At 56.3% G+C, this 51204-nt stretch carries 42 protein-coding genes (1 of these 42 only partly in view); 22 read left to right on the plus strand and 20 right to left on the minus strand.

Annotated elements, in window-relative coordinates; genetic code table 11:
* Window positions 1-154, plus strand: partial view of a hypothetical protein gene (locus H6X51_RS10660; protein WP_146114526.1) — the 3' portion only. It extends 35 nt beyond the left edge of the window; only the last 154 of its 189 coding nucleotides appear in the window; its start codon lies beyond the left edge, outside the window; its stop codon occupies window positions 152-154.
* A gap of 68 nt (window positions 155-222) precedes the next feature.
* Here H6X51_RS10660 and H6X51_RS10665 read toward each other — a convergent pair whose 3' ends face one another.
* The 4 genes from H6X51_RS10665 to H6X51_RS10680 form a co-directional block, all read right to left on the minus strand.
* Entirely contained in the window at window positions 223-3510 is a 3288-nt protein-coding gene (locus tag H6X51_RS10665) for an acetyl-CoA carboxylase family protein (RefSeq protein WP_185267513.1), read from the minus strand.
* A 72-nt stretch (window positions 3511-3582) separates the two neighbouring features.
* Entirely contained in the window at window positions 3583-4353 is a 771-nt protein-coding gene (locus H6X51_RS10670; RefSeq protein WP_185267514.1) for an enoyl-CoA hydratase-related protein, read from the minus strand.
* A gap of 14 nt (window positions 4354-4367) precedes the next feature.
* Window positions 4368-5234 (minus strand): enoyl-CoA hydratase-related protein, encoded by an 867-nt coding sequence (locus tag H6X51_RS10675; RefSeq protein ID WP_185267515.1) that lies wholly within the window; start codon window positions 5232-5234, stop codon window positions 4368-4370.
* Window position 5235: 1 nt separating this feature from the next.
* Complete coding sequence (locus H6X51_RS10680) at window positions 5236-5697, minus strand: nuclear transport factor 2 family protein (RefSeq protein WP_105643225.1); 462 nt, start codon at window positions 5695-5697, stop codon at window positions 5236-5238.
* A 187-nt stretch (window positions 5698-5884) separates the two neighbouring features.
* On the opposite strand from H6X51_RS10680, the gene H6X51_RS10685 reads away from it, so the two are divergent.
* The 8 genes from H6X51_RS10685 (at window position 5885) to H6X51_RS10720 (ending at window position 17624) form a co-directional block, all read left to right on the plus strand.
* A complete protein-coding gene (locus H6X51_RS10685) occupies window positions 5885-7612 on the plus strand; it encodes a DUF1302 domain-containing protein (protein ID WP_185267516.1) in 1728 nt (575 codons plus the stop codon).
* A gap of 82 nt (window positions 7613-7694) precedes the next feature.
* Window positions 7695-9098, plus strand: coding sequence for a DUF1329 domain-containing protein (locus tag H6X51_RS10690; protein WP_185267517.1), 1404 nt, complete (start codon window positions 7695-7697; stop codon window positions 9096-9098).
* Between the two features lie 139 nt (window positions 9099-9237).
* On the plus strand, window positions 9238-10353 hold the full coding sequence (locus H6X51_RS10695; RefSeq protein ID WP_185267518.1) for a WD40/YVTN/BNR-like repeat-containing protein: 1116 nt from the start codon (window positions 9238-9240) through the stop codon (window positions 10351-10353).
* A 4-nt stretch (window positions 10354-10357) separates the two neighbouring features.
* Complete coding sequence (locus H6X51_RS10700; protein ID WP_185267519.1) at window positions 10358-12808, plus strand: efflux RND transporter permease subunit; 2451 nt, start codon at window positions 10358-10360, stop codon at window positions 12806-12808.
* A 144-nt stretch (window positions 12809-12952) separates the two neighbouring features.
* Entirely contained in the window at window positions 12953-14107 is a 1155-nt protein-coding gene (locus H6X51_RS10705; RefSeq protein WP_185267510.1) for an LLM class flavin-dependent oxidoreductase, read from the plus strand.
* Window positions 14108-14168: 61 nt separating this feature from the next.
* Window positions 14169-15260, plus strand: coding sequence for an LLM class flavin-dependent oxidoreductase (locus H6X51_RS10710; RefSeq protein ID WP_105643231.1), 1092 nt, complete (start codon window positions 14169-14171; stop codon window positions 15258-15260).
* A 137-nt stretch (window positions 15261-15397) separates the two neighbouring features.
* A complete protein-coding gene (locus tag H6X51_RS20325) occupies window positions 15398-16717 on the plus strand; it encodes a methyl-accepting chemotaxis protein (protein ID WP_185267520.1) in 1320 nt (439 codons plus the stop codon).
* A gap of 232 nt (window positions 16718-16949) precedes the next feature.
* Entirely contained in the window at window positions 16950-17624 is a 675-nt protein-coding gene (locus tag H6X51_RS10720; protein WP_185267521.1) for an SDR family oxidoreductase, read from the plus strand.
* Here the strand turns inward: H6X51_RS10720 and H6X51_RS10725 are convergent.
* Window positions 17570-18244, minus strand: coding sequence for a TetR/AcrR family transcriptional regulator (locus H6X51_RS10725; RefSeq protein ID WP_105643233.1), 675 nt, complete (start codon window positions 18242-18244; stop codon window positions 17570-17572). The two genes, H6X51_RS10720 and H6X51_RS10725, sit on opposite strands and share 55 nt — an antisense overlap.
* A gap of 199 nt (window positions 18245-18443) precedes the next feature.
* On the opposite strand from H6X51_RS10725, the gene H6X51_RS10730 reads away from it, so the two are divergent.
* A complete protein-coding gene (locus H6X51_RS10730; RefSeq protein WP_185267522.1) occupies window positions 18444-19574 on the plus strand; it encodes an LLM class flavin-dependent oxidoreductase in 1131 nt (376 codons plus the stop codon).
* Window positions 19575-19728: 154 nt separating this feature from the next.
* Here H6X51_RS10730 and H6X51_RS10735 read toward each other — a convergent pair whose 3' ends face one another.
* Window positions 19729-20190, minus strand: coding sequence for an NUDIX domain-containing protein (locus H6X51_RS10735; protein WP_185267523.1), 462 nt, complete (start codon window positions 20188-20190; stop codon window positions 19729-19731).
* A gap of 122 nt (window positions 20191-20312) precedes the next feature.
* Here H6X51_RS10735 and H6X51_RS10740 point away from each other — a divergent pair, with 122 nt between their 5' ends.
* Complete coding sequence (locus H6X51_RS10740; protein ID WP_185267524.1) at window positions 20313-21149, plus strand: alpha/beta fold hydrolase; 837 nt, start codon at window positions 20313-20315, stop codon at window positions 21147-21149.
* A gap of 32 nt (window positions 21150-21181) precedes the next feature.
* Here the strand turns inward: H6X51_RS10740 and H6X51_RS10745 are convergent, their stop codons facing one another.
* Entirely contained in the window at window positions 21182-21964 is a 783-nt protein-coding gene (locus tag H6X51_RS10745) for an SDR family NAD(P)-dependent oxidoreductase (protein WP_185267525.1), read from the minus strand.
* Window positions 21965-22113: 149 nt separating this feature from the next.
* Between H6X51_RS10745 and H6X51_RS10750 the strand changes: the two genes are divergently transcribed.
* From H6X51_RS10750 to H6X51_RS10765, 4 genes are all read left to right on the plus strand, one after another.
* Complete coding sequence (locus H6X51_RS10750) at window positions 22114-22998, plus strand: SDR family NAD(P)-dependent oxidoreductase (RefSeq protein WP_185267526.1); 885 nt, start codon at window positions 22114-22116, stop codon at window positions 22996-22998.
* Window positions 22999-23142: 144 nt separating this feature from the next.
* A complete protein-coding gene (locus H6X51_RS10755; protein ID WP_185267527.1) occupies window positions 23143-24330 on the plus strand; it encodes an acetyl-CoA C-acyltransferase family protein in 1188 nt (395 codons plus the stop codon).
* A gap of 27 nt (window positions 24331-24357) precedes the next feature.
* Window positions 24358-25212: a 3-hydroxybutyryl-CoA dehydrogenase gene (locus H6X51_RS10760; RefSeq protein ID WP_185267528.1), complete on the plus strand. Its 855-nt coding sequence runs from the start codon at window positions 24358-24360 to the stop codon at window positions 25210-25212.
* Window positions 25213-25373: 161 nt separating this feature from the next.
* Window positions 25374-26033 carry a TetR/AcrR family transcriptional regulator gene (locus tag H6X51_RS10765; protein ID WP_185267529.1) on the plus strand — a complete coding sequence of 220 codons (660 nt, stop codon included), beginning with the start codon at window positions 25374-25376 and terminating at the stop codon, window positions 26031-26033.
* Here H6X51_RS10765 and H6X51_RS10770 read toward each other — a convergent pair.
* The gene (locus H6X51_RS10770) at window positions 26011-26934 is read right to left on the minus strand and encodes a LysR family transcriptional regulator (protein ID WP_185267530.1); all 924 of its coding nucleotides are present in this window, start codon (window positions 26932-26934) and stop codon (window positions 26011-26013) included. The two genes, H6X51_RS10765 and H6X51_RS10770, sit on opposite strands and share 23 nt — an antisense overlap.
* Window positions 26935-27060: 126 nt before the next feature.
* On the opposite strand from H6X51_RS10770, the gene H6X51_RS10775 reads away from it, so the two are divergent.
* Genes H6X51_RS10775 through H6X51_RS10785 form a run of 3 tightly spaced genes read left to right on the plus strand, consistent with a single transcriptional unit; the run spans window position 27061 to window position 29647 of the window.
* Complete coding sequence (locus H6X51_RS10775; RefSeq protein ID WP_185267531.1) at window positions 27061-27759, plus strand: CoA transferase subunit A; 699 nt, start codon at window positions 27061-27063, stop codon at window positions 27757-27759.
* 35 nt (window positions 27760-27794) lie between these two features.
* Complete coding sequence (locus H6X51_RS10780) at window positions 27795-28451, plus strand: CoA transferase subunit B (RefSeq protein WP_185267532.1); 657 nt, start codon at window positions 27795-27797, stop codon at window positions 28449-28451.
* A gap of 14 nt (window positions 28452-28465) precedes the next feature.
* Window positions 28466-29647 (plus strand): acetyl-CoA C-acetyltransferase, encoded by a 1182-nt coding sequence (locus tag H6X51_RS10785; protein ID WP_185267552.1) that lies wholly within the window; start codon window positions 28466-28468, stop codon window positions 29645-29647.
* 151 nt (window positions 29648-29798) lie between these two features.
* Here the strand turns inward: H6X51_RS10785 and H6X51_RS10790 are convergent, their stop codons facing one another.
* Window positions 29799-30605 (minus strand): enoyl-CoA hydratase-related protein, encoded by an 807-nt coding sequence (locus H6X51_RS10790; RefSeq protein WP_185267533.1) that lies wholly within the window; start codon window positions 30603-30605, stop codon window positions 29799-29801.
* 583 nt (window positions 30606-31188) lie between these two features.
* On the opposite strand from H6X51_RS10790, the gene H6X51_RS10795 reads away from it, so the two are divergent.
* Window positions 31189-32655, plus strand: coding sequence for a spinster family MFS transporter (locus H6X51_RS10795; RefSeq protein ID WP_185267534.1), 1467 nt, complete (start codon window positions 31189-31191; stop codon window positions 32653-32655).
* Between the two features lie 400 nt (window positions 32656-33055).
* Here the strand turns inward: H6X51_RS10795 and H6X51_RS10800 are convergent, their stop codons facing one another.
* The 11 genes from H6X51_RS10800 to urtA form a co-directional block, all read right to left on the minus strand.
* Window positions 33056-34177, minus strand: a complete 1122-nt coding sequence (locus tag H6X51_RS10800; RefSeq protein ID WP_185267535.1) for a beta family protein — start codon at window positions 34175-34177, stop codon at window positions 33056-33058.
* A gap of 3 nt (window positions 34178-34180) precedes the next feature.
* Window positions 34181-35413 (minus strand): ImmA/IrrE family metallo-endopeptidase, encoded by a 1233-nt coding sequence (locus H6X51_RS10805; protein ID WP_328795661.1) that lies wholly within the window; start codon window positions 35411-35413, stop codon window positions 34181-34183.
* 528 nt (window positions 35414-35941) lie between these two features.
* Entirely contained in the window at window positions 35942-36310 is a 369-nt protein-coding gene (locus H6X51_RS10815) for an FmdB family zinc ribbon protein (RefSeq protein WP_185267536.1), read from the minus strand.
* A gap of 6 nt (window positions 36311-36316) precedes the next feature.
* Window positions 36317-37549 carry a formamidase gene (gene fmdA, locus H6X51_RS10820; RefSeq protein WP_185267537.1) on the minus strand — a complete coding sequence of 411 codons (1233 nt, stop codon included), beginning with the start codon at window positions 37547-37549 and terminating at the stop codon, window positions 36317-36319.
* Window positions 37550-37654: 105 nt separating this feature from the next.
* Entirely contained in the window at window positions 37655-38707 is a 1053-nt protein-coding gene (locus tag H6X51_RS10825) for an AAA family ATPase (protein ID WP_185267538.1), read from the minus strand.
* Window positions 38708-38839: 132 nt separating this feature from the next.
* Window positions 38840-39886, minus strand: coding sequence for an aliphatic amidase (locus H6X51_RS10830; protein WP_185267539.1), 1047 nt, complete (start codon window positions 39884-39886; stop codon window positions 38840-38842).
* A 39-nt stretch (window positions 39887-39925) separates the two neighbouring features.
* Entirely contained in the window at window positions 39926-40615 is a 690-nt protein-coding gene (urtE, locus tag H6X51_RS10835) for an urea ABC transporter ATP-binding subunit UrtE (RefSeq protein ID WP_185267540.1), read from the minus strand.
* 12 nt (window positions 40616-40627) lie between these two features.
* Entirely contained in the window at window positions 40628-41377 is a 750-nt protein-coding gene (urtD, locus tag H6X51_RS10840; RefSeq protein WP_185267541.1) for an urea ABC transporter ATP-binding protein UrtD, read from the minus strand.
* Complete coding sequence (urtC, locus tag H6X51_RS10845) at window positions 41374-42537, minus strand: urea ABC transporter permease subunit UrtC (protein WP_185267542.1); 1164 nt, start codon at window positions 42535-42537, stop codon at window positions 41374-41376. Before urtC ends, urtD begins: the two co-directional genes overlap by 4 nt.
* A 12-nt stretch (window positions 42538-42549) precedes the next feature.
* Complete coding sequence (gene urtB, locus H6X51_RS10850; RefSeq protein WP_185267543.1) at window positions 42550-43476, minus strand: urea ABC transporter permease subunit UrtB; 927 nt, start codon at window positions 43474-43476, stop codon at window positions 42550-42552.
* 84 nt (window positions 43477-43560) lie between these two features.
* Complete coding sequence (urtA, locus tag H6X51_RS10855) at window positions 43561-44751, minus strand: urea ABC transporter substrate-binding protein (RefSeq protein ID WP_235991309.1); 1191 nt, start codon at window positions 44749-44751, stop codon at window positions 43561-43563.
* A gap of 430 nt (window positions 44752-45181) precedes the next feature.
* On the opposite strand from urtA, the gene H6X51_RS10860 reads away from it, so the two are divergent.
* The 3 genes from H6X51_RS10860 (at window position 45182) to H6X51_RS10870 (ending at window position 51054) form a co-directional block, all read left to right on the plus strand.
* Window positions 45182-48553, plus strand: coding sequence for a hybrid sensor histidine kinase/response regulator (locus H6X51_RS10860; protein WP_185267545.1), 3372 nt, complete (start codon window positions 45182-45184; stop codon window positions 48551-48553).
* Window positions 48540-49457 (plus strand): response regulator transcription factor, encoded by a 918-nt coding sequence (locus H6X51_RS10865; RefSeq protein ID WP_185267546.1) that lies wholly within the window; start codon window positions 48540-48542, stop codon window positions 49455-49457. Before H6X51_RS10860 ends, H6X51_RS10865 begins: the two co-directional genes overlap by 14 nt.
* 253 nt (window positions 49458-49710) lie before the next feature.
* Window positions 49711-51054, plus strand: coding sequence for an MFS transporter (locus tag H6X51_RS10870; protein ID WP_185267547.1), 1344 nt, complete (start codon window positions 49711-49713; stop codon window positions 51052-51054).
* The last annotated feature ends 150 nt before the right edge of the window (window positions 51055-51204 follow it).

Raw genomic sequence — 51204 nt, forward strand, 5'->3', positions numbered from 1 at the left:
AGCTGAAGGTCTTTATTTTGGCAATATGCTGTTGAGAAAGTACTCCAGAAACGTGAGTTTACGGGAAGAGGCAGGTGAAGAACGTTCAATGAGCGTAGCAGAGAAAATAATTCATATGTTTTTCACGCCAACAGAGACTGGTCGGGTGGCGTGAATTAGCCTGATCATCCAGGCAGTGATCCCACGGCATCAGCAGTGGGATCACTGCAGGTTTTATTCAGTCTACCAAGTATCAATGAATGGCCGCTTTTTCCCTCGTTTCTGGTTCGGGGTTCTTGCTGCCTGTATGCATTGCATCAGCCATTGACGCGAGTCTGCCGGGTCAATGACAGCATCGAACTCCAGCGATGCTGCTACGTTGATGGCTTTCCCCTGCTGATAGAACTTGTCGACGAGACGATCGAATAAAAGCTTTTGTTCGTCAGGGTCAGCGATGGCATCCAGTTCAGCCCTGTAGGCGAGTGTCACTGCTCCTTCAAATCCCATTCCTCCAAACTCGCCAGTCGGCCATGCTACGGTTGATAGGGGAGCATGGAAGGACCCGCCGGTCATGGCCATGGCACCGAGACCGTAACCTTTGCGGACGATCAAACTGAAAAACGGCACATTCAAATTGGCAGCGACCGCAAACATGCGACTGGAATGACGAACGTGCGCAGCTTTCTCGCTGTCAGGGCCGACCATGAAGCCGGGCGTGTCGCAAATACTGAGCACCGGCAGATCAAAAGCATCGCAAAGCTGAAGAAAGCGTGCCGCTTTATCTGCGCCATCGGCGTCTATTGCACCACCGAGTACCTTTGGATTATTCGCTATGATACCCAGAGGATGACCTTCCATACGTACTAACGCGGTAATCATATTGCTGGCGAATTGCTCACGTAGCTGAATAGCGCTGCCGCAGTCAGCGAGAGTCTCTATTGCTGACCACATATCGTAGGAGCGCAAGCGGTTCTCGGGTATGGCATATCGCAGTTGACGCTGGTCGTCACACTTCCAGTGGGTAAGCGCCCCCTGGAAATAGCCAAGCATCTGTTTGGCAATCAGGGTGGCATGGGTTTCGTCTTCTGCAAGATAATCCACCACGCCGTTGTGGGTTTGCAAATTGACCGGGCCTATATCTTCAGCGGCGAATGTGCCGAGTCCTGCACCTTCTACCATTGCGGGACCCGCCATACCGATATTGGCGTCTTGGGTTGCAATTATGATATCACTGGAGCCAGCCAGGACAGCATTGCCGGCGAAGCATCGACCACTGACGATACTGATGCGGGGGGCCAGTCCACTCAGCTTGGCGAATTGCCAGAAGCTGGGCATATTCAGTCCGGTCGCACGTGTAGCATCATCATCATCCCCTGGCCGGCCTCCACCACCTTCGGCATAGAGAACAACAGGTATTTCCAGCTCAGCGGCAATTGTCAGCATACGGGAAAGCTTTTTGTGGCTCATGAGTCCTTGTGTACCGGCCAGGACCGTATAGTCGTATGCAAGTACTAAAGTCCTGGCTTGCTGAGGACCGAACTGGCTGCCATTGATTTGACCAATTCCGGCGATCAAGCCATCCGCAGGGGTCGAGTGGGACAACTCTTCTACTGACTGCCGACCACGTCTTGCCGCGAATGTCAGAGCGCCGTATTCCATAAAGCTGTCGGGGTCACATAGATCATGGAGATTTTCTCGGGCCGTGCGTTTCTGCATGGCATGACGACGTTCCACGGCTTGAGAGCGAGCAGAGTCCACAACCCGTGCATGCCGGGCCAGAGCCTCGGCCAGATCCGCTCTGATCGCTTCAAGGTCTGGTGCTTCGCTGCTTGCGTCCACTGCAAGAGTGTCCAGGGCGGCCGGCTCGATAAGGAAAAGCGTTTGATGTTCGCTGATTGCGGTGCCCGCCGTCGCGGCAAGGCGGCGTATGATACCAGCTTCAGATGCATTGATTGTATGCTGCATCTTCATTGACTCAATTACTGCCATCAGCTGTCCGGGCCGGACCGGCTGATCCTGTGCTACACAGAGCTCCACCAGCAGCCCGCCCATGGGTGCCTTGACGGGAAGCAGGCCTTCCTCCTCACTGAGGTTGGGCTCAATGCCAACTGCTGCGATAGCATCGGCATATTGAACTGGGTGACAATGCGCTGATGTGGCGACCAGTTGCTCCAAGTGTTCGTCAATGAAACGTGTGTAGACCTGGTGGCTGGCCACATCAGGATGACAAAGCAGATTCTTGAGAAACTCAATGTTGGTCTGCACACCCTGGACCCGGGTTTGACACAGGGCCCGATAGGCTCGACTGACCAGTCCATCGAAGCTGGTCGCCGGCGTATGCAGAATCAGTTTCATCAGCAGCGAGTCATAACGTGGATTGCTTGTGTAGCCTGCATAACCGAAGCTATCAATTCTGATGCCGGGGCCTCCAGGTGGCTCGAATATATCGAGCGTACCGCCTGCTGGCCGGATATTGCCATCCTTTTGCAGCATCTCCATGTTCACTCGTAGTTGCATGGCGTAGCCCAGGGGTTGTGGAATATTGGGTTGCTGCAGATTCATGCTACGTAGTGTTTCGCCGCTGGCCAAGCGCAACTGAGTCTGAACAAGATCAATACCAGTCACTGCTTCGGTAATGGTATGTTCCACCTGGAGGCGAGGGTTTGCCTCGATAAAGAAAAAGCGATCAGTGCACGAATCCAACAGGAATTCAAATGTGCTCAGGCTATTCAGTTGTACAGTATTGGCCAGAGCGAGCGCTGCTTCGATCATGGCGTTCCGCAGACAGGGGCGCAGAGTCGGGCTGGGTGCGACTTCCACCACTTTCTGGTGCTTGCGTTGTAGGCTGCACTCTCTCTCCCATAAGTGGACTACCTCTGAGCCGTCGCCAACAATCTGTATCTCGAGGTGCCGGGCTTGAGGAATCATTTCCTCTATATACAGATCGCCATTACCGAAGGCAGAAAGAGCCTCGGTCCTGCATTGCTGAAAAGCATCTTCCAGGTCGTCGATGTGCTGGACGATACGCATACCGCGCCCGCCCCCACCTGCAACTGCTTTGAGTAGAGCAGGGCTTGAATGGGGAAGATGTGAAAGAAACTCTCTGGCTTGTCGCAAGTCGGTACTGGCATCAAGTCCTGGAATAACCGGAACGCCACACTGCTTGGCCAGCACCCTGGCGCTGGCTTTGTTACCCAGACGTTGAAGTACGTCTGGGTTGGGCCCTACAAAGGTTATGCCTGCTGTTGCACATAGTCTGGCGAACTCTGCTTGCTCACTAAGAAAGCCGTAACCTGGGTGGATGGCATCGCAGCCGTGCTGCTGTGCGAGTTCTACTATTTGTGTGGCATCAAGATAGGCCGCGACGCCAGTGCCCTCAAGCATGACACTCTGATCAGCGATTCGAATATGCAGCGATTGTGCATCGTCCGCCGGAAAGACTGCCAGACTGGCTATGCCAAGGTCTGCGGCGGCGCGTGCGATACGGATGGCTATCTCGCCTCGATTGGCAATAAGAAGCTTGTTAATCATGTGTTGGCCCCTGTCTGGATATAAAAAAGGCCGGGCGCTTCTGCACCCGGCCTCAGATACTGCAAATCCTGATCAGCGACCTTTCCATTCCGCCTTGCGCTTTTCAACAAAGGCGTTACGGCCCTCCAATACATCTTCGCTGGATGCGTATTCCTCGATCGGTTCGAAACGAGTGGCGAGAGCCACCTCCAGAGGGTAGTCCAACCGGCTCATGGCTGCATCCTTGGCTGCCTGGTTTGCCAAGGGAGAGGCTGCTGCTATTTTTTCAGCCCAACTGAGTGCGGCTTCTGCAAGCTTGGGATACTCGACGACCTCGTTCACCAGTCCATAAGAGAAGGCGTCCTGGGCGCTCATCCGATCACCGGTCAGAATCATCCCCATAGCAATACGTTGTGGCAACTGGCGTACGGCGCGATGAACTACACCACACTCACCAATAATTCCAGCTTTGGTTTCGGGCAAGCCAAACTGCGCATTGTCTGCGGCAACAATAATGTCTGCACACAGGGCCAGCTCGAACCCACCACCCAGCGCATAGCCTTGAACTGCAGCTACCAGTGGCTTTTTCAGTTTTACCAAGGGGCCGCCAATACCGGTAAGTCCACCGCCAACGCCCATGCGTGATGTGCGCTCAGTACCGCCGCTGATATCACCACCGACGCAGAATGCGCGTTCTCCTTCAGCTGAGAGGACGGCTACCCAGATTTTCGGGTTGCGGTTGATTTCCTGCCATGCCTCATAAAGCGCTTGGTCCATCTCACCATTAATGGCATTCAGAGACTTGGGTCGGTTCAGACGTACATGGGCAATATGGCCCTCAACATAAAAGTCTATGTTCGACATGGCTTGTGTTCCTGTTATTCCGGTGTTTTTGTCATGGGTGTCAAGGGAGTAGTGGGAGCTGAACGATACAGTTTGATGGTTTCTTTTAGCCCCAAATCGGCTAGTTTCTGCTTCATATCCAGCACCGACGGTGCCAGATGGAGCAAGGCATCCATTTCTGCAACCGCAGCGCCAGCCGAACGGAAGCCCATGGCTTCGGCTGCACGGTTGATCGAGAGCTTTTTGATGCGCAATACATCGGGAGGAGTCAGAGCGATGCGCTCAGCCAATCCTTCAACGCAGTCAATGAGTTGATTTGGAGTCACGCTGTGATTTGCCCAGCCCCACTCGACGGCAGTCTTGCCATCGATGCTGTTGCCAGCAACGAAAGCCATTTCCTTGGCGCGTTTCGGGCCCACCAACGGTACCCAAAGAGGCGCAATATATCCGCCTCCCATAGGAATAGTGGGCTCGCCAATCCTGGCATCATCCGTTACCACGGTAATGTCTGCATGTACGCACATTTGCGTGGCACCAGCCAGACAGTACCCATGAACGGCAGCAATGATGGGTTTTGGGTGATCCCACATTGCAAGGTAGCGATCCACATTACGGCGCAGGCGAGCGTGGTCGGCAATTGGATCAGCAGCCAGGCTGCCGTAGGTGCCCGCCTTGCCCACTTGGCCGATGTCGTAGCCAGCAGAGAAGCCGCGACCTTCGCCACGTATGCCGATGACCGAGCCGCCTTCATGTATCAGGCATTGCAGGGCGTCAGAAAACTCATCAAGCAGTTCATTGGATAGGGCATTAGCACTTTCAGGCCGGTTGAGAACCAGCCAAGAAATCGGCCCACGATGCTCAATGCGAATATGTTCGTACGTATGCGGGGACGCGGCGCTCATCTCAAACCCGCCCTATCGGCAAGGTTTTCTTGACATGGAAATCCTGATCGCCGGTAACGCGTAACTCGCGACGTTTGAATTGCCATTGGCCATTTATCTGCACGATCACATCGTGATACTGGCCCCACACATGGCTATCGGGCATGTCACGGTTATAGCGATGCCAGGCGTACAGAATTGAACGTACGCTGGCCTCATTCGGCCCCGTGAAGTCGACGACAATATTCGATACATGGTGACTGGTGGCTTTGAAAAAGCTGCCTACTCCTTCCAGAGTCTTGGCATAGGCTTCTCGGCCCTGTGCCCCAAAACCGCCTGGCCCGTAGATTACTTCGCAGTCTTCAGTAAACAAAGCGGCAAGCTCGGATGTCTGGTTCATGTCCAGGTGAAACGCGTAGGTAAACAGCAGGCGCTCAATGGCTTGGGTATCAAGGATTTGTTGCAGTTGGTTTTGTTGTGTCATGGCTTTCTCCTTTGTCAACGTAATAGTTGACTAGGTGTGCATATTTGTCAACGCCGGTGTGAATTTTTATTGGCGAGGGGGCTGGCTTAGAAGGGGACGCCAATTTTTGCCCAAATCAACGCAGTGGTTGACAGATGGCGATGTCGAGTGCTTATATCAACGCTGAGGTTGAAAAAAAGGTGTTCAGATGAAACAGGTGCATGGATGTGAATACGCATTCAAACACCGTTTGGCTTGCTGTCTAACAGCAAACACTAATGGGCTGGAGAATCTAATGAAAATAAGAAAAAAACAACGGAATAGGCTTGGCACCCGCCGGTTTGGTCGCACGACACTGGCAGCATCAGTTGCGCTGGCAACAGTTTTCAGTTCCTGCGCTGCACAGGCGCTGACCCTGAGGTCAGATAATGATTGGCATATCAACTTCGACACATCTCTGCAGTGGCTTGTAGGGGTACGGGCAGAGTCACGTGATTCGCGTATCGCCAATGACCCTCTGCACCACTCAGCCAACTATAAATTCGATCGTGGAGACCTGGTCACTAACCGTGTTCAGGGTATGTTCGAGCTTACGGGCGTGTATCAGAATCGGATGGGCTTCCGAGCTTCGGTCAACGCCTGGAATGATTTTGCTTACGATGATGATGTAGAGGTCAGACCCGGCTACGTATCCAATTATCGCGGTGGAAAGTACAGTAGCCACACGAAGAAATACCATATCCGCGGGGCTGAGCTAGGCGATGCGTTTGTGTTCAGCAACTTCGATATAGGTGATCGTGCCGCGTCAGTGCGTCTTGGGCGTTTCAGCCAGCAATGGGGTAATGGAATATTTTTCGGTTACTCCTCGATTTCCTTTGGCCAGCATCCCATGGACTTCATCAAAGGCTTTTCTCAGCCGGGATCATCTATCAAAGAGCTGGTTTTGCCGCGCACCCAGGTATATGGAAGCCTGGAGCTGAACGATGAGTGGTCTATTGCTGCACAATACTTTCTTGAGTGGCGGCCTAACCGCTTTCCGGAGTCCGGTACCTATCTGGCGCCCGGTGATGTGCTTTTCGAGGGCCCCAACGATGGTGGGTTAGTTGTTCCTGGAGGGCTGTTGGGTAAAAGCGATGATCCTGATCACATCAACGATAACTTCGGTATTCGGCTAGACTGGTCTCCACAATGGGCGGGGGGCGACCGCTTTGGTTTCTACTATCGTCAGTTTGATGAACCAGAACCCGTTGCGACATTGAACTATCCGCAAGTTGAGCTCAAGTACGCCGATAAAACCAAGATGTACGCGATGTCGTACGAAACGGCTATCGGTGGAGCCAGTCTGGGTTTTGAGGTCAACTACCGGAAGGATACGGCTTTGGCCTCGGCTTTTCCGACCAGAGTCGCCAAAGGCGATTTGATCAACGTCATTGCTAATACAATGATCAACTTCTCAGGGAATACCTTGTGGGACGCTGCCATGTTCCTGGGTGAGGTTACCTATACGCACCTTGAAAAGGTTCACGACAAAGATCTTTACAATGGTGAAGGCTATGCCTGCGCAGCCACCAATAGAGTAGGCTGTGGTACCGACGATGCTGTCGCCATAGCCTTTCTGTTTGAGCCGTCTTGGCTGCAGGTCTTCCCCTCCGTGGATATCAGTCTACCGATTTCGTTCCAGTACGGAATCAATGGCACGCCTGCCTACGCTGCTGGCGGGTTTTATGCGGAGGATTCAATTATTGCTTCTATAGGCGTAAAAGCCGCGTATGCACAGAAGCACTATTTCGCTCTGCAATACCAGGATTACCACTGGAATCCAGATGGCCGAGTAGTAGGTGGTGGTCCCGCGGGTGATACCTATGCAGGCGGCAATGGCCCTTATGCGCTGAATGACAAGGGGTGGGTCTCGCTGTCTTATAACACCTCTTTCTGATGAGGGAAGGCAAAGGCTAAGTATTGCTAAGATAACGTATAAATAGAAAATATTTCCTATAATTACAAGAAGGAAAGCAGTCATGTTTAAAAAGACAATCGTCGCTGGGTTGATATCTGCTATCACTCTATGCTTTTCCGGGACGGTTTTGGCAGCCGTATCAGCCGAGGAAGCAAAGCGTCTGGGAGCGGATCTGACCGCACATGGTGCTGAGCGTGCTGGTAATGCTGACGGTAGTATTCCCGAGTACACCGGTGGCCTTCAACCGCTGCCCGAATATGACCGGGATTCAATGCAGACTTATATACACCCCTATGCGGGTGAGAAACCTCTCTTCACTATCAGTGCAGAGAATATGGCTCAGTATGAAGATGCCTTGACCGTTGGTACACAGGCATTATTGCGGAAGTATCCTACCTATAAGCTGAATGTATATCCGACTCATCGTTCTGCCCGCTATGAAGACTGGGTGCTCGAGAATACCCTGGTCAATGCCACCACAGCAGAACTGACAGGCAGCGTAATGGGTGATGCGGTCACAGGGGCGGACCCAGAAGGTTTGCCGCTGCCTGGGGTTCTATTCCCGATACCGAAAGATGGTTATGAGGTAATGTGGAACCATAAGCTAGCATTTGCTCCGGCGATCATGCATCAGCATAACCAGGCGTTTGTGGTTGACTCCAATGGGGGGGTAAATGTCCTCGCTACACCTAACCAGCATCATATGCGCCCCTGGTATGATCGCAGCGGCAAATTACGTGCGGAATCGCATGGAGCGATTCTCTCGTTCTCAGCAGTACAAACGAGTCCTCCTCAGCAGGCTGGTGTAACCTTCCTGAACTTCTATCTGCCGACGGCAGATAATGGCGGCCAACTGGTCTGGTTCTATACCCCAGGGCAGCGTCGTGCTCGTCGGGCACCTGATTTCGCTTACGACCTGCCAATCAGCGCCTATGGTGGCGTTCTAATGTGGGATGAAATCTTTGGATTCGTAGGTCGTATGGATCGTTTCGACTTCAAACTGGTAGGTAAGACCGAAAAAATTGTGCCTTATAACGCTTACACCCTAACGCAAGAGGCTAACCCGCGTGAGGTGTTGGGTAAGGAACATCTTGATCCCGAGGCGCTACGTTTCGAGCGGCACCGTGTATGGGTAGTTGAAGCAGAGCGCAAGCCTGGTGCACGCCATGTATATAGTAAGCGTCGCTTCTATATAGATGAGGACAGTTGGCAAGTCGTTGCCCTTGAAACTTATGATGATGCCGGGAAACTGTGGAAAAACGGCTTTATTCAGAGCTTTCCAACTTATGATGTTGGAGGCGTGAATAACAACACTTGGGCATTTGATGATCTGATTTCGGGGAGCTATATGCTAATAAATGCCGGTGCCTCTCAGCCTGGCCATTGGAACCGATCTTATATGAGTACTGAGGGTATGAGGATTGCATTGACCCCTCGTGCAGTAGAGGCACAGGGAGTGCGCTGATAGCTGGGAATGACTTGGTGGGACAGGGCTGCCTGCCAAGTCATTTCAGAATGGAGGAATTGCTAGATAACAAACAATGTGTCCTCTCATTTGGGTAGTTGGAAGTACGTTATCTTAAACTCGATCGGGTAAAACAAATATGTGTATTACTACATCGCGGAAAGCGTTAAATACCTTCATGGCTATTCCGTTTCTGTTTTTGAGTGTGCTTGCACTTCCCTCGAAGGCTGAGTTCAAGGACCCATTGGATATCCCTGCCGTAGAGCAAAAGAATTCGTTGAATAAACCCTTTATAGGAAGCTCGCAAAAAGGACGCCTTTCAGTGATAGTGGGGCCGGCAGGCCTGATTCTGGCCTCTTCTGATGCAGGGCAGAGTTGGAAGCAAGCCCAGGTGCCGGTGCAAAGTGATCTGGTTGCCGTTACTTTGGTGAGCGAGAGTAAAGGGTGGGCAGTGGGGCATGACGGTGTGATTCTTGTCACCGCCGATGGTGGCGCTAGTTGGCAAAAGCAACTGGATGGTGTCATGGCTGCTGAGCAGTTTAAAAAATATTATGAAAACATGCTGAAGAAAGGTGAGCCCGAGGCGGAGCTTGCTCTGGAGGCGACAGAGTTGAACTATCGAGATGGTCCCGCACTACCTTATCTCGATGTCTGGTTCAAGAATGAGTCGGTCGGATTTGCTGTTGGGGCATTCGGCAATATTGCTCGTACGGATGATGGTGGAGATACCTGGGCTCCATGGACGCACAGAATAGATAACGAAAGTGGGCTGCATCTTAATAGTGTGACTGCGGTTGGAGGGGGGATTTTCATCGGCAGTGAACGTGGCACGATCTTCAGATTGAATGAAGAAACAAATATCTTCGAGATCATTGATACTGGATATTCGGGTAGCTTTACCGGTATCACCGGAGATGATAGTCAGGTTATTGCCTATGGGCTGCAAGGCACAGCTTACCGCAGCACTGATAGCGGGGCTAATTGGCAGGTTGTTGCAGGGCTACCTCGTTCCACGATAAATAATGCATTCCTGCGAGCAGAGGGGAAAGGATTTGTACTTGTAAGTCAGGCGGGAGAGCTGGTTCTGACTGATCATTATTTTTCCAGTTTTGATGTGCTGAATTCCGAAAAAACCACTATCTATACCTCGGTTGTGGAGGCGGCTGATAATGAGTTTCTAGTGACCACCCTGGAGGGCGTCGAGCGGATTTCACTCTCGGAGCGTAAAACAGAAAAGCCAAGAACCCAGGAGTAAGGCTATGTCCGCTAATGAAAAAAATATAGCTCAAGGCGAAGATGTCGGCGGGGCATTTGACGAGTCTTCAGGCACTATTTTTGAACGAGTTTTGTTTTGCAATCGCAAGATCCTTTTTGCTATTGGAGTTTTGGTAACTCTGTTCTTGGCCTATCAGTCGGCCAAACTGGATGTTAATGCCAGCTTTGAGAAGATGATGCCGTCAGAGCATGAGTATATTAAGAACTACAAAGAATTTGCTGGTAACTTGAGAAGTTTGGGTAATGCTGTGACTGTGGTGGTCGAGAACAAGAACGGCAGCATTTACGATGCGGAATATCAGAAAACATTAAGTGAAATCAACGACAGAGTATTTCTGATCAAGGGGGTTGATCGCGCATTTGTGCAATCCTTGTGGATGGCATCAGTACGCTGGACGGCTGTAACAGAGGAAGGGTTTGATGGTGGCCCGGTCATGCCGCCGGACTATGACGGATCCTCAGAAAGCCTGAACAAGCTACGGGACAACGTCGCCAAGGCGGGACTCAAGGGCTCTCTTGTTGGATTGAATGAACGTTCCAGTGCGTTGTTTATCCCCTTAATGGAGCGTGACTCGGAGACCGGCGAGCCTCTCGACTATAAAGCCTTCACCGATAGTCTGAGGGCTATCAATGATGAGTTTGAGAGCCGCGGCGTGGAGTTGCATGTCATTGGCTTCGCCAAGTTGGTGGGCGACCTCATTGCGGGGCTGATGCAAGTACTCAGTTATTTTATAATTGCGGCTGTGGTTGTATCAGTACTCGTCTATTGGTATTCACGTTGCTTGATCAGTACCAGCGTTGTCATTATCTGCTCGCTGATGGGCGTGGTCTGGCAGTTGGGTATGATGCGGTTGATGGGCTTTGTCCTTGATCCCTTCTCCGTGCTGGTGCCATTTCTGGTGTTTGCCATTGGGGTCTCCCATGGCTCGCAGATGATAAACGGGATTATCCAGGATATCGGTAGCGGGCTTGGCCGTTATATGGCGTCCCGGCTTACCTTCCGTCGGCTTTGCCTGGCGGGTACCGTAGCCTTGGTATCCGATGCACTGGGTTTTGCGGTAATCGCTGTTATCGCCATACCTGCGATTCGGGACCTGGCGTTTCTCGCAACGATGGGAGTGGTTGCGCTGATCGTTACCAACTTGTTTTTTATCCCCGTAATACTGTCTTTCACTGGCATCACCAAGCGGGCTGCCAAGCATGCGGAGCGGGTACAGAAGAGTAACCACTCCGTCAGTCAATGGCTTGGGTTGATTACCGGCAAGAAGGTAGCTGTTGGAGTTTTGGTGTCGGTTGCGGTGATTACCGTAGCAGGATTCATCTATGGACAGAAAATGCAGATCGGTGATGTCGAGGCGGGCGCTCCGGAACTGCGTGCGGACTCCGAGTACAATCTGGATGTGGAGTACGTACAGAAAAATTATGGACTGTCTAACGACCTTTTCGCCGTTATTGTGACAACGCCGGAAGGCGGCTTGGGAAATTTTGAAACACTGCTTGAGATTGATCGACTTGAGCGCTTGCTGCGGGATTTACCCGGAGTACAGGTCACAGAATCTGCAGCCAGTATGGCGAAGAAGTTTACCCCGGCCGGGTTCGAAGGCTCGCCCAAGTGGTACACAATCAGCCGTAGTCCCTATATTACTAATGATGCGGTTGATAGTATATTCACCGCGCGTCCAGGTCTTATTAATGACTCCCGTACCGTAGCTCCGATCATCGCTTATCTGACGGATCATAAAGCCGAGACACTGCAGCGTGTCGCCGAGGTGGTAGAAGCTTTTGCTGCTGAGCACAATAATGACCAACGTCAGTTCCTGCTGGCGGCGGGTAATGCCGGTGTCGAGGCTGCAACAAATCAGACAGTAGAAAAAGCTAATTATCAGATGCTAGTACTGGTTTATGCTGCGGTGATTCTACTGTGTTTGGTTACTTTCCGTAGTTGGAGGGCTGTAGTGATTGCTATTTTGCCTCTGGTGGTTATCTCCACCTTGGGGCAGGCATTGATGGTGTTCATGGGCATTGGTCTCAAGGTCGCGACGCTCCCTGTTACGGCGCTTGGTGTTGGCATCGGTGTGGATTATGCGTTGTACCTGCTTACCGCGTACATGGTTTTCCTGAGACAGGGTATGTCCGTCAGACAGGCCTATGTCAATGCCTTGGTGTCTACAGGGAAGGTGGTCATGTTGGTTGGCGTTACATTAACCGCAGCGGTTGCTACCTGGGCATGGTCACCCATCAAGTTCCAGGCAGATATGGGGTTAATGCTGGCCTTCATGTTCCTGGGGAATATGCTGGGCGCCTTGATTATCATTCCCGCCTTGGCCACTTTTCTTTTGAAACCGAAGAATATGAATAAGGAAATAAAGGAAAACAAGGTGGAAGTGAAAAAGAATATTTTAGAGAAAATACACGCAGAAAGAGCGCTTGTTTGATAAGCCCTACTTATCTTGAGAGCTGAGCAGAATAACGGATAGGTTATCTGTATATTTTTTCACTGTAATATCAGCAATGATGTTGATTTAATGGTGGGGCCTGATTAATTTGTAAGAACCAAAGAACGGGATGGGGAAGACAATATGAAATTCAATTTGATGCAAACGGGAGTGATTGGCCGCCGGCATGAACTGGAAGCCGGTATGGCCGGCCAGCGGCCCGAGCTGTATCAGCGTTTCCTGGAAGAGGTACGCGGCTATGTACGCCTGGCTGACGATCTGGGGTACGGGGCTTACTGTCAGCCCGAACACCACCTGCAGATCGAAGGGTTCGAGATCAACAACCACCCGGGCATGTTCAGTTTGTATGTAGGCTTACACTCCAAGCGCATGAAGGCCGGCATCATGGGCTATACCCTGCCCACACATAATCCGGTACGGGTCGCCGAGGAAATTGCCACGCTGGATCATATGCTCCAGGGTCGACTGATGGTGGGCTTTACCCGTGGTTACCATGCACGCTGGGTTGACTCCATGGCGGCTCGCCCGGGTGTGAGCGCCACTACACCGGTGAATGCCAAGGCGCGTGACGAGCAGGATGCGCTGAACCGCGAAGTGTTTGAAGAGTCCTTGCAGATCATCAAGAAAGCCTGGGCCAGTGATGTGTTCAGCCACAAGGGCAAGCACTGGGAGTTTCCGCCCAATGGCGGTTCATCGGGTCATCCGGCCTATGCCAGCATGGGTAAAGGCATGGATGCTGATGGGATCGTACGTAAGATCGGCATTGCTCCCAAGTGCTATCAAAACCCCCATCCGAAGATCTATGGTGGCTTTGCCGGCAGCATGCGGACAGTGGATATGTGGGCCCGCGAAGGAGGCAAGCCGATCGTACTGGCGGCAGACCTGGACTTCTGTGACACCTTGTGGAACCGCTATGCCGAAACGGCGCGGGCCCATGAGCGTGATGTTGCCCGTGAAGACGTTGCCGCCTGGGGTGGTTTTTTGATGCTGACTGACGACAAGGAGCATGCGCAGAAGCTGATGGCCGAGCATCAATGGTTCTGGGACAAGTGGTTTATCCCCTTCGGTCAGAAGATGCCGAACGTTCTGATCGGCAGTGCCGATGAGATTGCCGACCAGATTGGCCGTGCCCATGACCGTCTGGGCTTTAATGAACTGTTTCTCATGTTTGGCCAGGGCCACCTGGATCCGGAACAGAACAATGAAGAGCTGGAGAAGTTTGCCTCATTGGTTGCGCCACGCTTCTCCACCAAGGATGCCGAAGGCACCATGGTGTGAGCCCTGTGGTTAAAAGAGTCAATTAGGCAGCTTAAAAAGATAAGAATGAGAGGATAAGACCATGCAATGCGGATTTTTTCATACCCCATATAATCTTCCCCACCGTACTGCGAGAGAAATGTTCGACTGGTCTCTCAAGCTGGCACAGGTATGTGATGAAGCTGGCTTCGCCGATTTCATGATTGGCGAGCACTCCACACTGGCTTGGGAGAATATTCCCTGTCCTGAAATCATTATTGGTGCCGCGGCGCCTCTCACCAAGAATATTCGCTTTGCGCCGATGGCGCATCTGTTGCCTTACCATAATCCGGCAAGTCTGGCGATTCAGGTTGGCTGGTTGTCGCAAATTCTCGAGGGTCGGTACTTTCTTGGTGTGGCGCCTGGTGGACATCATACAGATGCCATTCTGCATGGGTTCGAAGGGATTGGTCCGTTGCAGGAACAAATGTTCGAAGCGCTTGAACTGATGGAGAAGGTATGGGCTAGAGAGCCCTTCATGGAAAAGGGAAAGTTCTTTCAGGCGGGCTTTCCCGGGCCGGATACCATGCCAGAATACGACGTGGAAATTGCAGACAATAGTCCTTGGGGTGGTCGTGAAGCCTTGGAGATCGCTGTTACGGGACTGACCAAGAACTCGTCATCCCTGAAGTGGGCTGGAGAGCGCAATTATAGCCCGATCTCGTTCTTTGGAGGTCACGAGGTAATGCGCTCGCACTACGACACTTGGGCTGCAGCCATGGAGTCGAAAGGTTTGACTCCTGAAAGATCACGCTTTCGGGTTACCCGTGAAATCTTTATTGCCGACACAGATGCTGAGGCAAGGAAGCGGGCCAAGGCAAGTGGTATGGCCCAGACATGGCAGCATTATCTATTCCCCATCTACAAAAAATTCAATCTTTTTCCTGGGATTATTAAGGACGCGGGTGCGGACATTGACCCGAGCCAGATTGATATGGACTTTTTGGCTGATCATGTATGGCTTTGTGGATCACCGGAAACTGTGACTCGCAAGATAGAAGCCATGATGGAAAGGTCGGGTGGTTGCGGCCAGGTTATTGTCAATTCGCATGACAATATCGATAATCCGGAGCCCTATTTCGAGTCCCTGCAGCGATTAGCGCAAGAAGTCATTCCCAATATCAAGATGAGCTGAAGCATGCATGAGGCGGCTGCTGGTCAGTAGTCGCTTTCCTGCTCTGAACCTGAATTAATTTTATCGCAGATCAGCGTAAAAGGCTGAGGACGGAGTAGGCCCAGTTACTTTTGAATTTGCGAAAGAAGGGGGGGCATGTGTTTTTCTCAAAAGCTGATAAAACCGCAACCGAATGTCTGAGACACCTTCTCGATGCGCTTGAAGGTGGACATCTGGATCTACCTCCCGGAGGTACTGCGAATCCTCTGCTCAACCAAGTTCGCGAGGCCTGGCAGAACTATCATGCCGAACGCCAGCAGGAGAAGAACCAGCTCATTCAACTGGCTGATCAACTGCACCAGTTGACCGCAAAGCTGGCGAGTTGTGAGGAGGAACGAGAGTACATAAATGCCCGTTTGGGCTTTATCAGCCAGAGTAGTACCGACGGTTTTTGGGACATGAAAGTGGTCGGTGGTGACCTCATGAATCCAGCGAATGGGCTGTGGTGGTCCGATCGCTTCCGCTCGTTGCTCGGTTTTCAGGACGAGCAAGACTTTCCTGGCAGGTTGAACAGTTGGATAGCGCGACTTCACCCTGAAGACAAGCAATCAACCCTGGAAGCACTGTCCCAGCATATGCACGGCGGAGAAGGACAGGTGTCTTATCGTCTGGAACACCGACTGGCGATAAAAACCGGCGAGTACCGCTGGTTTGTAACCAGTGGCCAGGCTCAGTGCGATAGCCGTGGGACATGTCTGCGAATTGCTGGTTCTATGCGGGATATCCATGATCAGCGCCAGCGCGACCGGGAGCTGGACAAGACGTTAACGCGTTTCGAGCTGGCCCGGGAAATGCTGAGCGATGGTTTGTGGGATATGGAAGTAGTTGATGGTGATCCGATGAATCCGCATAACCCTTTCTGGTGGTCCGAGCAGTTTCGCCACATGCTGGGCTTTGAGACTGCCGAGGAGTTTCCCAATGTATTGGAAAGTTGGACATCGCGTATTCATCCGGAGGACAAGGAAGAAGTGTTCCGAACATTCGCTATTCACCTCGGCGATCGCAGTGGCAGGACACCTTTTGATGCTTGTTATCGGATCAAGCTCAAGAGTGGTGAGTACCGTTGGTTCCGTAACCGTGGTCAGACTCGCCGCGCTTCGGATGGCAGTCCAGTACGAATGGTAGGTGCGTTGATTGATATCCATGTCATGCGCCTGGAGGAACAGCTGCGGGAAGAGCAGATCACGCAGCGCAGAGACCTTGAACTGAATCTGCACAAGTTGACGGAAATAGTTACCACTATCCAGGGGATTGCCAGCCAGACCAACTTGCTGGCACTCAATGCTGCCATTGAAGCTGCTCGCGCTGGAGATGCTGGTCGTGGTTTTGCCGTAGTGGCTGATGAAGTGCGCAAACTAGCGACCAGGACCAGTGAGGCGACCCAGCAGGCGGCCGATATGATCGGCTCCCGTGCCTGAGCTTCTGCCTTCCATCCTCGGGTGAGAAACCAGAGTGCGTGCCAAGGCAAGTAGTGCGCAAGAAGTCGTTTCCCATCATATTTTTTGACAAACAAGGGGGCACATATGTCTAGCATTGATCTCAGCGGATTGTTTTCCGTTGCGGGCAAAACCGTACTGGTGACTGGTGGGGCCAAGGGTATAGGTGCGATGATTACCCGCTGTCTGGTGGCTGCAGGCTGCAGGCTGCAGGGTGTTGGTTGTCGGACGTGATCATGTCGCAGCGAACAGCCTGAACCATGAATTGGCGGAGTATGGCGGGTTTGAATTCATCTCCTGTGACCTCTCCTGTAATGATCAACTGGCGGATTTGCTTCACGTCGTGCAAAACAGCTGTTCCCAGCTGGATGCGCTGATCAACAACTCTGGTATATTTCATGCGCCGCCGCTGGGCTCTGTCACCGAGCAGGATTGGTCCGCGGTAATGAACCTCAACCTGCAATCACCATTTCTTCTTATCCAGGGACTATGTCCTCTGCTGGAGAAGGCCGGCACAGCTGACGAGCCGGCACGCATAATCAATATCGGCTCGGTGGGGGGTATTCTCGGGAAAAGTTTCGGCGGTGCCTATGCCTATGGCTGCAGCAAGGCTGCCATTCATCAACTCACTCGCACGCTGGCGTCGGATCTATGTGCGCGCAATATCAATGTCAACGCGATCGCACCGGGTTTTTTCCCCAGTGATCTGACGGCAGGGGTTGTCGCTGATGCCGAAGTCGAACGGGCGGTGCTGGATAGTATTCCTGCCCATCGTTTTGGCAGGACGACGGATGTCGGCGGTACCGCGATCTATTTGATATCACGTGCTAGTGCCTATCTTACCGGCTCGGTAGTCGCCCTTGATGGTGGTCTGATGATCGCCCCCTGAGTCTGAAGATCATCCGCTGAATTTCTGTTTGAAAACAACGCGTCGAACACTATGTCCACCATCTTTTTTTGAAGCGCTGGATAGTCTTCTTGGTCTGTCTTTTCACTCGATGTGAAACAGGCTGTCCCCAAGGTGCCTATCCATAGCAACTGGACCGCTTCATGGGCGGGATAATTCAGGGCGCCTGCGTCATATAGCAGCGACAGGTCCTTCTCGACTGTACGCAGTGTTTCCGCGACGCTGACGGGTGGGGCGCCGGCAAGGATTTGCTGGATGACTATCCGACACATGAGTGGCTCCTGACGGGCAAAGTGATCGAAGGCGCCCCAGCCGTTTCTCAGACCTTGTTGCGGACCTCCCTCTTTTGTACCTTGGAGGTAAGCCTCTGCGACTTGTTCATAGGTTTCATCGATGGCGGCGCGGTGCAACCCCGCCAGGTCACCAAAGTAATGATAAATCGTTGGTGCGCCGACACCGGCCATGGCGCATATGGCCCTTGAATTCGCGCCCTCGCGCCCGGTAGTGCTGAGCAGGTGCCGAGCCACTTCCAGTAATCGCTTCTTTACTTGGGTTGCCTCGCCGCTGCGACCTTTCATACTGCGAGAAATCACTGGTTTCATATGAACAACCTATGTATGGAATCAAACGGCTTTCATGAGCGGGTTCAGCTTAACGAAGTTTGCATTAAAAATCATGGTAAATAAATCAACATCCAGGTTGATTTGACAGTATAACGTCGTTATATTGGATCTGTGGCCTAGTCTGCAATCAGCAGGCAGTGCCTCCTTGCCTACTACCCATTTAGAGGAGATAACAATCATGGCAATGGAAACCGGTTTGATTTTTCATCCCTACATGCGCCCGGGGCGTACAGCCAAACAGACGTTTGACTGGGGTATCCAGAGTGCCGTTCAAGCGGACAGTGTGGGAATTGATTCAATGATGATCTCTGAGCATGCCTCGCAGGTATGGGAAAATATTCCCAACCCGGAGTTGATCATCGCAGCGGCAGCCTTGCAGACTAAAAATATTAAATTCGCCCCAATGGCGCATATCCTGCCTCACCAGCATCCGGCCAAGTTGGCCACGATGATTGGCTGGCTTTCTCAGATACTGGAAGGGCGTTACTTTCTCGGTATCGGTGCTGGGGCCTATCCCCAGGCGTCTTACATTCACGGTATCCGCAACGCGGGTCAGTCAAATACGGCAACGGGTGGCAACGAGACCAAGAGCCTGAATGATATGGTCCGCGAGTCGCTCTCCATCATGGAAAAAATCTGGAAGCGAGAGCCTTTCTTCTATGAGGGTAAATACTGGGACGCTGGGTATCCAGAAGAGCTTGAAGGTGACGATGGTGACGAGCAGCACAAGCTGGCTGATTTCAGCCCGTGGGGAGGGAAAGCTCCTGAAATTGCGGTGACGGGATTCAGCTACAATTCGCCATCCATCCGTTTGGCAGGGGAGAGAAATTTCAAGCCCGTCTCCATTTTCTCTGGTCTGGATGCGTTGAAGAAACACTGGGAAGTCTACTCTGAAGCAGCGATCGCTGCTGGTCATATCCCAGACCGTGCACGCCATGCCGTTTCGCAAACAGTGTTCTGCGCCGAGACTGATAAGGAAGCCAAGCGACTTGTCATGGAAGGTCCTATTGGTTACTGCTTCCAACGTTACCTTATTCCGATCTGGCATCGTTTTGGCATGATGGATGGTTTTGCAAAAGATGCAGGTATCGATCCGGCAGATGCTGATCTGGAGTTTCTCGTTGATAACGTGTTTGTTGTCGGCTCACCTGAAACGGTTACTGAAAAGATCAACGCCTTGTTTGCTGCTACAGGTGGCTGGGGAACGCTGCAGGTGGAGGTTCATGATTATTACGACGACCCTGCGCCCTGGTTCCAGTCGCTGGAGATGATCTCCAAGGAAGTCGCCCCCAAGATCGCGCTGCCGTAGATCGGTTGGATCAGACAAGGGGCGCGATGCTTCGCGACCCTTGTTTGAGCTACCATCATTGGGTCCTGTGCAGGCTAGAAAGCATTCTCATGGGCTGCTTGTCGCGTGCATGGGCTAGAGGTCGAGCGGGCCCTGTCATGGTCTCACCGCTAGCCTATTGGAAACAGGTTGCCATGGAGTGATGCAAGTCACATGCCTCAAGAATGTCTGCAAACCAGGGGACGATGGCAATCTCATCCAGTTTTTCAGGATTAAGCCAAGCGCAATCATCATTCTCCCAGTTAAGGGTCAGTGCCCGAGTTTGACTGGCAAAGTGAAATGTATGTACGCGCCATATGCGGCCATCTAGGCCTTCCAGATGCAGTACTTTGCTGCTGAGGAGCCGGAGATCAGATCTGGAGATGCCGGCTTCTTCCTGGACTTCTTCCAGTGCCTGTGCCAAGGGATCGTTGCACGCCTCGAGAAATCCGGTCACACAGTTCCAGCGCCCCACATCGCCCGTCACCAGCGGACTGCGTCGCAACAATGCAAGCTCCCCCTGGTGGGAAAGTACGGCAGCTACGATGTCGTGACAGACCACTGGTGTAACTTGCTCCGCTGTCATTTGGCTTCTCATGGTGGCCTCCGTGAACGGATTCAAGCATTTTCGTGTGACTTTGAACCTATAGTGGTTCAAGATATACTCCAAGTCAACCACGGTGTTGATTTTGTGAGATTTCGATTGGGAGATGAAGCAGTATGGGAGCACTCCGAACGCAATTTTTCTTCAATGGCGGACAGAAACTGGTGGCCAGCGTTGGTGGGCCGGAAGATGGCCCCGGCGTGCTCTTTCTGCATGGCGGCGGGCAGACTCGATACTCGTGGAACAGCTGTGCTGTAGATCTGGCTGATGAAGGTTTCCGCATTATCAGTCTTGATTTGCGAGGTCATGGGGATAGCGCGTGGGCTGCAGATGGATACGCTATCGAGTTGCAAATGCAAGATGTCTTGAAGATCATTCCGCAGTTTTCCCGGCCCCCGGTATTGGTGGGTGCTTCGCTGGGCGGGTTGATCGCGCTTAATACCCTGGGTGCACATGCCTCCAGCGGCAGAGCTCTGGTGTTGGTGGATATCACGCCGCGTATCAACATGCAGGGCGCTGCACAGGTGCGTGATTTCATGACCGCGAACCCGGAAGGCTTTGAAAGTCTTGAACAGGCTGCCGAGAGCATTTCGCGCTATCTTCCCCATCGTCGGCGCCCTGAAAACCTGTCTGGTCTGCAGAAGAATCTCAGGATGCGCAATGGGCGTTGGCACTGGCATTGGGATCCCAGCCTGTTTGCCTCACTGGATGCCTCCAAAGAGGCAGCAGAGGCGCGTCATGAGCAAGCCAGCAGGAATGTCAGAGTGCCTACGTTATTGATCCGAGGCAGCCGGAGCGAGCTGGTGGGTGATGATCAGGTTAAGCGGTTCCGGGAATTGATTCCGCACGCTGACTTTATTGATATCCCAGGCGCTGGGCATATGGTTGCGGGGGATAGCAACGATGTGTTCACTCAAGCCTTACGGGAATTTGTCACCAGTTTGCCTGACTAGAGATGCCCCCTTTGAAAGGGGGCGTCAGCGTGTCAGCGTACCGATATCAGGCCACCATCCACAGGCAACATCTGCCCGGTAATGAAACGTGAGCCGTCGCTGGCAAGAAATACCATGACCGGCGCTAGGTCTCTATCGGCATCACCAAACTTGCCCCCCAACGGAATATCCGCTTGAGTTGCCGCATCATGTGCTGCCAGCTCAGCGGGGGATAGCGCCTCACGGAAGGCGGCGTACATGGGGGTGACCATATAGGGTAATACTGCGTTGACACGCACACCATCCGGCCCCCATTGACGCGCTACGTTGCGTGTCCATGTATGAACTGCAGCTTTGCTCGCTGCGTAGAGCCCATTATTCAGCTCGCCGACCAGTCCTGACTCGGAGCCGAAGTTGATGATGTTGCCAGCTCCCTTGGGTTTCATCAGTCGATAAGCTTCGGCGTTGGTGTTCATCGTACCCAGCACGTTGATACTGAACAGGTGATTGAATAGGTCTTCCGGGATAGCGTCGGGAGGCGAGTGGCGCTGTACGCCAGCGATATTGGCGAGAACATCCAGCCCGCCCATATTATCTGTCGCCCTTCGGAAGGCTTTCTCTACGTCGTTGCGATCACTGATGTTGCAATGGTAGTAGCGTGCATCGCTGCCTGGGAATGCTTCCAGGAGTTCAGTGACGACCTGATGGCCCAATGCATCATTGACGTCCATGGAGGCAACAGCCGCTCCCGCTGCGACGTATGCTCGGACTACGGCTGCTCCAATGCCTTGGGCTCCCCCGGTAACGATGATTTTTTTTCCTGTCAGTTGCTGCATTCTGCACCTCTTTATATTTTCCCGGTCACGAAATTCAGTAGATGCATTGTTAGATCAGGTTGCTGTTCCTGGTCAACTTTTGTGTTGATTTTTTGTGTTGCCTATGTAAAAGTTAGCGATACTTAAGAATAAGAAGGGAGCTTTCCGCAATGTCAAGGTTGCTCAATAAGGTCGCTGTCATTACTGGCGGGGGAAGGGGAATAGGCAAGGCTATAGTCGAAGCTTTCGTAGCGGAAGGTGCGCGTGTTGTGATAGGGGATATTGATCCTCAGGCCGCAGGACTTGAGTCACGGTTTGGTGCCGAGCGGGTAGTATTCAAGCGTGCCGACGTGACTGTTGAAAGTGATATTGAGGCGTTGATCACCTACGCGGTAGAGCGTTTTGGCCGATTGGACATCATGGTTAACAATGCAGGTGCGCTGGGGGATCAGGCTGCTGTGGTCGATCTGGATTCGCACAGCTTTGCTAGAACCATCGCTCTCTTGCTGGGATCTGTAGCCTTGGGACATAAATATGCTGCCCAGCAGATGATTGCGCAGGGGGGCGGCGGCAGTATCGTATCGCTTTCGAGTATCGCTGGTATCCAGGCCGGTTGGTCGTCCGCATCCTATGATGTGGCAAAGGCTGGGGTGTTGCACTTTGCTCGTTCGGCTTCCTATGAGCTCGCAGCTGAACAGATTCGCTCCAATGTGGTTGCCCCCGGTTTGATTCTGACTCCCATCATAGGTACTGCGTGTAATGTCGCCCCAGAACACTATGAAGCATTCACTGAAAGCTTGCGGAAGCCATATGGTGACTTGATCCCCTTGGGGCGCGCAGGGAAACCGGAAGATATTGCTCAGGCGGTGCTGTTCTTTGCTTCGGAGGAGTCCTCCCATATCACAGGTCAGGCGCTTGCCGTGGATGGTGGGCTGACATCAATGACAGGTTTTGATATCGGCGGTGTCGTTGCGAAGGCAGTAGGGAGCTTCAACGCGCAACTAGATAGGCCCGATGAGGGGAAGATCGGCTGGCTGCCAAACAGGAACAGTTAGGCTTTGTATCTTGGCTGCTTGGCAGGCTGAGACAAAACGTATGCTCCGTTTAGGCTGCAGACAGACACTGCCTGCAGCCTTTTTTTATCGGGGGTGTCGATAGCTTCGTCTACGACGCCATTGGAAATATGAGAAGGGGGAAACATGGCGCAGCGACAGGTATTTGTAGTCAGTGCGGTGCGAACTGCTATTGGTAGTTTTGGCGGTGCCTTGAAAGATCAGCCGCTTTCCAGGTTGGCTACGGTCGCTGTCTCTGGAGCACTTGAACGTGCTGGAGTTTCGGCGGACCGAGTTGGCCATGTGGTGATGGGCAACGTGATTCCCACAGAGCCGAGGGATGCTTATCTGAGTCGGGTGGCAGCGATGGATTCCGGTATTCCGCAAGAGGTACCGGCGTTTAACGTCAATCGACTCTGCGGTTCTGGATTACAGGCGATTATTTCTGCTACGCAATCGATCCTGCTGGGTGATACCGATATTGCCATCGGCGCTGGGGCCGAAAGCATGAGCCGAGGACCATTCCTCCTGCCCCATCTTCGCTGGGGTGCGCGCCTGGGCAATACTGAAGCGGTGGACTATATGAATGGAATTCTCCACGACCCATGGAAGCTCAAACACATGGGGGTCACTGCTGAAAATGTGGCAGCCCGTTATGGAATTGAGCGTGTTGCCCAGGATGAACTGGCGGTTGAAAGTCAGCATCGCGCCGCACGGGCCATTTCCAAAGGCTATTTTGACGAGCAGATTGTTCCTGTGGAAATCAAGGGGCGTAAGGGTGTCAGCCTGTTCAATCGTGATGAGAACGTGCGCCCGGATGTCACGGTAGAGCAGTTGTCGGCGATGAAGCCGATTTTCGTTCGGGAAAATGGCACTGTCACCGCCGGTAATGCCTCCAGCTTGAATGACGGAGCGGCGGCGTTGCTGTTGATGGAAGGTCAAACGGCAGAGAAGCTGGGCATTGATCCGCTGGCGCGCCTGGTTGGTTATGCTCATGCAGGAGTTGACCCGGACTATATGGGGCTTGGCCCGATCCCAGCGGTAAGGCAAGTGCTGCAGAAAACCGGCATCAAGCTGGAACAGATCAATGTGATTGAGGCCAACGAGGCATTCGCTGCGCAGGCATGTGCTGTCATTAGAGAGCTGGGTCTGAATCCGGAGATCGTCAATCCCAATGGGTCAGGGATTTCTCTTGGCCATCCCGTCGGTGCTACGGGAGCCATCATCTCCACCAAAGCCATTCATGAATTGCATCGCACTGGCGGGCGCTACGCCCTGGTCACCATGTGCATCGGTGGTGGCCAGGGTATTGCTGCTATCTATGAGCGACCTTAACGCTAGTTTTGCCACTGGAGAATAGCGATGTCAGGAAGTATCAATAAAGTGGGCGTGGTTGGCGCAGGCACTATGGGCAATGGTATCGCCCAGGTATGTGCAGCAGCAGGGTTGACAGTGGTGATGCTGGATATTGATCAGGTATCGCTGGAGCGAGGCATGACTGTTGTGGCGAGTAGTCTGGATCGGCTGGTGCTGAAAGGAAAGCTCACCCCTGCTGACCGTGAGTCGGCGTTGGAACGTATCTGCATTACCACGGATTATGCTGACTTGGCTGAGGTGGATCTGGTTATTGAGGCGGCCTCTGAGGCAGAGGGTGTGAAGCTGGCAATCATTCAGAGGCTGGATCAGGTCGTTGGCAAGGGCACCATCATTGCCAGTAACACTTCGTCAATCTCGATTACCAAGCTCGCCGCTGCGAGTAAGACGCCAAATCGTGTCATCGGCATGCACTTCTTCAATCCTGTGCCGGTCATGCTGCTGGTTGAGGTGATTCGGGGTTTGCAGACCGATGATACCACCTATGAAGCGGTGAGCCACTTTGTTGAAGTAATCAAAAAAACCGCTATTTCAGTAAAAAACAGTGCCGGTTTTGCTATCAACCGGATTCTGGTGCCGATGATCAACGAAGCGGTATTCGTTCTCCAGGAAGGTATTGCGTCTGCGCAGGATATAGATGATGGCATGCGGCTGGGGTGTAACCATGTGATCGGGCCATTGGCGCTTGCAGATCTTATCGGCCTGGATACTCTGCTGGCTGTCATGGAAGTATTCTACGCCAGTTTCAATGACTCCAAATACCGTCCCGCTCCTCTGCTCAGGGAGATGGTGGAGGCGGGATATCTGGGACGTAAAAGTGGCCAAGGCTTTTATCATTACTAAGATCGCTGCTGGCCGCGAGGAACTCAGCTGATGTAAGCTGGTGCGTTGAGATATGGTCATTCGCTCCCTCTCTTGATGGGAGCGCCTGTACTAGCTAGCATGGTACATTAAAGCGAACATGCTGGTATGGTTTTTGCTCTCTTAATAGGAAAGTGTGGTAAATGGCAAAGTCACCCAAAAATAGCAATATTTCCCAGCGGCGCAAAACAGCCCTGAATGATGGTGGGGCGAAATACAAAGCAAAGAGGGACGAATTGATTCGTGTCGCGGCGGACCTTTTCAAGGAAAAAGGCTATCAGACGACAACACTCAATGATATTGCCAGCCATGCCGGGATGGATCGTGCCAGTGTCTACTATTATGTAGGAAACAAGGAAGAGTTCTTCCGCGATGCGGTAAAAGGCGGCGTAGAGCAGAACGCAGAGAAAGTAGGACTGGTGCTGGCCCGCAAGGATATTAGCACGCAGGATAAGCTGGAGCAGTTGGTCAAGCTGCTAATGAAGTCCTACAGCGACAGTTATCCTTATATGTACCTGTATATACAGGAAGAAATGCACAAGATCGCGGATGCCAAAACCCCTTGGGCACAAGAGATGCTGGACAAAACCAAGGGCTTTGAACGAGCAGTATTGGCGCTGATCAAGGAAGGCATCGAGGAGGGTAGTTTTCGCAACGATATCGCCGCGACGCTAGCAGCCAACACTATCTTCGGTATGCTCAACTGGACGTACCGTTGGTATACACCCAACAGTAAATACAGCGCTGAAGAAGTGGCAGATGCCTTCTGCAAGATTTTCTTTACTGGTCTCCAAAAAGGATAGTGGGCTTCCGTTGGGAGGTTTGGGCATCGAGTTGTCCCAGAATATCAGCAAGTGCTTGAGCGGCGACGGATAACTCATGATCAGCTTTGGTCAGGATGCCTATTGATCGCTCTATCACAGGATTCACCAATGGAATACAGCGGGCACCGAGTTCATGCATCTGCTGGATGCACAGGGCGGGCATTACGCTCACTCCCAGGCCACTACTCACCATGCGTCCCACGGTCGCCAACTGATGGCTCTCCATTGATACGTCCAGTCTTTGCCCTCCAATGCTCAAGCTGTCCTCCAACATGACGCGAACGCTGGACGGCCTTTGCAAAGTGATAAAAGGGTAGGGTAGTAAATCTTCCCAGCTAACCTCTTTGCATTCCGCCAGGGGGGATGTCTCCGGTACTACCGCGACGAAGCGATCCATGTACAAGGGCTTAAAGCTGAGTGACGTGTCGCTGCCAGGTTCGAAGGCAATCCCCAGCTCAACCTGGCGGTTACGAACCATCTCTATTACCTGCTCGTTGATCACATCGTGGACTGTGATTCCGATTGCAGGATAGCGCTCGCGAAAATGCATGAGCATGGGCGGCAAGCGATTGCCGGCAAAGGACGGCATAGCGGCGATGGATACGCGCCCCCGGCGTAAAGTGAAGCGCTGGCGCAGTTCATCTTCGACATTGTCCCAGTCGGCAATCAGGCGGCGGGCCAAGGGTAGCAGAGCCTGGCCTTCCGGGGAGAGGTTGACGGCCCGAGTGGTTCGGCTGAATAGACGTCCCCCTAGTCTATCCTCCAAGGCCTTTATCGACAGGCTCAGGGCAGATTGGGACATGTAGAGTCGTTCTCCGGCCTGAGCAAAGCTCAAGGTTTGTGCTACCGCAACAAAAGCTCGCAATTGTTTAACTGTCATGTCCAGACACAAGCCTTAACTGATTTGTATTTCAAATTAATAGTATCAAAAAACAAATTTAACAAATTAACACTTTTATTCCACACTGGCGTTTACCGATAAAGGGTCCAATAAAAGGTAAATAGCATGTCTGGTTTCGATAAACGTGTGGCTTCTTATGCTGAAGCGCTGGATGGCCTGCAGGACGGCATGACAGTTCTGGCGGGGGGCTTCGGGCTGTGTGGCATTCCGGAGAACCTGATTGCAGAGATCCGCAGAAAGGGCACCACAGACCTGACGGTGGTTTCCAATAACTGCGGAGTAGATGGATTCGGGCTGGGGGTGCTGCTCGAAGAGCGGCAGATCCGCAAGATGATTGCCTCCTATGTCGGCGAGAATGCCCTGTTCGAACGCCAGTTGCTTGATGGTGAGCTGGAGGTCGAGCTGACCCCGCAGGGCACCCTGGCCGAGAAGCTGCGGGCTGGTGGTGCCGGTATCCCTGCGTTCTATACAGCCACCGGATTTGGCACCCCTGTTGCTGAAGGCAAGGAAGCCCGCGAGTTCGCTGGCCGTCATTATGTGCTGGAGCACGCCATTGTTGGTGACTTCGCCATCGTCAAGGGCTGGAAGGCCGACCGCTTTGGCAATGTTATCTACCGTCATACCGCACAGAACTTCAACCCTCTGGCCGCTGCCGCCGGAAGGATCACGGTTGTGGAAGTGGAAGAAATCGTCGAGCCCGGCGAAATTGAGCCCAGCCAGATTCAGACGCCCGGTATCTACGTTGACCGGTTGATCTGCGGCAGTTTCGAGAAGCGTATCGAGAAGCGCACCCTGCGCGATTGATACAGCGCTGCTGACAAAAACAAGAGGACATAGACATGGCACTTACTCGTGAGCAAATGGCGCAACGTGTTGCCCGTGAGCTGCAGGATGGTTTTTACGTGAATCTGGGTATTGGTATTCCTACTCTGGTGGCGAACTATGTGCCGGAAGGCATGGAGGTCATGCTGCAGTCCGAGAACGGTCTACTCGGAATGGGGCAATACCCCACGGAAGACGAGTTGGATGCGGATATGATCAATGCCGGGAAACAGACCGTCACCGCGCGTATTGGCGCCTCGATCTTTGATTCGGCTGCCTCCTTCGCGATGATCAGGGGTGGGCACATTGACCTCACCGTACTCGGCGCCTTCGAAGTGGATGTACATGGCAACATCGCTTCATGGATGGTCCCAGGCAAGCTGGTCAAGGGCATGGGAGGGGCGATGGATCTGGTTGCCGGAGCAGAAAACATCATTGTCACTATGACCCACGCCTCCAAGGACGGTGAGTCCAAGCTACTGGACTGGTGCAGCCTGCCGCTGACAGGGGCCGGATGCATCAAGCGCGTGCTGACTGATCTGGCCTACCTGGAGATCGCAGAGGGTGCCTTCGTCCTGAAGGAACGGGCCCCTGGTGTCAGTGTGGAGGAAATTGTCAGCAAAACGGCAGGTCGCTTGATTGTGCCGGAGTACGTACCGGAGATGCAGTTATGACTAGCAGAGATCGTATGCGGGAGGTGGTCATTGTCGATGCGACACGCACAGCGATCGGTAGCTTCCAGGGGGCGTTGTCCGGTATCCCGGCCCATCGGCTCGGTGAAACGGTCATCCGAAGCCTGTTGACGCGAAATGGTCTGGCCCCCAATGCCGTGGACGAGGTCATCCTTGGACAGGTACTGACCGCAGGGGCTGGTCAGAACCCTGCCCGACAGGCAGCCATCCATGCCGGCTTGCCGGTGACGGTACCTGCGATGACCATCAACAAGGTGTGCGGATCAGGGCTCAAGGCAGTCCACCTGGCAGCGCAGGCGATTGCCTGCGGTGACGCCGATGTAGTGATTGCCGGCGGACAGGAAAATATGAGCCTGGCGCCCTATACGATGCCCAAGGCGCGGACCGGTCTGCGGATGGGGCATGGCAGTCTGTTGGATACCATGATCATCGACGGTCTATGGGATGCGTTCAACGATTACCATATGGGCCAGACGGCAGAGAACCTCGCCAACCGATTTGGTATCAGCCGCGAGGATCAGGATGCCTTGGCAGTGGCATCCCAGGCCAAAGCTATGGCAGCAATTGATGCGGGCAGGTTCAAGGAAGAGATCACACCGATCATATTGCCCCAGCGCAAGGGCGAGGCACTTTGCTTTGAGGTTGACGAGCAACCGCGCAGAGAAACGACCATCGACTCGCTGGCGCGCCTGCGGCCAGCGTTCGACAAGGACGGTAGCGTTACTGCTGGTAATGCCTCCACGCTCAATGATGGCGCTGCAGCCGTTCTGCTGATGAGCGCCGACAAGGCCGAGAAGCTGGGAATGCCCATCCTGGCGCGGATCGTATCCTACGCCAGTTCAGGCGTAGAGCCAGAAATCATGGGTATGGGGCCGGTTACTGCAACCCGGCGTAGCCTGGATAAGGCGGGGTGGACAGTCTCTGACCTGGATCTCATCGAAGCCAACGAGGCTTTCGCAGTGCAGGCACTGGCGGTCAGCCGGGAGCTTTGCTGGGATCACAGCAAGGTGAATGTCAACGGCGGCGCCATTGCCCTGGGGCATCCAATTGGAGCCTCCGGATGTCGCGTGCTGGTATCGCTGCTCCATGAAATGCGGCGCCGGGACGCAAAAAAGGGATTGGCAACCCTGTGTATTGGCGGGGGGCAGGGTGTAGCGTTGTGTGTGGAACGGGAGTGATTCTGGCTGTTTCTGACCTTATTGCAGCTGATGGCGACAGCTATCTCGGACCGTAACGAAACCATCATCAAGCGTCAGATTTTCTGAGCTTCACCTGAACCACCGGGACAGGCATTGAAGTGCCTGTCTCGGCGGCTCAAGGCTGCGGTGCTCAGCTCCCGAACACTGAAAACCTCGCCGCCCGCTTTTCCTTGAACGCGGCAATCCCCTCGGCAGCCTCCGCGCCACCCAGCGCAATCGCCATCAACTGCTTCTCACGTTCCAGTTGCCGCTCGAAGGCCTCACGATCCGGCCCATCCAGCAACTCCAGAATCGCCGCCTGTGACTCCCTCGGTCCCTCGGCCAACTGCTGCCCCAGTTCCAGTGCCACCTGCAACGCCGTACCCGGCGCCACCACCCGATTGACTACCCCGGCAGCAGCAAAGCGCTCCACCGGCAACCGCCCACCCAACAGCGCAACTTCCGCCGCCAATTGGTGCGGCAACGACAGCGCCAGAAACGCCGAACCACCACCATCCGGCACCAGCCCGGCTTTGACATAGGCCATCGAGATATAGCTGCCCTGTGCCGCCACGATCAGATCAGCCGCAAAAGCCAACGAAGCCCCCGCTCCGGCAGCACCGCCCTCAATAGCAGCAATCACCGGCTTGGGACAGAACTTCAGCTTGCGCACCAGGCTGTGCAGGCGCTCGATCAGGTTCGCCCGCTCCTCGACCGGCAACGCCGCGCGGGTCGCCAGTGACTCCAGATCACCGCCAGAACAGAAGAAATTGCCCGCGCCGGTCAGCACGATATTGGCGATCGCCGGATCGGCCAGCGCTTCGTCCAGGTACTGTTCCATCAGCACATACATTGCGGTTTCCAACGCATTGCGCTTGTCCGGGCGGTTGAGGACCAGCACACGGGTGGCGCCATAGGTTTCGGCCAGAACGATGTCGGCGCTGGTTTTCAGGGTCATGGGACTTCCTTGATGCTTGAACCTTTTGGGGGAGGGCACTGGCCCGCAGGTATGTGACGGAATGCAGACAGTGTGTTGCGGGAAGCTGGCTCTGTCCATTGGGTAGAGCCTGTCAGAAGGGACGTGAATGATGGGTCAATTCCAGTTCGAGGAGGCTGGTCGTGACTGGCAGTAATCGGCCAAAAACAGTCGTCTGAATTGTCAGCGTATCGTCCTCGACTGAGTTTCAGCTACGTGCTGCTCAAGTTATGCCATTTGCTTATGGACGAGTATTCAAAAAGGCTGTTTGGCTCGACCATGCCTGGCCGTCCCGCTGCTACGCCGTAATATCAAGCGTCGCGGTGACTCTTATAAGCCTGGGTCCTGGCATTCGCTCGAGGCTGCATATTGCTCGCGACAAAACTTAACAATTCTGCGCGCCACCGTACCCCCACTATGCCGATATAGTGGCAAGGTTCGTCTAGTCGGATAGGGCTTTCAACTGTTCTTAAGGCCAGGCAGACACCGCCAGGAGTGGGTAATAGCAGCGTGCGATTACAGCCCGCATCGACTTATAACAACAAACCTAGAAGGCGTATTGTCCATGAGAACCATCACTGCCAGAGAGGGGGGAGCCCAAGGCCACTTGGCCGGCTACGGCTCCAAGGCGTACCGCAATTATGTGCTCTTCGCGCTGACATTTATTTACATCTTGAATTTCGTCGATCGCGCCCTGCTAGCGGTCGTCGGCCCCGACCTGGTACCGGACCTCGGGATTACAGACACCCAGTTCGGGCTTCTCACCGGCTTCGGTTTCGCCTTGCTCTACACAGCCGTGGGCATCCCGCTGGCGCGCTTTGCCGATGTCGCCAACCGCGTGTGGATCATGACCGTCTGCGTGGCCCTGTGGTCGCTGATGACAGCGCTTTGCGGCCTGGCGATGGAAGTCACCATCGGCTCGGTCACCATAGGCGCGTTCTGGATTCTGCTGATGTGTCGCGTCGGTGTGGGGATTGGTGAGGCTGGCTGTACGCCGCCGGCCAACTCCCTGATCGCGGACTATTTCATCCCGCGTGAACGGTCCCAGGCACTGGGCTTCTACGCCATGGGCGTAACGCTCGGTACCATGTTCGCCAACATCATCGGCGGCTGGGTTACCGACGTATTCGACTGGCGCACCGCCTTCTTCGTCGTCGGTTTGCCGGGCTTGCTGGTCGCCCTTGCTTTCAAACTCACGGTCAAAGAGCCGCCGCGAGGCTACACCGATCCGCCCGAAGCCGTGAAAAAGGAGCGAGCCAGCCTGAGAGAAGCTATCCACGAGCTGATGGGTAAGCCGGCTTTCTGGCTGATGACCGCCGGTGCCACCATTGCCGCGTTCTGCGGTTACGGTATCTCCTCGTTCCAGTCGCTCTTTCTGGTCCGCACCTACGAAATTACCGCCGGCCAGGCTGCAATCTGGATCAACACGCCGGTCGCCCTGTCCGCCGCCGTTGGCACCTTCGCCACCGGTTGGCTGGCGACCAAAATATACAAGAAGCACCCGGGCGCCATCGCCTGGGTACCGGCGGTAGGCCTGGCACTGTCGGTTCCCTTTTATATCGTCGCCTTCACCACCGAAAATCTGCTCTACGCTGCAATCGGCCTGATCATCGGCGGCTTTGTGAAGTACGGCTACCTGGCCGCTCAGTACACGATCGGCCAAGGCGTGGTAAGCATGCGTGTGCGCGCAATGGCCACGGCAGTGATGCTGCTTCTCGTCAACCTGATTGGCTACGGCTTCGGCCCGCTGTTCATTGGCGCAATCTCCGACATCTTCTTCAAGTCCGGTATCGCCGATCTCGGCGTAGCGGCTGGCGAACTGGCACGAAACCAGTGCCACCCCGCCGTGATCGGTCAACTGAACCAGAGTCTGCAGGACGTCTGCGGACAGGTCTACGCACAAAGCCTGCAAACCTCCATGGTCATAATGGCCTGCCTGTACGCTGCCAGCGCTCTGTGCTTCCTGTTGACCTGGACCCGATTGGGCAAGGATATGGTGGACAGAGAGGTGCAAAAACCGGTCACGCCATAAAGGACTACCCAGAGGGCGCATTGCGCCCTCTCTTTTGCGCCTAAAGGAGTCACTAGCGTCATGGAGTGATTGGGGTCCGATGGACCTTAACATTTCTGGTCCTCTCTTCATTCAGCTCATTTCCCTGGCTTGACCGATCGCCGGCTCGGTAGAAGCTATCGTCTGACGTCGATATCGTTCGATGTCATTCAGGTAGTTGGGGGCTGCGGATCAGTCCGCTTTCGGCCAGAAGCGGACGTTCACAATAGAAAATAAATCCGTCCCCTTTTCTTCATGTACCGAAAAGGCTGCCCAGCTCGGGTAGGCCACCAAACAGAGGAGGCCCAACAATAGCCCAGCACAACATAAGGAAGGCGAAGGCCATTCACGAACGACGCCAAGCCCAGCGGGGTAGTTTCTCCTATCCTTCCGCTGTCGCAGTGCGCGAAGCGGTGACACGTTCAAACTCGGCAATTTCTGCAACCACATAAGCAAGGTGATGGTTCGTGTCAATAGCAATCCACTGACCAGCGTTGCCTTTGAATTTCTTATTACTGCATCGAAGTATCTCGCTATCGCCCCAGCTAAATTCAGCGCCAAGGTAATGACCAGAGTTTATGATCTTCTGCGCGAGCTCCCACATCTGTTCACCCTTTGGGGGCTTGCTAATAGACTGGCCACGCGCAACGAAATATTCCTTATCGATTGTATGTCGAATCTTTCCGTTTGTATGTTTACTTGGTACGCCTTCGTTAGTACTTGGGCCACGAACACCATAATCACCGAAGTAAATCGGAAACTGGGAGAACCGCTGGCGAGCGCTTCTCCATAACAACATTTCCTTTCGCAAAACCACGCCACAAGTATTTGGCTTTTTCACCGCTTCGTTTATTGTCTTGGGCAACGAGCATCCAGCAATAGAGTACGACATGAACCCATACCCTGAAACCAGATTGAATAGCGACTCAAATTTACCAAGTAGATCAATCGCGCCATAGGGGGTTACATCTTCAAAGTCCAAAATCACATGACAGTTCGCGGGATCGAGTTCGAGGAACGATAAGACCTCGTCCAGGTTCTCTTGAAAAAAGTCGGGCTCTGCAGCATCTTCAAAGGCTGTGTGATCGAGCCGAATGCAAAATTTACCTTTGTGAGTTCGTGCGATACTCTGTAATGCCATTTGGTACTCCAGTACGCCCCAGCGATCATAACCGACTACCGGAACCGCCTGAACCCCCATAAATTTCAGGGCCTGATAAGTATATGGGATGACGTGCTCACCATGTTCGTTCGTTGTTGTTGGGCTCCAATGATAAGCATCGAACATCGCATATTTCCCCGCCCACAAACGCCCAATTTCCTCGCTTGCATCGTCGATAAACTCAATGATTGGCGTCGAGCTTTCCCGATACTTCTTTCTGTCTGGGACTTTGGGTAACTCGAACATGGGAATTATATGTGTCGCGCTAACGGGCTTGGTATTTTCCAGGGCAGTAAACTCCGCCGTCAGTGCTTTGAGTATCGGGAAATATGTGGTGTTCATAAACTAAGCCTCACAATCCTCGGTGGAGGGAAACAACATGCGTACTTGATTCTGTCCCACCAAGTCGGAGAACAGGCCATAATTTCCCGATTCCCTTCGGAATCTGCCAGCGATAATTGCTGGAGAAATCTTAAGTTCTTTGGCGAATTTTTCAATTGATTCTTTGCTTGGCGATATGTACGCCTCGCTTCTACGCCACTGAGCCCGAGGGATAAAGGCTTCACGTGCTAGCCGGTTTGCCTCAGCCTCACGTCGATCTTCAGACGACGCATCGAGATCATCAAGAAAGGCATCCCCGTCTGTCACATGCTTCCATATATGTGCGACTTCATGAATGAGGGTATACCAAAAATTGTCTAGCCGGTCATACCGTAATGTGAGGCCAATAATCGGAGTCCCGTCAACATCCTTTAACGCTGCTCCGTCCAGCAATGTGCCTTTTAGGGCTGGCTCGATAACAACAACAATACCTGATTTTTCTAACTGCTCAATTGCGAGCAAAGGCCCTGCATCAAAACGGCTAAGCTGTGCCAGTTCTTTCAAGTAACTTGCGGAGAGTACATTTGCATCGTATTCAACCAGACGGTCTTTCTTGTAACGCGCTTTCTGAATAACTCGGGCCAACCAAGCATAGAGCGCATACCTTGAAGTTGGTGTTTCTGCTTCCCCATAAAAAGTTTTTCGGAAAGACGCCGCACCAAACTGCAGGCCGGCATCGGATATGAATCCTTTAACCAGATTTTCAATGCTATCCTTTGCTGCTTTGCCAACATTTTCGATCCAACCCCGGCGGGCCATTTCCTTGATAGGGAACTTCGACCAGTCTACATTCCTCTTAGCCGCAGGTGAGTCAGGAAGTGAGGCACCTACTAGGGTATCCGCAGAAATGCCAAGCCCAATAGTCAATGCCCGGATCATTTGGACGGTTAGAGGGCGCTTACGATTAAGCACTTCAGATACACGGCTACTTGTTCCGAAATAGGGTACAAGGTCAGCTTGCTTCAAGCCCTTTTCATTCATACGAAACAGGATTGCGTCGATAGGGTCCGGGCTCTCTACCGGGTACTTTGAGTTCTCATACGTTTCCAAGAGTACCGTAAGCAGTTCCAGCCGCTCGCTCTTTTTCGAGTTCAGTTCTGGACCTTCGGAAATTAGAGATTGGACCTCATCAAGGTATGCGGCATACTGCTCCTCTGTGCGAATTACCTTAGCTTCCATCATAATTTCTGTATTCACTGTAAGTCCGTGATAACGGCAATGCCTTGTTGGAATGCAATTTGCAGAAAAACCTCTTTGGTACAGTTACTGATAGGAAAAATGAAGTGGCCCTGGTCGGACCGTCGCACGCTCGGGAATTGGTGACTCACATCTGCGGCCTGTTTCCAGTTCGCGGTTGTTAGCTCTGTGACCCATGCGCATACCCAAGTACGCACCGTTTCATCGGCACGCAAGAGGTCTTGTAATTTGTCTCTTCCTAACAGTCGCATGGCTTCTTTTCCCAATTTGGGAATATTATGCATCAGGTCGAGCAGCGTCGCAAGGTCCCAATATGGGAAATTCATAAATTGGTGTGATTTTTGTACTTTGGGAGGCATAAAATGAAAAAAGGCTGAATCACACCGGGTTTCGTAGACGACTCCAAGCTTAAGGAACAGCCATTTTTCTCAGTCCACTTCTGGCCGCTAGCAGCCGTCTAACCTCGCGCATACCTCCAGAAACACCAAAGCCCCGCATCACGGGGCCTCGGTTATAGGGTAAACCACCTCAATGACTAATCATCCAAGGCCTCGCCGAAGGAAACATCTTCTCCCCGTTAGCCGTCCAGAACAGCTTGGACTTACCCAGTTTCTGATGCGCGCAACCGCAGCCCTTGCCGTGCTTGTGCTCGTGCCGGGCCTGTTCTTCGGCGCGGTAGTCGGGCGTGGACAGGATCGGGCTGTGCATGGCCTTTTCGTTTCTGTCCCGGGCCTTGCGCTCGCTGTCGTCTACCTTGAACAGGTGGCTTGGCAGCATGATCACCTTGGCTGACATTACGCCGCACTGCGGGCAGGGCTGTGGTTTGTCGAACTCGTCCATGGTCGCCAGGGCATGGAACAGGCCATGGTCCTGGCATTTGTAGTCGTACAAGGGCATGTGCGGTTACTCCTTGTCTTTCGACAGCGGTACGTCCATTCCCCCGGTAACCTTCTTCTCGGGTCCGTTGGCGTTGGGGTTGATGTCGAAGTCGAAGATGTCGGTTGGCAGCCACAGGGTGGCGCAGGCGTTGGGCACGTCGACCACGCCGCTGATATGTCCTTCCACCGGTGCGCAGCCGAGCAGTGCGTAGCCCTGGGCCGGGGTGTAGCCGAACTTGGTCAGGTATTCGATGGCGTTGAGGCAGGCCTGGCGGTAGGCGATGTGCACGTCCAGATAGTGCTGCTTGCCTTGCTCGTCGACCGAGATGCCTTCGAAGATCACGTAGTCGTCGTAACGCGGTTTGATCGGGCTGGGCTTGAAGATCGGGTTCTTGATGCCGTACTTGGCCATGCCGTCCTTGATCAGGTTGACCCGCAGGTGAATCCAGCCGGCCATTTCGATGGCGCCGCAGAAGGTGATTTCACCGTCGCCCTGGCTGAAGTGCAGGTCGCCGACCGACAGGCCGCCGCCTTTGACGTAAACCGGGAAGTAGACCTTGGAGCCGCGGGACAGATCCTTGATGTCGCAATTGCCGCCATGCTCGCGTGGCGGTACGGTGCGGGCGCCTTCGGCGGCGGCCTTGGCCCTTTCTTCGCCGGCCAGGCGACCCATGTGCGCGGTGTCGGCGTAGGGCAGGTTGGCGAGGCCGGGTACACGTTCGGGATCGGTTTCGAACAGTTCCTTTTCCCGTTTGTTCCACTCTTCGAGCATTTCCCTGGAGGGCAGGCAGCCGATCAGGCCGGGGTGGATCAGGCCGGGGAATTCGACGTTGGGTACATGGCGGGATTTGGTGAACATGCCGTTGAAGTCCCAGATGGATTTTTGCGCATCCGGGAAGTGTTCTGTGAGGAAGCCGCCGCCATTGGTCTTGGCGAAGAAGCCGTTGAAGCCCCACTGGCTTTCGGCGAAGGTGCCGATGTCGAGGATGTCCACTTCCAGCAGGTCGCCGGGTTCGCAGCCTTCGACGCCGATCGGGCCGGAGAGGAAATGCACCTGGGTCAGGTCCACGTCGCGCACGTCGTCGGCGCTGTCGTTGTTGGCGATCTGGCCGCCGGTCCAGTCGTAGCATTCGAGAATGAAGTCATCGCCGGGCTTGACCGTGGCCACCAGGGGGATGTCCGGGTGCCAGCGGTTGTGGACCATGTCGTTTTCGTAGGGGGGCTTGCTCAGGTCGATCTTGATAATGGTGTCAGCCATTGTCACAACTCCTCGGGACAGATGGGTTCAGGGTTGAAATCCACGTGGTCACTATCGGGCAAGGGCAGGGTGGCGACCATTCGTGAAATGACACCCCCGCCTACGTCATTTGACGTAGGCATCATCAAGCGCCTGGACCTGGATGCCGCCGGCCACCTGCTCGGCGCTGAAACGCCGGGCTTCGGGTTCGTCCAGCAGGGCGCAGGCCAGGGCCGGGGCCAGCTCATGGCGTACCCGGCGCGCCAGGTCGCGGGCGCCGAAGCGCGGGTCGTAGTCACGGCACAGCCAGCGGCGGGCTTCGGCGGTGATTTCGAGGCTGGCCTGGTGCGGCTCGAGGCGCCGATGCAGTTTCATTAGTTCGAGTTCCAGCAACACATCGGTCTGGTCCGCCGGCAACTGCTGGTAGTGCAGGATATGGTCGATGCGATTGATGAATTCCGGGTCGAAACGCTGGTGCAGGGCCTGCTCCAGTATCTGCTGTTCGCGGCCGCTGTGCGGTTGCAGCAGGCGCCGCCAGCCGTGGCGGAAACGCCCGTGGTAACGGGCCAGTTCGGCGGCGCCGAGGTTGCTGGTGAGGAAGATCAGGCTATTGCGGAAGTCGATCTGGCGGTTGCCCGCCGGCAGGGTCAGCAGGCCGGCATCCAGTACGTTGAGCAGGCTGCGGATGACCTCCGGGCTGGCCTTTTCCAGTTCGTCGAACAGCACGATGCCGGGCTTGCTGTAGCTGCCGCGGATCTTGTCGGCATCGAACAGGGTGTGGCCTTCCTTGCTGCCGACGTAGCCCGGCGGCGCGCCGGTCAGGGCCGAGGCGTAGTGTTCCTGGCTGAGGGTGTTCATGTCGATCCGGCACAGGGTATCGGCACTGCCATGGATGGCCTCGGCCAGCGCCCTGACGGTTTCGGTCTTGCCGGTGCCGGTGGGGCCCATCAGCAGGCAGACGCCGAGTGGGCGGTGTTCCGGGCTGATGTCGGCGCGTACTACCTGCAACAGGCCGGCGATGGATTGCAGGGCGTCGTCCTGGCCGATGATGCGGGCGCTCAGGCGTGTCATGACCTGGGTTGGGTCGAAGGTGAAGCGGGTCTGGCGCAGGCCGGTGGTGAGTGGGCGCTGGGCCAGCAGTTCGCGGTTGGCGGTGATGCGTTCATTGGCGAAGGGCATGGGCTTGTCCTTGTCTGTGGTAGCGAATGGATTGCCGCGGCCTTCGGCCTCGCAATGACGGAGAACGGGAGCCTGGCACCGTAACGCCCCCCCGTCATCGCGAGGCCGAAGGCCGTGGCGATCCAGCGCGGCTCAGGCGCCCGCGCTTTTCTCCTTGCCCTCCACCGGCAACTCGCCAACCGGGCACTCGGCCACGCCCACGGTGCTGCGGGTGATGGCTTCGACCTGTTCGCGGGCCTTTTCGGCATCCATCACCCAGGTGCGGTAGAAGTCGAACGGGCAGTCGGCCACGCCCTTGTCGCCGTCGCCGGAGTTGTACATGCCGGTGTAGCCACGGTGCAGCAGTTTGAACAGGTGGTTCTGCGACTGGTCGTTGGCGCGCGCGTCGCGGATCTGCGAGATCGACAGTTGGGCGTACTGGATGCCCATGTCCTCTTCGCCGCACTCGCCCAGGGTACGGCCATCGAAGCCGATGATCGCCGAGTGGCCGAAGTAGGAGTAGACCCCGTCGAAGCCGCTGGCGTTGGCCACCGCCACATAGCAGTTGTTGGCCCAGGCCATGCTCTTGGCCATCATCACCTGCTGGTCCTTGGCCGGGTACATGTAGCCCTGGCAACGGACGATCAGCTCGGCGCCCTTCATCGCGCAGTCGCGCCAGATTTCCGGGTAGTTGCCGTCGTCGCAGATGATCAGACTGATCTTCATGCCCTTGGGCCCTTCGCTGACGTAGGTGGTGTCGCCGGGATACCAGCCTTCGATCGGGCACCAGGGGATGCACTTGCGGTATTTCTGGACGATCTCGCCTTCGCTGTTGATCAGCACCAGGGTGTTGTAGGGCGCCTTGTGCGGGTGTTCCTCGTGGCGCTCGCCGGTCAGTGAGAACACGCCCCAGGTGTTGGCGTCGCGGCAGGCCTGGGCGAAGATCGCGGTTTCGTCGCCGGGGATGCTGGCGGCGGTGGCCATCATTTCGTCGTTGTCGTACATGATGCCCATGGTGCTGTATTCCGGAAACACCACCAGGTCCATGCCCGGCAGGCCGAGCTTCATGCCGCGGATCATGTCGGCGATCCGGTGCGCGTTCTCCAATACCTGTTCGCGGGTATGCAGGCGCGGCATCTTGTAATTGACTACGGCAACACCGACGGTATCGTTACTGCTTGATATGTCACCATGACGCATGGCGTTCTCCTCTCGTGGGGTGGGTTGTCTTGGGCCGCTTTATACGGCCAGGTAGGAGGCGACCTTGGCCTCGTCGACCGTGGCGCGCAGCTCCTCGTGGACGATCTCGCCCTTCTCGATCACCAGGATGCGGTCGGCGATATCGAGGGCGAACTTGAGTACCTGCTCGGAGACGATGATCGACAGGCCGCGCTGATCACGGATGGTCTTGAGGGTGCGGGCCATGTCGCTGATGATCGATGGCTGGATGCCCTCGGTCGGCTCGTCGAGCAGCAGCAGCTTGGGATCGCTGGCCAGCGCGCGGGCGATGGCCAGTTGTTGCTGCTGCCCGCCGGACAGGTTGCCGCCGCGCCGCGAGCGCATTTCCAGCAGCACCGGGAACAGGTCGTAGAGGTCGTCGGGCACGCTGCGCCGACCGGTCACGGTGAGGCCGGTCTCGATGTTCTCCCTGACGGTCATGGTCGAGAAGATCATCCGCCCCTGGGGCACGAAGCCGAACCCGGCCTTGACCCGCTCGTGGCTCTTGAGCCCGGTGATTTCCTTGCCGTCCAGGTTGACGCTGCCGCCCTGGCTGGGAATCACCCCCATCAGCGATTTCATCAGCGTGGTCTTGCCCATGCCGTTACGACCCATGATGGCGACGATTTCGTTCTTGCCGACGCTGAAGTTCATCTTGCGCAGGATTTCGCTCTGTCCGTAGGCCACTGAATAATCGGATACGTTCAACATGTGCTGCTCCTTTCAATGTCCCAGGTAGACTTCGATGACCTTGGGGTCGGCCTTGACCTTCTCCGGCGAGCCCTCGGCGAGGATCTTGCCCTGATGCAGTACGGTGACCTTGTCGGCGATCTCGGCGACGAACTGCATGTCATGCTCGATCACGATCATGGTGTGCTCCTTGGCGATTTCCCTGAGCAGGAGGGCGGTCTGCTGGCGTTCGGTGACCGACATGCCGGCCACCGGCTCGTCGAGCATCAGCAGCTCCGGTTTCTGGATCAGCAGCATGCCGATCTCCAGCCATTGCTTCTGGCCATGGCTGAGCAGGTCGGCCTGGGTGTTCAGGTGTTCGGAGAGGAAAATGCGCCCGGCGACTTCCTCGATCCGTGCGATCACCTCGGCGTCGCGCTTGAACGCCAGGCTGCCGAACACGCCGCGTCCGCTGGGGTAGGAAATCTCCAGGTTCTCGAACACCGTCAGGTCGGTATAGATCGAGGGATTCTGGAACTTGCGGCCGACCCCGGCCTTGACGATCTGGTGTTCCTTGAGCCGGGTCAGCTCGCGGTTGCGGAAGCGGATCGAGCCGTCGGTGGCCCTGGTGCGGCCGCAGATCAGGTCGAGCACCGTGGTCTTGCCGGCGCCGTTGGGGCCGATGATCACGCGGATTTCGTTCTGATCGACATAGAAGCTCAGGTCGTTGACCGCCTTGAAACCGTCGAAGGACACCGTCAGACCTTCCACGGCGAGGATGAAGTCGGTATTGGATCCGCTCATGGGGTGGCTCCCTGGCTGTTGGATTCAAGGTGGGGCTGCGTCTGCTCCGACGGGGTCTGCTTGCCGAAGATCCGGTCCAGCAACCGATCCACGTGCGGGCCGACGTAGGTGGCGTACAGGCCGGCGATGCCGTTGGGCAGGCCGAGCACCACGCCGATGAAGATCAGGCCCATGGCGAACAGCCACAGCTCGGGGAAGTTCTCGCCGAACACGGTCTTCGCCACGCTGACCAGCAGCACGCCGTAGACCGCACCGATCAGCGACAGCCGGCCACCGACGGCGCAGAAGATGACCATTTCGATCGACGGCACCACACCGACGAAGCTCGGCGACATGAAGCCTTCCTGCAGGGTGAACATGGCCCCGCCGATCCCGGCGAAGGCGGCGCCGATGCAGAACACGAAGATCTTGAAGTTGGCGATGTCGTAGCCGGAAAACCGCACCCGGTCCTCCTGCCCGCGCATGGCCACCAGGATGCGTCCGGTCTTGCTGCGGCGGATGTACTGGGCGATCAGCAGGCAGGCGAACAGCAGCGCCACGCAGACGAAGTACAGCGCATAGCTGGCCGAGTCGGTGTGGATGTTCCAGCCCTTGAGGGTACGCAGGTCGGTGATGCCGTTGACCCCGCCGGTCAGGCCCTGCTGGCCGATGATCAGGATGGTCAGGATGGCAGCGATCGACTGGGTGATGATGGCGAAGTACACCCCGCCGACCCGGCGCTTGAACATCGCCAGACCGATCAGGTAGGCGACGATCATCGGCACCACCACCACTGCCAGAATACTGAAGGTCAGGCTGTAGAAGGGCTCCCAGAACCACGGCAGTTCGGTGATGCGGTTCCAGTCCATGAAGTCGGGAATGCCCGGCGTGGTCTGGATGCGGGTGTTCTCCGGGGTCGAGGCCTCCAGCTTGAGGTACATGGCCAGGGCGTAGCCACCCAGACCGTAGAACACTCCCTGGCCGAGACTGAGAATCCCGCCGTAACCCCAGCACAGCACCAGGCCGACGGCGACGAAGGCGAAGCTGAGGAACTTGCCGGTCTGGTTCAGACGCATCACATCGAGCGTCAGCGGCAGTATCACTACCAGCAGCAGCGCCAGCACCACGAAGGCGAGCAGATCCTGGCGCGGCATGTAGTCCTTGAAGGATGAAAAAGGCATGCGGTATTCCTCCTAGCGCCGTACTTTCAGACTGAACAGACCCTGCGGCCTGAACATCAGGATGATCACCACCACCAGCAGGGTGAGAACCTTGGCCATCGAGCCGCCCATGAAGAACTCGAGGATCGACTGCGACTGCGAGATGCTGAAGGCCGAGGCTACGGTGCCGAGCAGGCTGCCGGCGCCACCGAACACCACCACCAGGAAGGTGTCGACGATATACAGCTGGCCGGAACTCGGGCCGGTGGAACCGATCATGGTGAAGGCGCTGCCAGCGACCCCGGCGATGCCGCAACCGAGGGCGAAGGTCAGGCGGTCGACCCGCGCGGTATTGATGCCAACGGCACCGGCCATGGGGCGGTTCTGCACCACCGCGCGCACCTGTTTGCCCCAGCGCGAGCGGTACATCAGGGCAGCGACGAACAGGGTGGCGAGGACCGCCAGGACCATGACGAACAGGCCGTTGATCGGCACCTCGATCATGTCGGTGAGCTGGTAGGAGCCCATCAGCCAATCGGGGATCACCACGCCGACCTCACGGGCGCCGAAGATCGAGCGGTAGGTCTGCTGCATGATCAGGCTCAGGCCCCAGGTCGCCAGCAGGGTGTCCAGCGGGCGGTGATAGAGGAAGCGGATCATGCTCCATTCCACCAGGGCCCCGAGCAGCGCCGCGGCGAAGAAGGCGAAGACGATGGCGAACAGGAAATACGAGCCGAACAGTTGGGGAAAGTGACTGGCGAACAGATTGGAGGTCATGTAGGTGACGTAGGCACCGAGAATCATGAACTCCCCATGCGCCATGTTGATGACCCCCATCTGGCCGAAGATGATGGCCAGGCCCAGGGCCATGAGAACAAACACCGCAAACAGAATCAGACCGGCAAACCCCTGCATGGCAAAGATCGCGGACAGCTCGGCGGCAGAGAAATCAGAGAACATGGTCCTTCCTCCGGCGATATGAACAGGGATGGCGGCACCGCTGGTGCCAGACCCGCACCCGGAAGGGTGCGGGCCGGGGCAGGGTTACTGGTAACCGGCGGGGAACGGATCGGGTTCCATCAGCTCTTCGGTCTCGTGGACAACCTTGAACTGACCGTCGCGCTGGGCGTGGCCGATGCGGCCCTTGGACCAGAGGTGATGGTTCTCGTGGATACGCACGTAGCCTTCCGGCGCGGTGGTCAGCTCGATGTCCGGCGAGGCGGCACGCACCTTGTCGACATCGAAGGAGCCAGCGGCTTCGACCGCGGCCTTCCACAGCCAGGGCCCGAGGTAGGCGGCCTGGGTCACGTCACCGATAACCGCATCGGCACCCCAGCGCTCCTTGAAGGCCTTGACGAAGGCTTCATTGTTTTCGTTCGGCAGGCTCTGGAAATACTTCATCGAGGCATAGGCGCCGGCGATGTTCTCACCACCGATACCGAGGACTTCATCCTCGGTGACCGAGATGGTCAGCAGGGTGAAATCTTCCTTGGTCATGTCCAGGCCGGCGGCCTTGAGCTGGCGGTAGAAGGCCACGTTGGAGCCACCGACCACCGAGGCGAAGATCACATCCGGCTTGCGCAGGCGGATACGGTTGATCACCGAGTTGAAGCTGGTATGGCCGAGCGGGAAGTAATCCTCCCCGACCACCTGGCCACCCAGATGCTGTTCGATGTGGGTTCGGGCGATCTTGTTCGAGGTGCGTGGCCAGATATAGTCCGAGCCAATCAGATAAAAGGTCTTGGCGTCCTTTTCCTCGGCTACCCAGTCCAACCCGGCAAGTACCTGCTGGGTGGCTTCCTGGCCGGTGTAGATCACGTTCGGCGATTGCTCCAGACCCTCGTAGAAGGTCGGGTAGTAGAGCATGCCGTTGTAGCGTTCGAAGATCGGCAGCACCGCCTTGCGCGAGGCCGAGGTCCAGCAGCCGAACACCGCGGCTACCTTGTCCTGGCGCAGCAGCTTGTTGGAGCGGTCGGCGAAGGTCGGCCAGTCGCTGGCGCCGTCTTCCTGGATGTACTCGATCTTGCGCCCGAGCACACCCCCCATGGCGTTGATCTGTTCGATGGCGAGAATCTCCGCCTGTACCGAGCCTTCCTCACTGATCGCCATGGTGCCGGTGATCGAGTGCAGGATGCCGACCTTCACGGTGTTATCGGTGACCGCCAGGCCGGTGGTATTGACCTCGGCGGTGGCGGGTGCCGCAGCCTGTATGGTCATCGGCATGCTCGCCATCATCACCGCGGCGGTGATCGCCGTGACAGTGGTGGAGAGAAACTTGCGGCGTGTCTGCTTGAACGGCTTGGAGTCATTGGAATGATCCATAGATGCTTCCTCGTTATCGGTTGATCCTTCTGAATTGCTGTCACCGGTGGCAGGGCCGGTGACAGCCACAGCGCCCACGTCTCGCATTCTGCGCAGCCCTCGCCAAGCTGCCCATTCGACAAATACCCCAGCCGCCTACGTCATTTGACGCATGGCGGATACCGGCAAACGGGGGTAGGAGCACCAGCGGGCAGCGCACTGGCATATATCTGGCATGGGTATTGGAAAGAGCCCTGGGTCCGGCCGGGGAGGGCGGATTCGGGGCTCGTCCAGATCGTGCCTGCACCGCGAAGGTGCACGCCAGCAAGCCAGTGTCACCGCATCTGGCATCGAGGGGAGCAGGATGACCGCCAGACAACACATCTTCCGTGTGCGTCGCAGCTATAACCAATGGGTGGCCAACGAGACGCTGGAGGATTACGCCCTGCGCTTCACCGCCAAGAGCGCCCGGCGCTGGTCCGGGGCGAAGGTGGCGGGCACCGCCCTGGGGGCGATCTCGTTCCTCGCACTGGAGGCGATCGGCGGCGCCATCACCCTGCACTACGGATTCAACAATGCGGTGGCGGCGATCCTGGCGGTATGTACGGTGATCTTCCTCACTGCCATCCCGATCAGCTACTACGCCGCCCGCTACGGCGTGGACAGCGATCTGCTGACCCGTGGCGCCGGCTTCGGCTATATCGGCTCGACCATCACCTCGCTGATCTACGCCAGCTTCACCTTCATCTTCTTCGCCCTGGAAGCGGTGATCATGGCCATGGCCCTGGAGCTGCTGTTCGGCGTGCCGCTGGTGGTCGGCTACATTCTCTGCGCGGTGATCATCATCCCGCTGGTGACCCATGGCATCACCCTGATCAGCCGCTTCCAGCTATGGACCCAGCCGTTGTGGCTGGTGCTGCAGCTGCTGCCGTTCGTGTTCATCATCTACCTGAACGTCAGTGCGGTGGAGGACTGGACCCAGTTCGCCGGTACCGAGCCCGGCAGCGGCCCGGAGCACGGCGTCAACCTGCTGATGTTCGGCGCCGCAGCGGCGGTGATGTTCGCACTGGTGGCGCAGGTCGGCGAGCAGGTCGACTTCCTGCGTTTCGTTCCCGAGCCCGAGGCGGGCCGGCGCCTGCGCTGGTGGGCGGCGGTCATGGCGGGCGGCCCCGGCTGGGTGCTGATCGGCGTGTGCAAGCTGCTGGCCGGCTCGTTCCTCGCGGTGCTGGCGCTCCACCACGCCATCCCTCTGGAGGAGGCCGCCGACCCCACGCGCATGTACATGGTCGCCTTCGGCTACCTGACCAGCTCACCCCAGGTGGCGCTGGCGCTGGCCGGTATCTTCGTCATCATCTGCCAGGTCAAGATCAACGTCACCAACGCCTATGCCGGCTCGATTGCCTGGTCCAACTTCTTCTCGCGGCTGACCCACAGCCACCCCGGCCGGGTGGTGTGGCTGGTGTTCAACGTCAGCATCGCCCTGCTGGTGATGGAGCTGGGCGTCTACCGCGCGCTGGAGGAAACCCTCGGCTACTATGGCATCATCGCCACTGCCTGGGCTGGCGCACTGGTCGCCGATCTGGTGATCAACAAGCCGCTGGGCCTGTCGCCGTCACATATCGAATTCAGGCGCGCGCACCTGCACGACATCAACCCGGTCGGCGTGGGTGCCATGCTACTGGCCACCCTGGTCGGCATGCTCTGCTTTACCGGTGCCTTCGGCGAGGTGCCGCGCGCCCTGGCGCACTTCATCGCGCTGGGCACGGCATTGGTGACCGCGCCCTTGATCGCCTGGCTGACCAGCGGCCGCTATTACCTGGCGCGCCAGGTGATTCGCATCCAGCCGGAGAGCGACGGCCGGTTGGCTTGCTGCATCTGCGAGAACCGCTTCGAGACCGAGGACATCACCCACTGCCCGGCCTATGGTGGGCATATCTGCTCGCTGTGCTGCTCGCTGGATGTGCGCTGCGGCGATTACTGCAAGCCGGGCGCCGACTATGCCAGCCAGTTGCGCGGTTTGCTGCGCCTGCTGCTGCCGGAGCGGCTGATGCCGCGGGTCGGCTCGCGGGTCGGGCATTTTCTCGGCCTGTTGCTGATGATCAACGGCCTGACCGCGCTGATGCTGTCGCTGATCTACTACCAGACCCCGTTCATCGACGCCGACACCCAGGCCCAGGCGCTGCTGGGTACCACCCTGTGGAAGGTGTTCTTCATCCTGCTGATCATCACCGGGGTGATCAGCTGGCTGTTCGTGCTGGCCCATGAAAGCCGGCGGGTGGCGCAGGAGGAGTCGAACCGGCAGAACCGCCTGCTGCTGGAGGAAATCGGCGCGCACAAGGCAACCGACCGCGCCCTGCAGGAGGCCAAGGAGCAGGCCGAAGCGGCCAATCAGGCCAAGAGCCGCTACCTGACCGGCATCAGCCATGAATTGCGCTCGCCGCTCAACGCGGTGCTCGGCTATGCCCAGCTGCTGGAGCAGGACCCGCAGATGCCCGAACAGCGCCGGCCGGCGCTGACGGTGATTCGCCGTAGCGGTGAATACCTGGCCGATCTGATCGAAGGGCTGCTGGACATCTCCAAGATCGAAGCCGGCCGGCTGGAATTGAACCTGAGCGAGGTACGCATCGACCTGCTGCTCGATCAACTGGTCAACATGTTCCGCCTGCAGGCGGAGGACAAGGGCCTGGCCTTCCACTTCCACTGCCCGGACCGCTTACCGCGCTGGGTGCGCACCGATGAAAAGCGCCTGCGCCAGATCCTCATCAACCTGCTGTCCAACGCCATCAAGTACACCGAGCGTGGCGGGCTCAGCCTGACCGTGGGCTACCGCAGCGGGGTCGCCGAGTTCACCGTGAAGGACACCGGCGAAGGTATCCGCAGCGAGGATTTCGAGCGTATCTTCCAGCCCTTCGAACGGGTGCGCCATCCCGGCTCCACCGCCTTTGGCACCGGCCTGGGGCTGACCATCACCCGATTGCTGTGCGATATCATGGGCGGCGATATCAGCGTGCAGAGCACGCTGGGGCAGGGCAGCCAGTTCAAGGTCGCCCTGCTGTTGTCCAGCACCCGTGGCGCGGGCCGTGGCGAACTGCCGGCCAGCCAGCCGCCACGCGGCTATGCCGGTGAGCCCAGGCGCATTCTGGTGATCGATGACGAGGACTCGCACCGCCAGTTGATGAACAGCCTGCTCACGCCGCTCGGCTTCCAGGTCACCACCCTGGGCAACCCGCTGCTGGCCGCCGAACGGGTGCGCAGCCAGCGCGTGGACCTGATTCTGCTCGATCTCAACATGCCCGGCCTGGACGGCTGGAGTCTGCTGCAACAGTTGCGCGGCGAGGGTTGCAAGGCGCCGGTCATCATCCTTTCCGCCGATGCCGCCGATGGCGGCCAATTACAGAAGTCGGGGCTGCACGATGGCTATTTCATCAAGCCGGTGCCACTCAACCCGTTGCTGGAACAGATCGGCCAACTGCTCGAATTGCGCTGGCACCATGCCGGCGTCGCGCCCCAGCCGGAGCTGATCGCCTCCACTGCCGCACCGCCGGTCACCCCGCAGCAACTGCGCGGGCTGGCCGATATTGGCCACCGCAAGGGGCTGCTCGAGGCGCTGTACCAGTTGCGCGAGCAGGACGCCACACATGCCGCTTTCTACAGCGAGTTGATCCGCCTGGCCGAGGCCTTCCAGTTCGACGCCATACGCCAGCGCCTTCAGGTGAACGACCATGAATACCCGTAACTCTCTCAGCGATACCGTACTGATCGTCGATGATGCACTCGACAGCATCCGCATGCTCAACGACGTGCTGGAACATGCCGGCATGACCGTGCTGGTGGCGCTGGAAGGCGCCCAGGCGCTGAACATCAGCCGCAATATCACCCCGGATATCGTGCTGCTCGATGCCATGATGCCGAACATGGACGGTTTCGAAACCTGCCGCCAGCTCAAGCGCAATCCCGCACTGGCGGACGTGCCGATCATCTTCATGACCGGGCTGAGCGACACCGAGCATGTGGTCATGGGCCTGAACGCCGGCGGTGTCGACTACGTCACCAAGCCGATCAACGCAGACGAGCTGATCGCCCGCATGCAGGTTCATCTGGCCAATGCCCGCATCGCCCAGAGCGCCCGCCAGGCGCTGGACCAGACCGGCCAGTATCTGTTTGCCGTGGATCAGGGTGGGCAGATGCTGTGGGCCACGCCACAGGTGCATCAGCGGCTGCATCAGGCCGGTTATGGCCAGGCCGAGGATCTGGCGCTGCTGGCTGATGAGCTGGGCATCTGGCTGGACCATCAGCCGCAGCCGGGGCATCATCTGGCGCCGCAGCGGGCCGGTGCCGACGGACCGTCGATCGAGTTCCTGGCGCGCGTCTCCGCCCAGGAAAACCTGCTGCGCCTGATAGACGACCCGCGCAGTTCGGATGCCAGTGTGCGCCTGCGTGATGCCCTCGGCCTGACCGGTCGTGAGGCGGATGTGATGCTGTGGATCGCCAACGGCAAGACCAATCGCGAGATCGGCCAGATCCTCGACATGAGTCCGCGCACGGTGAACAAGCATCTGGAGCAGGTATTTCGCAAGCTCGGGGTAGAGAACCGCACGGCGGCAGCTGCCGCGGCGATCAGGTGCCTGGCGCGGTTCTGAGCCTGGGAACTCGCCGCCACTGTCCAAACCGGTCAGGCAAATCGATCTTTCCGAACATTGATCGCCAAGCCCGCCGCCCTACTATGGGTGACATTCAGGTGCCGCTCGCCCCGCCATGGGGCGCGTCATCCAGCGCGACACAATCATCGCTATTCGACGCACTGCCTCCAGCAACTGAGGCGGCAGGCGCGTGCACCTGAAAAAAAAGGGCCTACAGGCTCAACAACAAGAACAAGATAAAGGAAGTACAACTATGCAATCGGTGAACGTGTACGAGCTTACCGGCAAGTCGAAATTCAACCGTTTCCACGGACTCATTCTGTTCTGGTGTGTGCTCATCCTGATAATCGACGGCTACGATCTGGCCGTGGTCGGGGCGGCGCTGCCTGCGATCATGGACGATATGGGTGTCGATGCCACCAGCGCCGGGATCATGGCCGGTTCGGCGCTCCTCGGTACCATGCTGGGCGCCATGTTCCTCGGGACGCTGGCCGACCGCATAGGCCGGCCGAAGATGATCGCGATCTGCGTCGCGTTGTTCAGCCTGTTCACGGCCGCCTCGGGCCTGACCAGCGACCCGGTCAGTTTCAGTATCACGCGCTTTCTGGCCGGCCTGGGCATCGGTGGCGTGTTGCCGGTGATGACCGCGCAGATGAGCGAGTTCTCCCCGGCCAAGTTGCGTGCCCGGCTGGTGACCCTGGTGTTTGCCGGTTATTCGGTGGGCGGTATTCTGGTGGCCCTGACCGGCAAGCAACTGATCGAAAGCCATGGCTGGCAGTCGGTGTTCTATATGGCCGGCCTGCCGGTGCTGCTGATCCCCTTCATTCTCAAGAGCATGCCCGAATCGATGACCTTCCTGCTCAAGAAAGGCCGTCAGCAGGAGCTGCGGACGATTGTGCAGAAGATCGAACCGCAACTGGCCGTGAGCCAGCAGACCGTGTTCGTCGGGCTGGATGCAACCGCGACCAAGCAGGATACGCCGGTGCGCAACCTGTTCCGCGAGGGCCGCGGTTTCAGCACGGTGATGATCTGGACCGCCTTCATGACCGGCCTGTTCATGGTCTACGCCCTCAATTCCTGGCTGACCAAGCTGATGGCCATGGCCGGTTTCAGCCTCGGCTCGGCACTGAACTTCGTGATCGTGTTCAACATCGGCGCCATCGTCGGTGCGGTCGGCGGTGGCTGGCTCAGTGACCGGCTGAATATCAAGCATGTGCTGGTGGTCTTCTACCTGATCGGTGCCGTGGCCTTGACCGTGCTGGGCTTTACCCGCTCGACCGGCCTGCTGTTCCTGATGGTGTTCATCGTTGGTGCCTCGACACTCGGCACCCAGTTGCTGGCCTATGCCTATGCCGGTGACTTCTATCCGCTGTCGATTCGCTCGACCGGCGTCGGCTTCGCCTCCGGCGTGGGCCGCATCGGCGCAATCGTGGCGCCGATCCTGATCGGCTGGCTGGTCTCGCTGAGCCTGCCGCTGGAGCAGAACTTCATGGCCATCGCCGTGGCAGGGCTGTTCGGTGCGGCGGCGGTGACCCTGGTCAACCAGTCGCGCGCTGATTCCACACAGGTTCGGGAAGCGGCAGCGCTGAACAACTGAACGCCACGCCTGATCCCGGCAGAGCCAAAGCCCGTCGTCGAGCAGGCGCTCGATAAGATGGTCTCCTCCCTCCCCCTCTACGGCGTCGCGATGCGCCAGAGGATAGATGCTAAACATCTATTGATAACGAAAGGAGATGGGAGGAGACCA

It is taken from the genome of Halopseudomonas xiamenensis, from assembly GCF_014219065.1.
In the GTDB taxonomy this organism is placed as follows: Bacteria; Pseudomonadota; Gammaproteobacteria; order Pseudomonadales; family Pseudomonadaceae; genus Halopseudomonas; species Halopseudomonas xiamenensis.

Coding starts and splice junctions, on each gene's coding strand:
- H6X51_RS10680 (WP_105643225.1), bottom strand. CDS start 5,697: ATGACACAACAAAACCAACTGCAACAAATCCTTGATACCCAAGCCATT.
- H6X51_RS10705 (WP_185267510.1), top strand. CDS start 12,953: ATGAAATTCAATTTGATGCAAACGGGAGTGATTGGCCGCCGGCATGAA.
- H6X51_RS10695 (WP_185267518.1), top strand. CDS start 9,238: ATGTGTATTACTACATCGCGGAAAGCGTTAAATACCTTCATGGCTATT.
- H6X51_RS10750 (WP_185267526.1), top strand. CDS start 22,114: ATGTCAAGGTTGCTCAATAAGGTCGCTGTCATTACTGGCGGGGGAAGG.
- urtA (WP_235991309.1), bottom strand. CDS start 44,751: ATGATGGCGAGCATGCCGATGACCATACAGGCTGCGGCACCCGCCACC.
- H6X51_RS10735 (WP_185267523.1), bottom strand. CDS start 20,190: ATGAGAAGCCAAATGACAGCGGAGCAAGTTACACCAGTGGTCTGTCAC.
- H6X51_RS10865 (WP_185267546.1), top strand. CDS start 48,540: ATGAATACCCGTAACTCTCTCAGCGATACCGTACTGATCGTCGATGAT.
- urtC (WP_185267542.1), bottom strand. CDS start 42,537: ATGCCTTTTTCATCCTTCAAGGACTACATGCCGCGCCAGGATCTGCTC.
- H6X51_RS10745 (WP_185267525.1), bottom strand. CDS start 21,964: ATGCAGCAACTGACAGGAAAAAAAATCATCGTTACCGGGGGAGCCCAA.
- H6X51_RS10725 (WP_105643233.1), bottom strand. CDS start 18,244: ATGAAACCAGTGATTTCTCGCAGTATGAAAGGTCGCAGCGGCGAGGCA.
- H6X51_RS10860 (WP_185267545.1), top strand. CDS start 45,182: ATGACCGCCAGACAACACATCTTCCGTGTGCGTCGCAGCTATAACCAA.
- H6X51_RS10760 (WP_185267528.1), top strand. CDS start 24,358: ATGTCAGGAAGTATCAATAAAGTGGGCGTGGTTGGCGCAGGCACTATG.
- H6X51_RS10780 (WP_185267532.1), top strand. CDS start 27,795: ATGGCACTTACTCGTGAGCAAATGGCGCAACGTGTTGCCCGTGAGCTG.
- H6X51_RS10710 (WP_105643231.1), top strand. CDS start 14,169: ATGCAATGCGGATTTTTTCATACCCCATATAATCTTCCCCACCGTACT.
- H6X51_RS10685 (WP_185267516.1), top strand. CDS start 5,885: ATGAAACAGGTGCATGGATGTGAATACGCATTCAAACACCGTTTGGCT.
- H6X51_RS10755 (WP_185267527.1), top strand. CDS start 23,143: ATGGCGCAGCGACAGGTATTTGTAGTCAGTGCGGTGCGAACTGCTATT.
- H6X51_RS10740 (WP_185267524.1), top strand. CDS start 20,313: ATGGGAGCACTCCGAACGCAATTTTTCTTCAATGGCGGACAGAAACTG.
- H6X51_RS10795 (WP_185267534.1), top strand. CDS start 31,189: ATGAGAACCATCACTGCCAGAGAGGGGGGAGCCCAAGGCCACTTGGCC.
- H6X51_RS10785 (WP_185267552.1), top strand. CDS start 28,466: ATGCGGGAGGTGGTCATTGTCGATGCGACACGCACAGCGATCGGTAGC.
- H6X51_RS10775 (WP_185267531.1), top strand. CDS start 27,061: ATGTCTGGTTTCGATAAACGTGTGGCTTCTTATGCTGAAGCGCTGGAT.
- H6X51_RS10730 (WP_185267522.1), top strand. CDS start 18,444: ATGGCAATGGAAACCGGTTTGATTTTTCATCCCTACATGCGCCCGGGG.
- H6X51_RS10790 (WP_185267533.1), bottom strand. CDS start 30,605: ATGACCCTGAAAACCAGCGCCGACATCGTTCTGGCCGAAACCTATGGC.
- H6X51_RS10825 (WP_185267538.1), bottom strand. CDS start 38,707: ATGCCCTTCGCCAATGAACGCATCACCGCCAACCGCGAACTGCTGGCC.
- H6X51_RS10800 (WP_185267535.1), bottom strand. CDS start 34,177: ATGAACACCACATATTTCCCGATACTCAAAGCACTGACGGCGGAGTTT.
- H6X51_RS10675 (WP_185267515.1), bottom strand. CDS start 5,234: ATGAGCGCCGCGTCCCCGCATACGTACGAACATATTCGCATTGAGCAT.
- urtD (WP_185267541.1), bottom strand. CDS start 41,377: ATGAGCGGATCCAATACCGACTTCATCCTCGCCGTGGAAGGTCTGACG.
- H6X51_RS10690 (WP_185267517.1), top strand. CDS start 7,695: ATGTTTAAAAAGACAATCGTCGCTGGGTTGATATCTGCTATCACTCTA.
- H6X51_RS10870 (WP_185267547.1), top strand. CDS start 49,711: ATGCAATCGGTGAACGTGTACGAGCTTACCGGCAAGTCGAAATTCAAC.
- H6X51_RS10770 (WP_185267530.1), bottom strand. CDS start 26,934: ATGACAGTTAAACAATTGCGAGCTTTTGTTGCGGTAGCACAAACCTTG.
- H6X51_RS10830 (WP_185267539.1), bottom strand. CDS start 39,886: ATGCGTCATGGTGACATATCAAGCAGTAACGATACCGTCGGTGTTGCC.
- urtB (WP_185267543.1), bottom strand. CDS start 43,476: ATGTTCTCTGATTTCTCTGCCGCCGAGCTGTCCGCGATCTTTGCCATG.
- H6X51_RS10665 (WP_185267513.1), bottom strand. CDS start 3,510: ATGATTAACAAGCTTCTTATTGCCAATCGAGGCGAGATAGCCATCCGT.
- H6X51_RS10765 (WP_185267529.1), top strand. CDS start 25,374: ATGGCAAAGTCACCCAAAAATAGCAATATTTCCCAGCGGCGCAAAACA.
- urtE (WP_185267540.1), bottom strand. CDS start 40,615: ATGTTGAACGTATCCGATTATTCAGTGGCCTACGGACAGAGCGAAATC.
- H6X51_RS10700 (WP_185267519.1), top strand. CDS start 10,358: ATGTCCGCTAATGAAAAAAATATAGCTCAAGGCGAAGATGTCGGCGGG.
- H6X51_RS10815 (WP_185267536.1), bottom strand. CDS start 36,310: ATGCCCTTGTACGACTACAAATGCCAGGACCATGGCCTGTTCCATGCC.
- H6X51_RS10670 (WP_185267514.1), bottom strand. CDS start 4,353: ATGTCGAACATAGACTTTTATGTTGAGGGCCATATTGCCCATGTACGT.
- fmdA (WP_185267537.1), bottom strand. CDS start 37,549: ATGGCTGACACCATTATCAAGATCGACCTGAGCAAGCCCCCCTACGAA.